This is a genomic window from Luteolibacter pohnpeiensis, from assembly GCF_016595435.1.
GTDB lineage: Bacteria > Verrucomicrobiota > Verrucomicrobiia > Verrucomicrobiales > Akkermansiaceae > Luteolibacter > Luteolibacter pohnpeiensis.
This window is the reverse complement of sequence record NZ_JAENIJ010000012.1, coordinates 57,672-105,674: the sequence shown is the minus strand read 5'-3', so window position 1 is coordinate 105,674 and position 48,003 is coordinate 57,672. Positions and strand designations below refer to the sequence as shown.

At 54.0% G+C, this 48,003-nt stretch carries 54 protein-coding genes (1 of these 54 cut by a window edge); 41 read left to right on the top strand and 13 right to left on the bottom strand.

The window, feature by feature from the left end; all coding sequences use genetic code 11:
- Nucleotides 1–256 precede the first annotated feature (256 nt).
- The 9 genes from JIN85_RS09530 to JIN85_RS09490 all read left to right on the top strand — a co-directional run bounded on the left by JIN85_RS09530 (nucleotide 257) and on the right by JIN85_RS09490 (nucleotide 9,328).
- Entirely contained in the window at nucleotides 257–1,138 is an 882-nt protein-coding gene (locus tag JIN85_RS09530; RefSeq protein WP_200270010.1) for a hypothetical protein, read from the top strand.
- A gap of 35 nt (nucleotides 1,139–1,173) precedes the next feature.
- A complete protein-coding gene (locus tag JIN85_RS09525; protein ID WP_200270008.1) occupies nucleotides 1,174–1,608 on the top strand; it encodes a DUF2059 domain-containing protein in 435 nt (144 codons plus the stop codon).
- A 138-nt stretch (nucleotides 1,609–1,746) separates the two neighbouring features.
- Nucleotides 1,747–2,394, top strand: a complete 648-nt coding sequence (locus tag JIN85_RS09520; RefSeq protein ID WP_200270006.1) for a zinc-ribbon domain containing protein — start codon at nucleotides 1,747–1,749, stop codon at nucleotides 2,392–2,394.
- Nucleotides 2,395–2,429: 35 nt separating this feature from the next.
- A complete protein-coding gene (locus JIN85_RS09515; protein ID WP_200270005.1) occupies nucleotides 2,430–2,843 on the top strand; it encodes a hypothetical protein in 414 nt (137 codons plus the stop codon).
- A 563-nt stretch (nucleotides 2,844–3,406) separates the two neighbouring features.
- Nucleotides 3,407–3,961, top strand: coding sequence for a hypothetical protein (locus JIN85_RS09510; RefSeq protein ID WP_200270003.1), 555 nt, complete (start codon nucleotides 3,407–3,409; stop codon nucleotides 3,959–3,961).
- 124 nt (nucleotides 3,962–4,085) lie between these two features.
- Nucleotides 4,086–4,640 (top strand): hypothetical protein, encoded by a 555-nt coding sequence (locus tag JIN85_RS09505; protein WP_200270001.1) that lies wholly within the window; start codon nucleotides 4,086–4,088, stop codon nucleotides 4,638–4,640.
- Nucleotides 4,641–5,216: 576 nt separating this feature from the next.
- Nucleotides 5,217–6,032: a bifunctional hydroxymethylpyrimidine kinase/phosphomethylpyrimidine kinase gene (thiD, locus tag JIN85_RS09500; protein WP_200269999.1), complete on the top strand. Its 816-nt coding sequence runs from the start codon at nucleotides 5,217–5,219 to the stop codon at nucleotides 6,030–6,032.
- Between the two features lie 25 nt (nucleotides 6,033–6,057).
- A complete protein-coding gene (coaD, locus tag JIN85_RS09495; RefSeq protein ID WP_234047339.1) occupies nucleotides 6,058–6,564 on the top strand; it encodes a pantetheine-phosphate adenylyltransferase in 507 nt (168 codons plus the stop codon).
- Nucleotides 6,565–6,631: 67 nt separating this feature from the next.
- Complete coding sequence (locus JIN85_RS09490) at nucleotides 6,632–9,328, top strand: MGH1-like glycoside hydrolase domain-containing protein (RefSeq protein WP_200269997.1); 2,697 nt, start codon at nucleotides 6,632–6,634, stop codon at nucleotides 9,326–9,328.
- On the opposite strand, the gene JIN85_RS09485 is transcribed toward JIN85_RS09490, so the two are convergent.
- Nucleotides 9,325–10,110, bottom strand: a complete 786-nt coding sequence (locus JIN85_RS09485) for an ABC transporter ATP-binding protein (protein ID WP_200269995.1) — start codon at nucleotides 10,108–10,110, stop codon at nucleotides 9,325–9,327. The two genes, JIN85_RS09490 and JIN85_RS09485, sit on opposite strands and share 4 nt — an antisense overlap.
- Before the next feature lie 62 nt (nucleotides 10,111–10,172).
- On the opposite strand from JIN85_RS09485, the gene JIN85_RS09480 reads away from it, so the two are divergent.
- Nucleotides 10,173–10,658: a hypothetical protein gene (locus JIN85_RS09480; RefSeq protein WP_200269993.1), complete on the top strand. Its 486-nt coding sequence runs from the start codon at nucleotides 10,173–10,175 to the stop codon at nucleotides 10,656–10,658.
- A 227-nt stretch (nucleotides 10,659–10,885) separates the two neighbouring features.
- Complete coding sequence (locus tag JIN85_RS09475) at nucleotides 10,886–12,928, top strand: TonB-dependent receptor family protein (RefSeq protein WP_200269991.1); 2,043 nt, start codon at nucleotides 10,886–10,888, stop codon at nucleotides 12,926–12,928.
- Nucleotides 12,929–12,934: 6 nt separating this feature from the next.
- Here the strand turns inward: JIN85_RS09475 and JIN85_RS09470 are convergent, their stop codons facing one another.
- Nucleotides 12,935–15,991, bottom strand: coding sequence for a 3-keto-alpha-glucoside-1,2-lyase-like domain-containing protein (locus JIN85_RS09470; protein ID WP_200269989.1), 3,057 nt, complete (start codon nucleotides 15,989–15,991; stop codon nucleotides 12,935–12,937).
- 62 nt (nucleotides 15,992–16,053) lie between these two features.
- Between JIN85_RS09470 and JIN85_RS09465 the strand changes: the two genes are divergently transcribed.
- Complete coding sequence (locus JIN85_RS09465; RefSeq protein WP_200269987.1) at nucleotides 16,054–16,464, top strand: peptide chain release factor family protein; 411 nt, start codon at nucleotides 16,054–16,056, stop codon at nucleotides 16,462–16,464.
- Nucleotides 16,465–16,529: 65 nt separating this feature from the next.
- Here the strand turns inward: JIN85_RS09465 and JIN85_RS09460 are convergent, their stop codons facing one another.
- Complete coding sequence (locus JIN85_RS09460; RefSeq protein WP_200269985.1) at nucleotides 16,530–17,147, bottom strand: hypothetical protein; 618 nt, start codon at nucleotides 17,145–17,147, stop codon at nucleotides 16,530–16,532.
- Between JIN85_RS09460 and JIN85_RS09455 the strand changes: the two genes are divergently transcribed.
- From JIN85_RS09455 to JIN85_RS09435, 5 genes are all read left to right on the top strand, one after another.
- Entirely contained in the window at nucleotides 17,131–18,084 is a 954-nt protein-coding gene (locus tag JIN85_RS09455) for an AEC family transporter (protein ID WP_200269983.1), read from the top strand. The two genes, JIN85_RS09460 and JIN85_RS09455, sit on opposite strands and share 17 nt — an antisense overlap.
- A gap of 27 nt (nucleotides 18,085–18,111) precedes the next feature.
- On the top strand, nucleotides 18,112–19,131 hold the full coding sequence (locus JIN85_RS09450; protein WP_200269981.1) for a zinc-binding alcohol dehydrogenase family protein: 1,020 nt from the start codon (nucleotides 18,112–18,114) through the stop codon (nucleotides 19,129–19,131).
- Nucleotides 19,132–19,149: 18 nt separating this feature from the next.
- Nucleotides 19,150–19,569: a secondary thiamine-phosphate synthase enzyme YjbQ gene (locus JIN85_RS09445; protein ID WP_200269979.1), complete on the top strand. Its 420-nt coding sequence runs from the start codon at nucleotides 19,150–19,152 to the stop codon at nucleotides 19,567–19,569.
- A 66-nt stretch (nucleotides 19,570–19,635) separates the two neighbouring features.
- Entirely contained in the window at nucleotides 19,636–20,475 is an 840-nt protein-coding gene (gene nadC, locus JIN85_RS09440) for a carboxylating nicotinate-nucleotide diphosphorylase (RefSeq protein ID WP_200269977.1), read from the top strand.
- 71 nt (nucleotides 20,476–20,546) lie between these two features.
- Nucleotides 20,547–21,245, top strand: a complete 699-nt coding sequence (locus tag JIN85_RS09435) for a biotin--[acetyl-CoA-carboxylase] ligase (RefSeq protein WP_200269975.1) — start codon at nucleotides 20,547–20,549, stop codon at nucleotides 21,243–21,245.
- A 14-nt stretch (nucleotides 21,246–21,259) separates the two neighbouring features.
- Here JIN85_RS09435 and JIN85_RS09430 read toward each other — a convergent pair whose 3' ends face one another.
- The gene (locus JIN85_RS09430) at nucleotides 21,260–21,949 is read right to left on the bottom strand and encodes a pseudouridine synthase (protein ID WP_200269973.1); all 690 of its coding nucleotides are present in this window, start codon (nucleotides 21,947–21,949) and stop codon (nucleotides 21,260–21,262) included.
- Between the two features lie 90 nt (nucleotides 21,950–22,039).
- Here JIN85_RS09430 and JIN85_RS09425 point away from each other — a divergent pair, with 90 nt between their 5' ends.
- Nucleotides 22,040–22,393: a cupin domain-containing protein gene (locus JIN85_RS09425; protein WP_200269971.1), complete on the top strand. Its 354-nt coding sequence runs from the start codon at nucleotides 22,040–22,042 to the stop codon at nucleotides 22,391–22,393.
- Between the two features lie 31 nt (nucleotides 22,394–22,424).
- Here JIN85_RS09425 and JIN85_RS09420 read toward each other — a convergent pair whose 3' ends face one another.
- Together JIN85_RS09420 and JIN85_RS09415 are read right to left on the bottom strand one after the other, a co-directional pair.
- Nucleotides 22,425–23,072: a 3-keto-disaccharide hydrolase gene (locus JIN85_RS09420; protein ID WP_200269969.1), complete on the bottom strand. Its 648-nt coding sequence runs from the start codon at nucleotides 23,070–23,072 to the stop codon at nucleotides 22,425–22,427.
- A 143-nt stretch (nucleotides 23,073–23,215) separates the two neighbouring features.
- Entirely contained in the window at nucleotides 23,216–24,010 is a 795-nt protein-coding gene (locus tag JIN85_RS09415; RefSeq protein WP_200269967.1) for a PEP-CTERM sorting domain-containing protein, read from the bottom strand.
- Nucleotides 24,011–24,152: 142 nt separating this feature from the next.
- On the opposite strand from JIN85_RS09415, the gene mobA reads away from it, so the two are divergent.
- Entirely contained in the window at nucleotides 24,153–24,782 is a 630-nt protein-coding gene (mobA, locus tag JIN85_RS09410) for a molybdenum cofactor guanylyltransferase (protein ID WP_200269966.1), read from the top strand.
- A 10-nt stretch (nucleotides 24,783–24,792) separates the two neighbouring features.
- Nucleotides 24,793–25,308 (top strand): MOSC domain-containing protein, encoded by a 516-nt coding sequence (locus JIN85_RS09405; RefSeq protein WP_200269964.1) that lies wholly within the window; start codon nucleotides 24,793–24,795, stop codon nucleotides 25,306–25,308.
- A 20-nt stretch (nucleotides 25,309–25,328) separates the two neighbouring features.
- On the opposite strand, the gene JIN85_RS09400 is transcribed toward JIN85_RS09405, so the two are convergent.
- Entirely contained in the window at nucleotides 25,329–25,955 is a 627-nt protein-coding gene (locus JIN85_RS09400) for a hypothetical protein (protein WP_200269962.1), read from the bottom strand.
- 16 nt (nucleotides 25,956–25,971) lie between these two features.
- On the bottom strand, nucleotides 25,972–26,562 hold the full coding sequence (locus tag JIN85_RS09395) for an OmpH/Skp family outer membrane protein (RefSeq protein ID WP_200269960.1): 591 nt from the start codon (nucleotides 26,560–26,562) through the stop codon (nucleotides 25,972–25,974).
- A gap of 77 nt (nucleotides 26,563–26,639) precedes the next feature.
- Here JIN85_RS09395 and aroB point away from each other — a divergent pair, with 77 nt between their 5' ends.
- Entirely contained in the window at nucleotides 26,640–27,743 is a 1,104-nt protein-coding gene (gene aroB, locus JIN85_RS09390; RefSeq protein ID WP_234047337.1) for a 3-dehydroquinate synthase, read from the top strand.
- A gap of 113 nt (nucleotides 27,744–27,856) precedes the next feature.
- On the opposite strand, the gene JIN85_RS09385 is transcribed toward aroB, so the two are convergent.
- Nucleotides 27,857–28,291, bottom strand: coding sequence for a YlbF/YmcA family competence regulator (locus JIN85_RS09385; protein ID WP_200269958.1), 435 nt, complete (start codon nucleotides 28,289–28,291; stop codon nucleotides 27,857–27,859).
- Between the two features lie 144 nt (nucleotides 28,292–28,435).
- Here JIN85_RS09385 and JIN85_RS09380 point away from each other — a divergent pair, with 144 nt between their 5' ends.
- From JIN85_RS09380 to JIN85_RS09370, 3 genes are all read left to right on the top strand, one after another.
- Complete coding sequence (locus JIN85_RS09380; RefSeq protein ID WP_234047336.1) at nucleotides 28,436–28,852, top strand: BUD32 family EKC/KEOPS complex subunit; 417 nt, start codon at nucleotides 28,436–28,438, stop codon at nucleotides 28,850–28,852.
- Nucleotides 28,849–29,676: a PP2C family protein-serine/threonine phosphatase gene (locus JIN85_RS09375; protein WP_200269957.1), complete on the top strand. Its 828-nt coding sequence runs from the start codon at nucleotides 28,849–28,851 to the stop codon at nucleotides 29,674–29,676. Before JIN85_RS09380 ends, JIN85_RS09375 begins: the two co-directional genes overlap by 4 nt.
- A 162-nt stretch (nucleotides 29,677–29,838) precedes the next feature.
- Nucleotides 29,839–30,855 (top strand): glutamine synthetase beta-grasp domain-containing protein, encoded by a 1,017-nt coding sequence (locus JIN85_RS09370; RefSeq protein ID WP_200269955.1) that lies wholly within the window; start codon nucleotides 29,839–29,841, stop codon nucleotides 30,853–30,855.
- Between the two features lie 99 nt (nucleotides 30,856–30,954).
- Here JIN85_RS09370 and JIN85_RS09365 read toward each other — a convergent pair whose 3' ends face one another.
- Together JIN85_RS09365 and JIN85_RS09360 are read right to left on the bottom strand one after the other, a co-directional pair.
- The gene (locus JIN85_RS09365) at nucleotides 30,955–31,254 is read right to left on the bottom strand and encodes a serine aminopeptidase domain-containing protein (RefSeq protein WP_325108875.1); all 300 of its coding nucleotides are present in this window, start codon (nucleotides 31,252–31,254) and stop codon (nucleotides 30,955–30,957) included.
- Nucleotides 31,190–31,651: an alpha/beta hydrolase gene (locus tag JIN85_RS09360; protein ID WP_200269951.1), complete on the bottom strand. Its 462-nt coding sequence runs from the start codon at nucleotides 31,649–31,651 to the stop codon at nucleotides 31,190–31,192. The genes JIN85_RS09365 and JIN85_RS09360 overlap by 65 nt, the downstream gene beginning before the upstream one ends.
- Nucleotides 31,652–31,945: 294 nt before the next feature.
- Between JIN85_RS09360 and JIN85_RS09355 the strand changes: the two genes are divergently transcribed.
- From JIN85_RS09355 to JIN85_RS09310, 10 genes are all read left to right on the top strand, one after another.
- Nucleotides 31,946–32,920, top strand: coding sequence for an NAD(P)-dependent oxidoreductase (locus JIN85_RS09355; protein WP_200269949.1), 975 nt, complete (start codon nucleotides 31,946–31,948; stop codon nucleotides 32,918–32,920).
- The gene (locus JIN85_RS09350) at nucleotides 32,896–33,399 is read left to right on the top strand and encodes a gluconokinase (protein WP_200269947.1); all 504 of its coding nucleotides are present in this window, start codon (nucleotides 32,896–32,898) and stop codon (nucleotides 33,397–33,399) included. The genes JIN85_RS09355 and JIN85_RS09350 overlap by 25 nt, the downstream gene beginning before the upstream one ends.
- Entirely contained in the window at nucleotides 33,396–34,463 is a 1,068-nt protein-coding gene (locus tag JIN85_RS09345; RefSeq protein WP_200269946.1) for an Ldh family oxidoreductase, read from the top strand. The genes JIN85_RS09350 and JIN85_RS09345 overlap by 4 nt, the downstream gene beginning before the upstream one ends.
- On the top strand, nucleotides 34,454–35,776 hold the full coding sequence (locus JIN85_RS09340; protein WP_200269944.1) for a glucuronate isomerase: 1,323 nt from the start codon (nucleotides 34,454–34,456) through the stop codon (nucleotides 35,774–35,776). The genes JIN85_RS09345 and JIN85_RS09340 overlap by 10 nt, the downstream gene beginning before the upstream one ends.
- 11 nt (nucleotides 35,777–35,787) lie before the next feature.
- Nucleotides 35,788–36,558 (top strand): SDR family oxidoreductase, encoded by a 771-nt coding sequence (locus JIN85_RS09335; RefSeq protein WP_200270012.1) that lies wholly within the window; start codon nucleotides 35,788–35,790, stop codon nucleotides 36,556–36,558.
- A 22-nt stretch (nucleotides 36,559–36,580) separates the two neighbouring features.
- Nucleotides 36,581–38,203 (top strand): divalent metal cation transporter, encoded by a 1,623-nt coding sequence (locus JIN85_RS09330; protein ID WP_200269942.1) that lies wholly within the window; start codon nucleotides 36,581–36,583, stop codon nucleotides 38,201–38,203.
- Between the two features lie 4 nt (nucleotides 38,204–38,207).
- The gene (locus JIN85_RS09325) at nucleotides 38,208–39,263 is read left to right on the top strand and encodes a Gfo/Idh/MocA family protein (protein WP_200269940.1); all 1,056 of its coding nucleotides are present in this window, start codon (nucleotides 38,208–38,210) and stop codon (nucleotides 39,261–39,263) included.
- Nucleotides 39,264–39,270: 7 nt separating this feature from the next.
- Nucleotides 39,271–40,125, top strand: a complete 855-nt coding sequence (locus JIN85_RS09320; protein ID WP_200269939.1) for a sugar phosphate isomerase/epimerase family protein — start codon at nucleotides 39,271–39,273, stop codon at nucleotides 40,123–40,125.
- 95 nt (nucleotides 40,126–40,220) lie between these two features.
- Complete coding sequence (locus JIN85_RS09315) at nucleotides 40,221–40,634, top strand: hypothetical protein (RefSeq protein ID WP_200269937.1); 414 nt, start codon at nucleotides 40,221–40,223, stop codon at nucleotides 40,632–40,634.
- Between the two features lie 95 nt (nucleotides 40,635–40,729).
- On the top strand, nucleotides 40,730–42,052 hold the full coding sequence (locus JIN85_RS09310; protein ID WP_200269935.1) for a CCA tRNA nucleotidyltransferase: 1,323 nt from the start codon (nucleotides 40,730–40,732) through the stop codon (nucleotides 42,050–42,052).
- Between the two features lie 76 nt (nucleotides 42,053–42,128).
- Here the strand turns inward: JIN85_RS09310 and JIN85_RS09305 are convergent, their stop codons facing one another.
- Both JIN85_RS09305 and obgE read right to left on the bottom strand, forming a co-directional pair.
- Nucleotides 42,129–42,494, bottom strand: coding sequence for a gamma-glutamylcyclotransferase family protein (locus JIN85_RS09305; RefSeq protein WP_200269933.1), 366 nt, complete (start codon nucleotides 42,492–42,494; stop codon nucleotides 42,129–42,131).
- A 6-nt stretch (nucleotides 42,495–42,500) separates the two neighbouring features.
- Entirely contained in the window at nucleotides 42,501–43,553 is a 1,053-nt protein-coding gene (obgE, locus tag JIN85_RS09300) for a GTPase ObgE (protein WP_200269931.1), read from the bottom strand.
- A 101-nt stretch (nucleotides 43,554–43,654) separates the two neighbouring features.
- Between obgE and JIN85_RS09295 the strand changes: the two genes are divergently transcribed.
- From JIN85_RS09295 to JIN85_RS09265, 7 genes are all read left to right on the top strand, one after another.
- On the top strand, nucleotides 43,655–44,149 hold the full coding sequence (locus JIN85_RS09295) for a hypothetical protein (protein WP_200269929.1): 495 nt from the start codon (nucleotides 43,655–43,657) through the stop codon (nucleotides 44,147–44,149).
- 20 nt (nucleotides 44,150–44,169) lie between these two features.
- A complete protein-coding gene (locus JIN85_RS09290) occupies nucleotides 44,170–45,195 on the top strand; it encodes a M23 family metallopeptidase (protein WP_200269928.1) in 1,026 nt (341 codons plus the stop codon).
- A 12-nt stretch (nucleotides 45,196–45,207) separates the two neighbouring features.
- Entirely contained in the window at nucleotides 45,208–45,672 is a 465-nt protein-coding gene (locus tag JIN85_RS09285; RefSeq protein WP_200269926.1) for a RidA family protein, read from the top strand.
- Nucleotides 45,673–45,745: 73 nt separating this feature from the next.
- Nucleotides 45,746–46,276: a GNAT family N-acetyltransferase gene (locus JIN85_RS09280; RefSeq protein WP_200269924.1), complete on the top strand. Its 531-nt coding sequence runs from the start codon at nucleotides 45,746–45,748 to the stop codon at nucleotides 46,274–46,276.
- Nucleotides 46,273–47,064 carry a TatD family hydrolase gene (locus JIN85_RS09275; RefSeq protein ID WP_200269922.1) on the top strand — a complete coding sequence of 264 codons (792 nt, stop codon included), beginning with the start codon at nucleotides 46,273–46,275 and terminating at the stop codon, nucleotides 47,062–47,064. The genes JIN85_RS09280 and JIN85_RS09275 overlap by 4 nt, the downstream gene beginning before the upstream one ends.
- Before the next feature lie 35 nt (nucleotides 47,065–47,099).
- Nucleotides 47,100–47,735 (top strand): pyridoxamine 5'-phosphate oxidase, encoded by a 636-nt coding sequence (pdxH, locus tag JIN85_RS09270; protein WP_200269920.1) that lies wholly within the window; start codon nucleotides 47,100–47,102, stop codon nucleotides 47,733–47,735.
- A gap of 61 nt (nucleotides 47,736–47,796) precedes the next feature.
- On the top strand, nucleotides 47,797–48,003 hold the 5' portion of the coding sequence (locus tag JIN85_RS09265) for an ABC transporter permease (RefSeq protein ID WP_200269919.1). Its footprint extends 546 nt past the window's final position; only the first 207 of its 753 coding nucleotides appear in the window; it begins with the start codon at nucleotides 47,797–47,799; its stop codon lies off the right edge, out of view.

The window sequence follows — 48,003 nt, the reverse complement described above, 5'->3', positions numbered from 1 at the left end:
ACGCAGTGGAATCTTCGAATCAAGTATGGTGATGCATCAGCTTTGTCACACGGCAGTAACGCATACCCACCCAAGCGAGATTTCGAGCAATTCCGTGCTGCGGTCGTGAAGCTTCTTGGCGGACAGGCATTCCAATAAATCCCAACGCAGAACAAGTCATGGGTGGCAACGGCGGACAAGCTCGTTAGTTCACTTTGCTCTGGATGCTCGACACCGCCGTGCCAGCACTCTAACATTCGGCTCAGAAATGCACTCAATGAAGAAGGGCGTCATATTGTTAGTCCTAGGTTGTTCTCTCGGGATTAACTTCGCTTTAGCTCATCAGGATACCATCTTGAAGCTGAAGAACGGCACCCTTGAGGGATTACCCAAGGTATTCCAGCCTGCGAGATTCGATCTGGAGAAGAAGGTTCTCACAATTGGCGGCAAGGATCTGCAATTGCCGCCCGTGGTAGAACGCTTGTTTCCTGACGCCCGTGAGGAGGATATATTTGGAAAGCTACAGACGGTGGAGGGAGTTCCCTACGATCTCACCTTTTCGGCATCTTGGTACCACGGGCCATCCATGTTGCCGCCCTACCTTCGGATCCGGATTACACCAAAGGAACGAGATTTCCGCTTTGAGATCCTGGTGGACATCCAAGCTGTGAAGCTTCTCGACGCGGAGATGATCGTCTCGCTCTCTCCGAACAGCTCTCAGTCTATTCCGATAGCAATCAAGGGATCGAATAGAGTTATTCCTTTCGATGGGGCTTGGGAGTCCGCCATCGGCACGTGGCAATCGGGCACCATCGTCGTCAATATCTCGCAAGACGCAATTTCCGCAACAGATCGGGGCAAAGCAGTTGAATACCCTGCTGGGGCCGTATCGGTCGTCAAGCCTGGGGTGATGTCGCTTCGATTGCCGGACGGGGCTGAAGAGGAGTTCGAGTTCTTGAGGAGTGGAGATATTCTCAATCTCTATTTGAAGCGCGGCGGGTTTGAGCTTGTGCTCGTAGGAAGCGAGACCTACGAGTTCTATCAGCGACTAAATCAAGAAGCAGAACAAGGCAGCGCTGGACAACCCGCTAGCCGTTCCGAGCCGGATTTGGAGGGTGGCGACAAACCTCAACCTAAATCCGAGGAACGCTCCCGATAGCGGGTGCGAAGCCTACGACCTTCTACCAAAAAATTATGACTATACCAACACGACTATCCTCAACGATTGCCGCTTCATTTGCAGCTCTCTGTATCGTTTCAACAGCATTCGGAATTGAAGACACACCTGAAAACCGGATCAGGGAAGCGGAGCGTTATTTGAAGGCCATACCACCTGAAGAAATGTTTTTGGACATGACGGAGGAGATGGCAAAAAACATGCCTGAGTCAGAACGTGAATTGTTCAAAGCTGTGATGACAAAACATCTGGATGTTCCAGCTCTCACCAAAACAATGAAGAATTCCATGGTGAAGCACTTCACAGCGGAAGAGCTGAAGGCTCTGGCTGATTTCTATGGGTCGGAGGTCGGAAAATCCGCAATGAAGAAATTCGGAGTGTATTTGGCCGACGTGATGCCAACCATTCAGGAAGAAGTGATGAAAGCACAGGATAAGGCGATCCGCGAATAGACAGGACAAGGCGGAGCTGGACAACCGGCTACCCGCTCCGAGTCCGAATGATTTCCGTAGCTACAATCATGAACCCGCACTCGGAGGCGCACCGTCGGTAGGCGGTGCCAGACCATTAGCGTTCGATAGAAAATGAAGATGCCCGACAATCTTGTGGATCATCCGCGCTACGGGCGTCGGCCTCGGATCACAGGATGCGACCTCCGGGGTGACAACCTGGGTCTCGATCCAAGCTGGAAATATACGATCGATGACGTGACGATTATTCCAGATACCGGGATTCGTGCCGACGTCTCAAAGCAACATGGGTCAGCGATTCCGATCTACGTGTATTACGATGTCTTGAAGACCTGCGTGGATTGCAGGAGGCCTTTCATCTTTTTCGCAGAGGAGCAACGCTATTGGTTCGAGACTCTTGGATTCGCCAATGACGCGAATTGCATTCGTTGTGTAGAGTGCCGCAAGAAGCAGCAAACCGATGATCGCGTGAATTCTGAGTATCAGCAGCTCCTCAAGAAGGAGGAAAAGTCTTGGGAGGATTTCCACGATCTTGCCAACGCGGCTCTGGATCTACACGTGCTCGGGCGGTTCAAGCGGATGGACAGAATCAGGCACTATTTTAATCAGATTCCTGACTCGGAACATCATCGCCTCAGAATCAAGCAGCTCAAAGAAAGAATCAAGAAAGTCGAACAAGTCATCGCACCACAACCCGCTGCCCGTTTCGAGTCGGATTCGGAGGATGGCGGCAAACCTCAACCTGAATCGAAGACTGGGTCCCTGTAGCAAGTGACACCACTTTAACGTTCGGCAGAAATACGATGAAGATAGCGGCATGGATCGGAGCAGGTGTAGTAATTATTTTACTAGCGTTTTTCACGGGCGCTAGGAATTCTCAAATCTCAGCAGTCGAAGCCCGCAACAAGATTGTTGCCCTTGGAAATGAACCCGGTATTACTCTTATTGATACTAAACAATTTGAGGGGGATGCCATACTTGGAAGCAGAATCGAGAAGAAGCTCCGAGATCTACTCCACGTTAACAAACGAGAAACCCCGCTTGTGATAGAGGATTACCACTTTAGAGGTCCGTCAGGTGCATTTACAGTTCAACTTTTAGACAAGACAGGCGAACCTGCAGAGATTTCGGTATATGGTATACCGACGGAATCAACTGCGACGGGTCGACTACTACGCAAAACGTTTCCGATGGTTGACTTTGTGGCCAAACCGTAAGAAATAATTCAAGCATTCATACAAATCATCACTCTCTAACACCCGCCTCTCCGCGAGTTCAATCAGTCATGATCCACTCAACTTTCATTCAGAAATCAAAACACCGCCATCGGACTGGCGTGGGAGATAGTTTCGACATTTTGCAGAAATATAATTAATCTTATGAACCAACAACTGTTATTTATTGGTGGACTTGGCAGCACTGAGTCGTTCATATTGATCGGACTTCCACTCCTATACGTCGTCCCCATTTGGATGTCGTTTAAAAAGTATCCCAAAGGGCAAGCACATTGGAGAGGATTATCGATCCTTGCCACATTGCTTTGGAGCTGGATCGGCTATATTCTGGTAAGTTCCATTCAAGCTGGAACCCGGGGTTATATAGATGGCCGTATTCAGCGACGCCAAACACATTTTAAGAAACAAAACAATCAGACCATCACCCTCAAGCCGATCAAGCAGCTACCGCCCCGCAGATAGAATCGCAGTGTAGCCAGAAAACACAGACCGTTTCGGAAGCGCGCATCTGATAACTGGTTGCGTTTTTTACACGGATCTGAAGCATGAGGATTCGTGAAGAATCAATTGTCGTGACTGCATATATCTTCCAGAAAATGAGAGGTCATTGGGTTATGATAGTTCTCACTTTCCTAGCCCTCCTGAGCTGTGGTAAGAATCACCCTACTAATATCAGCGAGATGACAGAATCCGAAGAAATCGGAGCCTATGCTAAATTTACGATCGATCGAATACCTCATGGGGCGCGGGTAAATGGAGCATACCCTGGAATGACGTTTGAGGAGAGCGCATACGCCGACATGTATTATTTTTGGCAAGGCACCATCATCAACTCTGGAAATGTGGCAGGTTACTTTTCATGGCTTGAAGATCGCAGGGCTGACCTCGAAGCGCTTGGAGCGACTGGATGCCTCAAGGCTTTGGAAAATCTGCGTCCGCTCTACGAACAAGCGGTTCGTGACGGTAGAACGAAGGATTGGGAGCTTGGAGATGCTGCTTACCGCCAAAAGATTGAAGAACTAGAGGAGCCAGCATTTGAAGATGACTGGGATCGGCTATTTTTGGAGTTCGGCCGCAAACACTTCACATTGACCGAATAGAATCCGATGGTCACGAAGCAACTGTGGTAGCCGGGGATGTCCTCATTCGCCATGGTCATTGCATGCGGCTTTATAGAAAAAAGACCAACACAGCAGTTGTCGATCCCTACACGATTTTCCAAAAATGAAAGAACAGCTGGTAGCGCTCATTGCCGAGTCGAGTCTGCTTCTGATCGCAGCGGAAAATCTTGCCCTTACCCATGAAGACATCGTTAAGTGGGCTGATGCGAAGATTGCAAATATCGAGTTTCCACCGGATTGGTTGATTGCTTTGTCACTACTTGATTCCACCCACATGGAGGACTATCACTCCGTGCTTCGACCTGTAGCACATCTTCATGAGTCCAACGCGGATCATGCCATCGCGTTTGTCCTTAATGCGTATAGATCGGGCACCAGATCACTTCATGACACTCTCACGGGGCTTTGGAAGATCTGGTGTGGTCCCGACAACAGGTACGAGACTGAATTTTTCCCAAGCAGCTTCGAGAATATTTTGATCCAGTGGGACTGCCTCGATGACCTTTCCCAAATCCCCCCTGAGTTGGTCACACGGTGCGATGAAGAATTTGCCAAATACCGATCTGAGCATTCTGAGACCATGAGTGCGGCCGAAGAGTTTCTGCGTAAGATAAAGAACAACAGCCAACAAATCGACGAAGATCCTACACTCGACTGAATAAGAGATTCCGTGGAGCTACAGCATTTGCCACAAGAGCCATGATCATGGTTGAATTCTGAAGTTCTGTCGTCTATTTGAACAACAAGCATCGGTTGAACTCGTTTTCCATCATGAAAACCCGAAACCTTTTTTGGTTCGGTCAGAAACATGCCGAACGCGACGCCAAATGTATCGGTAACTATTTGAAAAAATGAGTCACTCCACTCAATCGAGATCTGTCTCAAACTCTGAGGGAAGATCATCCCTAAAATCGTTAAAGAACTCCACGATTTGTCTCGGCACGCAGATCATCGTCCAGAATGGAGCGATGATTTTTTTCATGCGGGTGGCGCACTTGCATATTTTTTCGGCAGTCACTTTATCTGCGCTAATTGGATTGCTTGTCAGTTTATCCGTATTTCGCATTCTGAAATCCAATGTCCCTTAAGAACCCAAATCGCGCCCCACGGAAACAAGCAGGCGTGGCAAGGAACGCAAGATGCGCAAAGTGATTTTGACGACACCCAACCGGATCGGAGCGTGTAAGGCCACTGAAGGGTTGCTGTTCTTTTTTCGCGGGTTATGGATGGAAGTGTGACTACGACTCCACCAGTGGTTTTGACCATCGCCGGCTCGGATTGCTCCGCTGGCGCCGGGATTCAAGCCGACCTAAAAACCTTTCAACATTTCCACACGCATGGACTGACTGCGATCACTTGCGTGGTGTCGGAAACCGCGGAAATCGTGCGCGAAGTGCACCCGGTGCCGATCGAAATTGTCGCCGATCAAGTAGCGCTGATGATGGATTCGTTTCCGGTAGCTGCCGTCAAAACAGGGATGTTATATTCGGCCGAAATCGTCCGAAAAGTCGCCGAGATTCTGCAAAATTTCCCGAATGTTCCGCTCGTTGTCGATCCCGTCATGATTGCTTCTACCGGGGCTTCGCTACTGGAGCTCGATGCCATTCTTGCCTATCGCGAGCTTCTGCTACCGATGGCGACTGTTATCACGCCCAATCTCCCGGAAGCCGAGGCATTATTGGGATTGGAAATTCAGGGTGAATCCGCGCTCGCCCCCTCTGCCCAGGCGCTCGCGGCGGAATTTAGCACAAGTGTGCTGTTGAAGGGCGGCCATCTGCCCGGCCCGAGCTGCACCGACTTGCTCATTCACGAAAACATCTTTCATCGCTATTCCTCACCGCGCCTGGAAGTTGCCGCGTCCCACGGCACCGGATGCACTTTATCGGCTGCCATTGCCGCATGTCTCGCCAATGGACAAACCCTCCCGGAGGCAGTCGCAAATTCAAAATCCTACCTCACTGCGACCCTGGCAAGCGGCTACGGCCTGACCAACGCCCGAGGAACCATCCATGCTTTAAACCAGGGAACCTTGGATTTTTCGACAATTTGAGGTTGGGTTCCGACGATTTCATTCTATGGAAAGCAGCATGCGCACTGCGGTTTACGCCGGATCTTTCGATCCCCCGACAAACGGCCATCTCTGGATGATCGAGCGAGGCCTCGAGTTGTTCGATCGCCTGATCGTGGCCATTGGCGACAATCCATCGAAGAGTTACAGCTTCACCGTGGATGAGCGGCTGGATTTGCTGCGGAGCTCCGCCCCCGATAATGAGCGCCTGACCATTGAGTTTTTCAACAACCGCTATCTGGTCGACTTCGCCAAGGATCAGAATGCTCAATACATTCTTCGCGGAATCCGCTCGCCCCATGACTATGAATATGAGCGGGTGATGCGCCACATCAATGGAGACATGGCGCCAGACATCACCACCATTTTCCTGATGCCACCGCGGGACATCGCCGAGGTTTCATCCAGCATGATCAAAGGTCTAACAGGTCCGGAAGGTTGGGAAGAAATGGTCCGCCGCTACGTCCCGGGGCCGGTTTTCACCGCTCTGGCCGCAAAAGGCACCTCGATCTGAGATTGTAGCCGGATTTCAGTCACTCTTTCTCGCAGAGCTGCATGACATGTGCTTAGGATCTCTCTCGATGACTAGTGAACACGAACGACTCGCGGAAAATGGAGCCCGCACCAAGAACTGGCACCGCTGGGGCCCGTATCTCAGCGAGCGCCAATGGGGCACAGTTCGTGAGGATTACTCGGATCACGGTCACAGCTGGTCGAATTTCCCGCACGACCACGCGCGGCGCCGTGCTTACCGTTGGGGAGAGGACGGATTGCAGGGCTGGTCCGACCGCCAATGCCGACTTTGCTTTGCTCCAGCCTTATGGAACGGCAAGGATTCCATTCTCAAAGAACGGCTTTTTGGACTGGGCGGAAACGAGGGCAATCACGGCGAGGATGTTAAAGAATGCTACTACTACCTCGATTCCACCCCCACCCATTCCTACACCAAGGCGCTCTATAAATATCCACAAGCGGCCTTTCCCTACACCGCCATTCGTGTGGAAAACCAGCGACTCGGTCGCGAAGGCCCTGAACTGGAACTGGCGGACACCGGGATTTTCAAAGACGGGCGATACTTCGACGTTTTACAAGAAGTCGCCAAGCGCACCCCAGAAGATATTCTCTGGCGCATCACCATCAAAAACTGGGGGCCGGAAGCAGCTCCCATCCACATCCTCCCCACCCTCTGGCTGCGCAATATCTGGGCCTGGGGATGCCCGCGTGAGACACCTCGCGTGAAGCCCTTGATCAAACAGGATGAAGAAGATCCGAGTTCTCTGGTGATCTCCCACGAAACCTTGGGCAGCTACCGGTTCCACATCGACTGCCCAGGCAGCACCTGCAAGCTACGCTGGCTGTTTACCGAAAATGAAACCAATTACAGCAGTGTCTTCGGCACGCCGAACGGCTCCCCTTATGTCAAAGATGCATTCCACCAGTATCTGATCAAAAAGGATAAATCCGCGATCTCCCCCAAACCGGAAGGAACCAAGGCAGCAGCATATTACAAATTCACGCTGCAACCTGGGCAGAGCATCACGCTGCGCTGCCGACTCCACTCGGTTCTTCAAGACAATGGATGCCCTAAGCTTGAGGAATTCGATGAAACGATGGCGGCGCGCATCCGCGAGAGTGATGAATTTTATGAACAAATCATCCCGCTGAGCATTTCCGCTCCCGAGCGAATGATTTGCCGACAAGGCTACGCGGGACTGCTGTGGACCAAACAATTCTTCTACTACGTGGTCGACGACTGGCTGAAGGGCGACCCGAACATGCCGACGCCGCCCGAGGGTAGAAAGAGCGGGCGAAACTCAGATTGGCAGCACTTTTTTGCCAGAGATATCCTCTCCATGCCGGACAAGTGGGAGTATCCCTGGTTCGCCGCGTGGGACACGGCTTTCCACATGATCCCCTTCGCGGCGATCGATCCTGACTTTGCGAAGCGCCAGCTGCTGCTTCTACTACGGGAATGGTACATGCATCCGAATGGCCAGCTGCCTGCCTACGAATGGAATTTTTCCGACGTCAATCCGCCGGTTCATGCCTGGGCGGTTTGGCGGGTTTATAAAATCGCCGACAAGAAAGGTCAGCGTGACCTGCTCTTCCTGGAACGTGCATTCCAAAAACTGCTGCTCAATTTCACCTGGTGGGTCAATCGTAAGGACGTCGAAGGCCGTCATGTGTTTGGTGGCGGATTCCTTGGTCTGGATAACATCGGAGTGTTTGATCGATCTCACGCCCTTCCCGATGGCGGCCATCTCCATCAGGCGGACGGCACGGCGTGGATGGCCTCGTTCTGCCTCACCATGCTCTCCATCTCCCTTGAGCTGGCTTTGGAAAAACCCGCGTACGAGGACATTGCCTCCAAGTTTTTCGAACACTTCGTCAACATCACGGATGCGATCAATTCGCTCGGTGGCACGGGACTCTGGGATCCGCAAGACGGGTTCTACTACGATCAGCTGATCATCAACCGCGAAGAGCCGATCCCATTGCGCATTCGGTCACTGGTCGGGTTGCTGCCACTCTGCGCGGTCACCGTGCTGAAGCAAAAAACCATCGATGCGCTCCCGGGCTTCCGCAAACGCATGGATTGGTTCCTCACCAACCGGCCGGACATACTCAAATACATCACCGCACGCCGCGTCCCTGGTAGCAAAAATCCAGGTCGCTGCCTGCTGGCCATTCCATCAGAAAAACGTCTGCGCATGTGCCTTGAGCGCATGCTCAGTTCGGATGAATTTCTATCCGAGTTCGGCATCCGCTCCCTAAGCAAAGCTCATTTTGATCAACCGTTCATCTTCGAGCATGGCGGCCAACGCCACGAGGTTGAGTACACTCCTGGCGAATCAACCTCAGACATGTTCGGCGGAAATTCAAACTGGCGCGGCCCCATCTGGTTCCCCACGAATTTCATGATCATCGAAGCACTGGAGCGCTATCACTACTTCTACGGCAGCACGTTCACGATTGAATATCCAACCGGTTCCGGAAATTCGGTCACCTTGTTAGATGTTGCGATTGATCTCTGTGATCGCCTGATTTCCTTGTTTCTGCCGGGTGAAAACGGCCACCGCCCATGCTTCGGAGACGCTCCGCGCTATGCGGAACAGCCCGACTGGCAAAACCTCCTGCTGTTCCACGAATACTTCCATGCGGAAACGGGTGAAGGTCTCGGGGCGTCCCACCAAACCGGCTGGACCGCCTTGGTGGTACGACTCGTTCGCGATCGCAGGGAAAAGCTGGTCGAAGCAAACATGAATCCGCCCTCCTAACCGGGCCTCACCTCACACCAACCACCGGACCAACGAACCTTCAAGCCCACCTGATAGAGTTCTTTCATCCGCTCATTGGTTAGAATTTTTTTCTTCGGACCATCTGCTGCCACTTTGCCGTGATCTAACAAAACCACGCGATTCATCGCGGGTGGTATTTCACCAGGATGGTGGGTAACCAATACCAAAGCCCGCCCGTCCTCCAATAATTGTTGCAACAAGCCGGATAACTGAAGCGAAGCCGCGAAATCCAATGCAGTCGATGGCTCGTCCAATACCAAAACCTCCGGCTGGTGCACCAGCGCGCGCGCGATCAAAAACCTACGACGTTCACCGGATGACAGGCTTCCAAATTCCCGCTTCGCTAAATTCGCCACTCCCATCCGCTCCATCGCATCCATCGCAGCCACGCGATCTGCTGGAGAAAATCGCATCCATTTGGTCCGCCCGTAGGCACCCCGCAACGAAGAAAGCACCGCATCTCCAGCCAGCTCTTCTGGATCAAATCTAGCAACCTCTTCCGGCATCACGACTCCGATGCGATGTCTCAATTCTTCCAACGACCAAAGTTCCTCGCCAAACAACCGACATTCAGACCCGCGACCGGATTCGGCACGGACTTCACCGGTCAACAGCTTTAAAAACGTACTCTTGCCGGCACCGTTCGGCCCAAGGATGGCCAGACTTTCACCCGCGCAAATGCTCAGGCTGAAATCATCAAGCGCGAGCGTTTCTCCACGCCAAACCCGGGCATTCCGAATCTCAAAAAAAGGAGCGTCCACCGCGCGATCCCGCCGAACTACCGGAAAGATTGCAAGCCTGATCACCGCCTGACGAATCGGTTGTGATTTACCTTGCAGAGCCATTTCGCAGAGCTTACATCGGCTGCGTCCTTGCGCTTCCACGACGGTCACCACCTCCACTGAAGAAGCCTCTCCAACTCCTGTTTGCGATCTTCGCCTGCCTCCATTTGGCGGGCGGCCCGTATTCCATCGCCCAGACGTACGCATGGATCAACATGCTGATCAGCTACTCGCAGAATGATGGGATCGTGAAGGCAACCGTCGACACCTTCAGCGGCAACAAACCTTGCGCGATTTGCTGTAAAATTCAGGAAACCCGCAAATCCGAGCGCAATAAAGATGAGCGCAGCACCCCACCCGGCTCGACTTCTGCAAAACTCCTGCAGGAACTTCTTCCCACGAAAAACACCACCCTGCCCGTCCCGGCGAGCTGCGACATTTCCCCCAGCGCTTTTCCTGGCGTGAGCCTGCCACATGGTCTGTTGAGCGATGCACCACCCGTGCCGCCGCCATGTCGGATCGGCTGATTTAACCACCCTGTTCCTGAGCTCCGTCGTGCCCGCATCGCACGACCCGTGATCCATCGGCGCACTCACGTACCCGTATGCCGTCACTTGAGCTCATCTGCCCCTCTGGTCCGCGAATCCCCGGTCAAACCGGGAGCGCAAGGACAAGGACCGGACCTTCCGTCGGGCGCGGAATCGCGCCCCGGCGGAAGGAACTCCGGCTTCATTTCTAACAACTTGATTCATTTATGAAAACTTTCCCATCCAATACCCTCATCGTAAGCCTTGGTTTCGCCGCAAGCCTGCAGGCACAAACATCGGAATCCTTGCAAGACCTGGTGGTCACGGCTTCCAAACCTGAAAAATCACTCACCGTCGCCAGTGCCGATTTAGCAAAAAAAGAACTCGCAGAAACTCCGGGCGGCACGGAAGTGATCGAGGCCGAAAGATTCCTCACCGGCCGCGCCAGCACCTTGGCCGATACATTTGCGCTGTCCCCAGGAGTCGTGGCGCAATCTCGCTTTGGGTCCGATGAAGCGCGAATTTCAATTCGAGGTTCAGGACTGCAGCGCACGTTTCACGGTCGAGGCATCCGCGTGCTGCAGGATGGTATTCCGATCAACCTGGCGGACGGCGGATTTGACATGCAAGCCATTGATCCACTGGCCGCAGATTACGTGACTGTTCTGCGCGGGAGCAATGCCCTCTCACTCGGGTCCTCCACACTGGGCGGGGCGATCAACTATGTTTCAGCGACCGGGCTCAGTGATCCGGGTGGTTCCTTCCGCATCGAGGCAGGTTCCTACGATTACCTTCGTACCCGCATTGCTGCCGGCATGAGCGAGGGCGATCTCGATGGTTATTTCAGTCTTTCAGAAGCCTATCAAAGTGGATTCCGCGACCACGCCCAACAAAACGCCCAGCGGTTGTTCAGCAATTTCGGATGGAAAATTTCCGATGACGCTGAGTCCCGGATCTATTTCAATGCCGTGCGAACGGTTTCCGAGCTGCCGGGCAATCTCACCAAGGCTGAATTGAAGGACAATCCTCGCTCGGCCGATCCATCCGCAATCAGTCAGGACACCCACCGCGACTACGAATTGTATCGGCTTGGCAATAAAACCGTATTCCAAAACGGTCCGAATACTTTCGAATTCATTGCCTCATATTCCTACAAGGACCTCGATCACCCACTGAGTTTCGGAGTTGTCGACCAGTTATCCAATGACTTGATGCTTGGCACCACTTTCACGGACAAGTCCGACTTTTTTGGACGCGAAAACCAATTTCAATCCGGCCTCTATTTGACGCGCGGAGAAATCAACAGCGCCACTTTGCAAAATCTATCAGGCCATCGTGGGAACCTGACTGCATATTCCGAACAAACCGCGACCAATCTGGAATTTTTCGCAGAAGACCAACTCGCATTGGGCTACGGATTCACCGGGGTATTGGGAGCAACAGCCGCTCACACCCGACGGGAAAACGAGACTCAATTGGGAAGTGCCGCGAGTTATGATCGGATCTACAACGATTTCTCTCCCAAATTCGGCGTTCGCTGGGATGCGGAAAACTACCAGATCTACGGGAATGTTAGTAGCAGCTTCGAGCCGCCATCGTTCTCCGAAACGAACGGGTCGCTCTCACCTAACAAAGCCCAGACAGCGGACACCATCGAGCTGGGAACCCGTGGGCACCATGGAGCCTTCCGTTGGGACGCGGACATCTATCATTCCGAAATTAAAAATGAGTTTCTCGCTTTGAATGATGCGAGTGGGAATCCGTTAGGAACCACCAATGCCGATAGAACCCTTCACCAAGGCGTTGAATTTTTTGCCGAAGGAGACCTGCTCGGCACCCCGCTCGATCAAGTGGCGGAAAACCGGCTTTTCCTGCGCGGTGCATGGACCTACGGCCGGTTCAAATTCGATGGAGATGAGACTTACGGCGACAACACCATTGCCGGACTGCCCCCCCATCTGATTCGCGGTGAATTGATTTGGCAAAACCAAATCGGCTGGTACGCCGGCCCCACTTTCGAGTGGGTCCCAGTGAAGAGCTACGTCGACCACGCCAACACCTCCAGTGCGGATCCTTACGCATTGCTCGGTTTCAAGATCGGCCGTCGGCTGGACAGCGGACTGTCCTGGTTCATCGAGGCGAAAAATCTAACCGATAAGAAATATGCCGCCACTACCGCGGTCATTGCCGATGCAAACGGCAGCGACACCCGCAATTTCCTCCCAGGAGATGGGAGGAGTGTGTTTGCGGGCATCGAGTTCAAGTGGTAGCCGCCCTTACTTAGCAAGCAAGTAAGCCAGGAAGTCCTTCATTTCCTCGGGGTTCATCCGGTTGATCAAACCGGCTGGCATCGGGGACATGTCGGACTTGGTGATCTCTTTCACTTCGGCCCGGCTCAACTCCATGGTTTGTGACATGTCAAACGGGTTGGCGGCAATGATCAGGATTTCATCCTTCTCGTTGAGGATTTTTCCAATCACGACACCGCCATCCTTTTTGATGATCTTGTCGAAGGCATACTGGTCGGAAACGACTTTGCTTGGTTCGATCATCGCATCGGCCAGGTCGTGGACCGAGAAACGTCCACCTACCGTGCTGAGGTCAGGACCACTGCCACCGCCTTGTCCATCGAAGCGATGGCAGGTGGAGCACATGGAACCTTCGAACATCTTGCGGCCGTGATGCTTATCGCGACCTGTTAGACCTTCTTTTGCAAGGGCCACGATCTCATCCGCAGTCCAAGCCCGGCCAGGTCCTTCAATCGGTGGCAATTCGTGAAGCTGCACGGATTTCTGCGGAGCTTTGTCGCCAAAGTCCGGGATATTTTCCTGAAAATCGCGACGGAACTGATCCATGAAAGGCTTAAAGCTAAGTCCGCCGGATTTATTATCCAAAGTGCTGAACCAGTTGGCCAAACGCTGGGTTTCCTCAGCAGTCCATGGTCCTTTCACCACGCGCAAGCAATAGGCATAATGAATGGGTGCGGTTGGTGGATAGCTTGCCATCATGTTGATGATATCCCGGCCGTATTCCTTGTTGCGGGCAACGATCTCCATCCAATCCGGCTTCACCGGTGGTGGAGCGTTTTCCATCAAGAGCAAGGTACGATCGATGATGCCGGGTGCCTGCAGGTAGCAAAGCATGCGGCAAAGTTCCGCATCCAAATCCGCCTCACCCGATGGGAACTCCGGATTCAGCGTGGTGAGCAGTTTTTCACGCTGTTCGGCGTCAGGGGCGCCAATGCGAATGCAGACCAAGCCGACGGCGCGGAGGTATCCGAGCTTTTGTTCTTCATTGAACTCCGACCATTTCGCGCGGAACAACGCATCCCATACCTCTTTCTTCGACTTATCCGGGGCGACCCTTGCCAGCGCAATCACCGAGTCAATGATACGCCAGGTATCGGTTTCACGGGCGAGGCGATTCGACCATTGGCTCGCTGGAATTTGTTCCAAACCAAGGCGTGCCTTCAGGCGAAGGATCCGATCGTTTGAGCCGAGATCTTTCCAAAGGTCCAGAGCGCTCTCTTTCTCCTCCGGCTTGCCTTCGCTGTATGCCACGGGTGCGGTTGAAGCTTTACCCACATAACTCAAACGCCACAGGGAAGATCCGGTCCGTCTACCACCGACGGTGAAATAAAGTTTTCCATCAGGCCCGGCCACTGCGTCGGTCAATGGAAGACCGGCACCTGCCACGATTTCCTCGCTCTTGGACTCATAACCAGCGCCATCAGGTCGCAAGTAAATGGCACGAATCGTTGCGAAGGTCCAATCCATGGCGAACAACGCATTCTGATAGCGGGCTGGGAATTTCAGACCTTTTCCAGAGACAAAACCAGTTGGCGAGCCAGGGCCGATTTCCAGAACTGGCGGCATACTATCTTCATAGTAGGCTGGCCATTTCCCGGTTCCATTGCGCCAACCGAAATCAGCACCAGGAACCACATAACAAATACGGGTTGGACGGTACCAAGGCATCCCGAAGTCCCATTCCATATCGGCATCATAGGCAAACAGGTCACCGTTGGTATTGAAAGCGATATCAAAGGTGTTGCGGAAGCCGATGGCATACAATTCCCAGTTTTTCCCATCAGGACGGAAGCGCGCGATCCAGCCTCCTGGTGCCATCCGGTCACGGGCATGTCCACGACCATCCGGGTTGCGTGGCAACAGTTGATCCTCCCCCCATGCGCGTGAAGGGATGTAAGAATCCATCTCCGGAAGATCCGTGTGATTTCCCGCAACCACGTAAATCCATTTTCCATCGGGTGAAGCAACGAGCGAGTGTGGACCGTGCTCACCGCGACCATTGATTGCTTTCAGCAGCTCGGCTTTTTGATAACCGTCAGAGGTTTCCTTGGCGCGCCAGACACCGCTTTGGCCGCCTTCGCTTTCATTCACCGTGACGTAGAGATAACCATCATGCCACAGGAGTCCGTGAGCACCGCCGATTTCCAGATCCAAAGGCACACTCTTCGCATCTTTTCCAATGCGGTAGATTTTTCCATATTGGTCGGATACGATGAAACGCCCCTCACCATCGACGGTGATTGAGACCCAGGACCCCTGCCCTTGTGGCACGTCCATCAGCTTTTCCAACTTGAAGCCAGCTGCCACCTTGATGCCGGAGTTGCTGGCATCGATCCCACCGGTTGAATCATCAGGTTTCTCGGTTGCTTCGGTTTTATCACTCTCTGCGCCGAACTCACGCATCTTGATGTTGCGAAACTCGACTTTCATCCCAGGTCCCGCGTGGAGCTGCAGCCCGAGCAAGCCCTTTGGCTCGCTTTTCCCTGGCTCATCGTCATGGAATTCTGTTTCCAGCTCACCGTTGATGTAATGCTGGACGACGTTTCCGCGAGCGACGATGCGGTAGGTGTTCCACTGATCCAAAGTGATGTCCGGACGTGGCAAATCGGCGAGCTTTTTGCTTTCGCCTGATGCGGTGCGTTCCACCTTGTTTCCACGCTCGCAAAGAATTCCGCGACCGCGCTCTTCATAGAGCATGCCAACGTATGGCTGATTCGGGTGCATGTCCATCTGGTAGCCAGCTAAGCCAAAATCGACGCCATCGACCGGCTTGCTGCGGTATTGGATGCCGCTGTTATTACCCATGACCCGCGCCTCGGCAGTCAGTTCGAAATCACCGGGCTGACCACCTTGCCAGATAAAAAAGGTGTTGGCCTTCAATTCACCTTCTTTCGCCTCCCCAACGATCACATCACCTTCTACGTGCCAAAGTTTGGGGTCCCCTTTCCACTGATCAGGGGTCAGCGACTTCCAGTCGGATTCAGCACGAACCACTGAAAAACACAGAAAAAACAACAAAAACATTCGCATGCCCACAATACCAGCTTGGGACTCGCCACATTTCAAGAAATTCAGAAATATTCCGCATGCAGAACCCCATTTCATCCGAAAAGCACACCGCACTGCTGCAGCGGATGGATGCCCTCGGCATTCGCGAATCAGATCTGCTGGAGAAATTTGTTCGAGGATCTGGTTCCGGAGGGCAAAAGATCAATAAAACCTCCAATTGCGTTTTCCTCAAACATCTGCCCTCCGGTGTAGCCATCAAATGCCAGATGGATCGATCGCGGGAAATGAACCGGTTTCTCGCCCGCCGTGAACTTTGTGACCAACTCGAGGCCATACGCGACGGGCGGGCTGTCGCCAAAACCCAGGCTATCGAAAAAATGCGCCGCCAAAAGAGACCGAGGTCGCGCCGGTCCAAACAGCGTTCCATCGCGGACAAACGCAATCTTTCCCAAAAGAAATCTCTGCGACGCCGTCCGAGTTCCGATTGAAACAAATAAAAGCAGCCCGGCGCATAACGCCGGACTGCCCTACCCTCCCTAGAAATGATATCTCTTTAGAAACTAACTTGAATAAAGATTCCGCGATTATTGTAGGTGGCGGGCCAATAATAGACACCATTGACATAAAAGTATCTAAATCCATCACGATATACGGTTCGATAGCCACGTGGCAATGCATAGGTATAACGATAATTCACATATCCATCGGGCGGATAGACTCCGCGAAATCCTGGACGTGACCAGTTACGGTATACAACTCTACGTGGTGGCTCCGGTCTGTAATCCCTGCGATCATAACCCTTTGAAGGATGATAAGATTCACGGTGGTAATCAGAATGGTGAGAATGACCACCTTTACCATGCTTCGGTTTAGCGTCCGCCAGAGGACTTCCGATGAGTAAAGCAAGTGCGGAGAAAATTGCCAATTTAGGCACAAATGAAACCGCATGAATGGTATTATTTCGGGTCGATGGTTTCGTTTTCATAACTTTATTTTCTGTCTCGCTTATTAGGACCCGGGCACTGTGAAATCTATTCAGATAAAATTTCATCATTCTCTGAGATGCTCTAACCGATGTCATTTTCCAGCCGGGCAAATGCACGGATATCAATAATGCGCTTGCGCGTCCGCCGCCGTGACGCCCAGCTTGCCTGGTGATTTCGCCTTTCACGGTCATTTCTTCGGTTCTTCCGGTGTTCCTGCTGCTCATCGCAGGAGCGGTTTTGCGGCGAACCGGCGTCATTCATAGCGAGCATGACCACGGGATTCTGAGAGTGATTTTCTCCGTGATGTTTCCCTGTTTCGTGCTCGATAAAATGCTCGGAGCTGAAATTTTGCGCAGTGGTCCGGTGGTGGTTTGGGGCATTGTTCTGGGGTTTTGTTTAGCTCATTGCGGACTGTTGTTAGGTTGGCTTGTGGGACGCGGATTGGGCTTGGAGCGAGGAACCGGGCGCCGCACCTTCACCTTGGCAACTGGCTTGCAAAACTACGGTTACACCGCCATCCCAGTGGTTCAGGTGCTCTGGGGCGCATCCGCTGCCGGACTTTTGTTTGTTCACAACATCGGCGTCGAGCTGTGCGTTTGGTCCACCGGCGTCATGATCATGAGCGGTGAACGCGGCATTTCCTGGAAGCGGCTGGCAAACGGCCCGATGATCGCCGCCGTGACCGGCATCGTGTTGGTCGTTCTGCGGCTCGATAACCATGTCACTGGTCCGGTCCGCACGGCGATGTCGATGATTGGTTCCGGGGCATTTCCGCTGGCAATTTTGATCACTGGGGCATCGATCATGGACCTCGCGATCCATACGAAGCCGGAGCTGAAAATCGGACTGGGTTCGATTCTTGTGCGTCTGATTCTTGCCCCGATTTGCTATCTCACTGCGGCAAAATTTCTTCCGATTGCCACTGAGCTGAAACAGATCCTGGTCGTCCAGGCAGCGATGCCTGCGGCAATGACTCCCATCCTGCTGGCCCGACTTTACGGAGGCCGCCCGTCCGTGGCCGTTCAGACCATGGTCGTCACCACCACCGCGTGTTTGGTCACCTTGCCTATCATCGTCACCTGGGGCATCCGTTGGATGGATCTGAAACCCTTGTTGCCATGAGCAGCAGGCTGGCCGATGGTCACCGCGATGAAAGCGATCGGCGCAACCCGTTTCCTCCCTGTTTCTGATCCCGGCTGTTTGGTCGATTTTGAGGCAGAAAAACCCATACCCGGCCCGAAAGACCTGCTGGTCAAAATAGCCGCGATCGCGGTCAATCCCGTGGACACCAAGATCCGCGCCAGCCTCGGAGGTGAGGAGCTGCCAACTCCGCGAATCCTCGGCTGGGATGCTTCTGGAATTGTCGAAGCCGTTGGCAGTGAAGTAGTCGGATTTTCTCCAGGCGATGAAGTGATGTATGCCGGGGATGTCACTCGCGCTGGCTGCAATGCTGAATTTCAAGCAATGGATTACCGCCTCGTTGCTCACAAACCGAAAAGCTTTTCCTTCGCAGATGCTGCCGCACTTCCACTGGTGGGTGTAACCGCGTGGGAGCTGTTGCTCGAGCGCATGGGCGTCGATCCCGATGGCGCGAATCGCGGCAGTCCCCTGCTTGTCATCAACGGAGCGGGAGGTGTTGGCTCGGCATTGATCCCATTGGCTCGCGCAGCTGGCCTGAAGGTCATTGCAACTGCCTCACGCCAAGAAACTTCAGACTGGTGCCTGAAACTCGGCGCGGACCATATCGTGAACCACCGGGAGCCGCTCCGGCCGCAAATCGAAGCCCTTGGAATTACAGAGTTTCCTTGGATCGCAAATCTTTACGACACGGAGCGCTATTGGGACATCACGGCTGATCTCATTGCTCCCCTCGGCGCCCTCGGCTTGATCGTGGAGCCGAAAAATCCAGTCAATATCGGCAACCCCATCCGTGCCAAGAGCCCACGGATCGCATGGGAATTCATGTTCACGCGGTCGAAATTTCAAACCGCCGACATGCACCGGCAAGGCGAGATTCTGCAGAAAATCGCTGCCCGTTGTGACAACGGGAGTTTCCCGAAAATCACCACACGGGTTCTGCAACCGATTTGCGCCCAAAACCTGCGCCTGGCGCACCAGGCCATGGAAGAGCATTCCGCTCATGGCAAATGGGTTCTGCAGAATTTCTAACAAAATCTAACAACCTCGATGCCCGCCTACACCGAATCACTGACAATCCGAACTCGTGGCAAGGGAACCTTTGAAATCACGGATGAAGTTGCAGCCATCGTCGCGAGGTCCGGGATTCAAACCGGCACCGTCACGGTTTTCGTATGCCACACCAGCGCCAGCCTGGTGATCATGGAAAATGCAGATCCCAGCGCGCGAAGGGATTTGGAAGCCTTCTTCGATCATCTGGTGCCGGAGGACACGCCGTATTTCATCCACACTTTGGAAGGGCCTGATGACATGCCCAGCCACATCCGCATGGCGCTGACTCGCACCAGTGAAGTGATTCCGATCATTTCTGGCCGCATGACACTGGGAACCTGGCAGGGAATCTTTCTCTTCGAGCACCGGCGCATCCCGCACACACGGAAAATCGTGGTCGCGGTGACCGGAGATTAAGAGATTTGCCCTTTAAACGGAATCAAGGATCGACGTTCGTGCGGATCTGGTCATGTTTTCCGGAAAATGTCTGCCACCCTCATCCAGCTTGCACTCGAAGAAGACATCGGTGCCGGCGACCTGACCGCCTTGTATTTCATCCCGGAAGATCGCAAGGCACGCGCCTTCGTCATCGCCCGCCGCGAAGGCACTCTTTCCGGGGTAACTCTGGCGGCAGAAGTTTTCAAAACCGTTGATCCTGAACTGGATGTAGAAATAAAAATCCGTGATGGCAGCCGTGTTGCACCCGGAGCCATGATCATTTGCGTGGAAGGTTCCGCCCGATCGATCGTAACGGCGGAACGTACCGCACTGAATTTCCTGCAACGCCTGAGTGGTGTAGCGACCTTTACCTCCCGCTACGTGGAAGCCGTCAAAGGCACCCAGGCTCGAATTCTCGACACCCGCAAGACCACCCCCGGATATCGAGTTCTGGAAAAACAGGCAGTCGTTCATGGCGGCGGCACCAATCACCGCATGGGCCTGTACGATCGGGTCATGGTGAAGGACAATCACCTGGTCGTCGATGGCGGTCCGGAGGCGATACAAGCGGCCATTCATGAACTCAAAGCCACCCATCCGAGCGTGGAAGTGGAAGTGGAGGTCGATACCTTGGATCAACTCCAGAGCTTCTTGGAGCTCGACGGGATCGACCACATCCTTCTCGACAACATGAGCCTAGCCAATCTTCGGACTGCGGTCGAAATGCGCGGCGATCACACCGTTCCTCGATTGGAAGCCAGCGGTGGCATCACCCTCGATGGATTGCGGGAAATCGCTGATACCGGCATTGATTTCATCTCCGTGGGTGCCATCACCCATTCGGCGCCAGCCTTGGACATCGGACTGGATTTCACGCCGATCTAACACTCACCCCAGCCTCGCTCTTGGATCCCTTTCACACCGCAGCCGCTGGGCTACCGGATCCGTTCCGCTTGATGATCCGTGACTCCGTCGGATCCACCAACGATGATTTACGTGAACTAGCCGAGCACGGAACCACGGACGGCATGATTCTACTGGCCCGTGAACAAACAAATGGCCGGGGTCGGCGTGGGGCGAGCTGGTTTTCAGCTACCGGCGAAGCTTTGGCCTTTTCCATTTTGGTGCGGCCAAGCGAACCCCGCCACTTATGGCCGCGATTGGCCCTGGCCGCTGGCCTGGCCGTGGCTGAAGCGATTGATTCACAAGGCATTGCCGCGCAAATCAAATGGCCAAATGATGTGCAAATTTCCGGCAAGAAAGTCGCCGGCATTTTGGTCGAAAGCGGCCCGGATTTCGCGATCGTCGGCATTGGGCTCAACGTCAACGCTCGCAGCTTCCCGCCGGAAGTTGCCGACATTGCGACCTCACTGGCACTGGCAGGCGATCGTGAAATACCGATGGCTGAGGTATTTGCAGCGATCATCCACCGCTTTTCAGTGCGTAGGTCGCAAATCGGAGATGACTTCCCAGAAATGATTTCCGATGTCCGCACCCGATGCTCTCTCACCGGAAAAAAGGTCCGTTTGCGATGTGGAGATTTGCCAAAAACGGGCGTGATCACTGGAATTGGCGACAACGGTGAGCTCTTGCTGCAAAACGAACGGGGCGAAGAATCCATCCTCCAAGCGGATGAAATTCGCCTCATCGCGTGATCCCCGGATTGCGCCTAATCCAATGCAGACTCGATTTCAGGAAAGCATTTTAAAAAATCAACATCGATTGGAGCGGTGATTTTTAGGGCTTCGCCCGAATGCGGGTGAACCAACTCCAAGGTGGACGCCTGCAGCAGCATGCGGGTTCCGAGATCAAACATGCCGCACAAGCGATGGCTAAGTGCCTCGCCCGCGTAACGAAAATCGCCGACAATCGGTGTGCCTGCAGCCAATAAATGTCTACGGATTTGATGAAATCTGCCAGTGACTGGCCGGGCTTGGATCAAAGCGAGACCTAATTCCGGATCAGCCGGATGCATCCCGGCAGGGTGAAACAGAATTCGGCGAAAATGGGTTTCCGCAGCCTGCGGTGGATCATCTGGCGATGGTTGAATCGGCTCCTGACAACTCCACTGTTCTTGGGCAGATCCTGCGATTACTGCCAAATAGGTCTTTTTAACAAGCCGGTTTTCGAATGCCTGCTGCGCCACCCCCGCCGTCTTTTTATCCAGGGCAAACAGCAAGACTCCACTGGTGGGACGATCCAGACGATGAATCGGATGAACCCGGGCACCGAGCTGATCGCGCAAAACTTTCATCGCGATATTTTCGCGCGGCTCGGGTTCCCTTCCCGGATGGACCATCATCCCAGCCGGTTTATTGACTGCTACCAGGAATTCATCTTGAAATAGAATTTCGAGCACTGTCGTGGAAGTTGTTCAGCAAAGGAAAACCGGTGGCAGCGCTGTTTGATCGCTGGTAAATCCCCAAAATCTTTGGCAGAATATCCTCCCATGGAAATACGCAACTTGCAAAATGCGACCCCTTTCACGACCAAGGATGGATCTACCATCCGCTCGCTACTGGACCACACGACGGCTCCAGTCTTGAACCAAAGCCTGGCAGCGGCCGACCTCCCGGAAGGAACGTCGACGCAACGTCATTATCATAAGAAGAGCGAGGAGTTCTACTATATCCTTAGTGGTATCGCGACGATGGAGATCGATGGAGAAAAAACCCAGGTTGGCCCGGGAGATGCGATTCTAATCCCACCGGGTGCCTGGCATCAAATTCACGCAGAAGAAGCCCTGAACTTTCTTTGCTGCTGCTCGCCTCCTTATTCGCACGATGACACCTACTTCAAGTGAACCGCGCTTCTAACAAGGAGGCCATTGGACTTCACAGCTCCTTGATGCGGAGAGAGCGAAATGCCACGCGGTCGTTGTGGTCCTGCAGGGCGATGTAACCACTGGGCATCTTGTTGAATTTTTCCCAATCCGCGAACTTCGATTTCGCGAGCAATTCCTTCCACAAATCAGAGGTCGAATCGATGTCGGCGGTCACGGCACCATTCAGCCATAATTGAATCCGGGTTCCCTGAACACGGATAACGCCTTCATTCCATTGATCCGGCCCCTTGAAATCTTCCGGTTTGGCAGGCAGGAAGTCGTAAAGTGCTCCAGCGATGTTCTTTTTCGAAATTTCGTGGAGGTAGCTCACCTTCGAGTGCGAATCGAGAATCTGAAACTCCGGGCCAGAGTCGTAGGTATTTTTCGAATCTTCGGTAACACGCCACATGACTCCGGAATTGCCATCGACGGAGATGTTGAATTCGAATCGGAACTCGAAATCAGCGAACTGCTTTCTGGTGATGATATCACCCGCCCCACCTTCGGTTAGAACCAGATTTCCATCGATCGCCTGCCATTTCGGGTCGATTTCGTCCTTCTTGAAACTGCGGAAATGTTCGAGAGATTTGCCGTCGAAGAGAAGTTCGAATCCCTCGGCGATTTCTTCGGAAGTGAGCGTATTAGGTGCAGCCGACATGGTAGAAAAGGTGGTGATGAAGTGGGTGCGTTGATGCGAAAAAGCGCGACGCCACGAGTGCGCCGCGCATGCAGATCAAACCGCCGGGAGCAGCGGTTTTCAACCGGTTTCACCAGAGATTTTCACACCTCTGGCCCATCTGCTTATTTCCGCCGACGGATGAAAGCAAAGCAACCGGCAAGCCCGAGCAACGAAAGCGAAGTCGGCTCAGGAATCGATTCGATAACCAAGTTATCGATACCCGCGATGCTGGTGGCATTGAATCCGATATAACCATTGGTGAGCTGATCGATTGCAACCGAACCCAAAAGAGTATCTCCTTCATAGTAAGTCACCAAACTTCCACCGGTGCCAAATGCCGAGCCAGATCCGGCAAGGTCGGAAAGCACCACGGTGTAGGTGGCATAGGCGTCGAGCCCGGTGTTGGTGCCCGAAACACCGGTTGTGTTCACACCGCTTGAGAACAATTCGGTGCCACCGTTGGCGCGGAACAGGATGCCGAATGTCGCACTCGTGACCTGGTTTGTAATCGAGGTATTCGCCAGGATATTCAAGCTGAGCCAGTTGGTGTCGTCCGAGCTCACCGCATCTGCCACAATCCGATCAAAGGTGATCGAGATTGGAGTTCCCACGGTTGAAAAATCGTAGTCGAGGTAAACGCCACCATTGTAGGCGAGCAAAAGAGCATTGCCGCTGTTAGGAAAGGTATCACCGTTACCAACCTGCTGGTTTGCATTATTGGCATTCGGCACGTAGGCCAAAGTCGGGGTTGCAAGCGAACCGCTTTCACGCCCGGTGTCTGCCTCGAAGTTCACATCGTTGGAATTGGCAGAAACATCGAATGTATCTGAAAAAAGCACTGCGGAATGAGCAACGTTGGATGCGGCAAAAGCCATGATTCCAACACAGGCGGCAATCGAACCGGTTTTGAATTTCATCCGGTTAGAATGCGGGGACCCGCCCAAAACCACAACCGCAGGCGATTGCCTATTGGTGACAACCGATCACGTACATCTGCCATGAACGGTTTCCTTGATGTTAAAATTTGCCGAATTCTCGATCGATTGTCAGAATTCCTTCATGGACGAATTTCTTGATGCAGTGGACAAGCCAGTTTTCGGCCTGGTCCTTGCAGGAGGAATGAGCCTACGCATGGGGCGGGACAAGGCATCGCTGCGTCATCCAGATGGGCGCAGTCTTGCGCGGAGAACAGCAGATCTTCTAACCGCTGCTGGCTGTGAAAAAGTGTATCTATCACTCCGTCCCGATCAGGTGCCACCGAGTGATTTTGTCGATTTTCCCCAACCCCATATCATTCGGGACCAGGATTCCGCATCGATCGGGCCGATGGGTGGAGTTCTCGCAGCAATGAATCACGATGATTCGGCCGACTGGCTGGTTGCCTCCTGTGATTTGCCCCAACTTACTGTCGAAACTCTAAACCTCCTCACCCAAGCCCGGACCCTAAGCGCGGATTTCGTGGCATTTCGAGGCGAGCCAAACGAACTGCCCGAGCCGCTTTGTGCGATTTACCCCGGGGAGAAGAAATCAATCATCCGCCAAGCGTATCAAATTGGGAACTACGGATTACGACGGTTGCTGATCCATCACCGATGCGTGATACTCGATCCACCTACCGGCGCTTTAACCAATGCGAATACCCCGGAAGATTGGTCCGCGTTCACCTCAGAAAATCGATCCTCGACGTAATATCCAGCCAATGAACCAGGAATTTCCAGTGGAACCAATTCCGCCAAATGCGCAGCTGTTGGCGATCTACCTCTCCGAGGGGCACGACTTTCGCGGTCGACATGAAAAAGGTCGGCTCAACCATCCCGTCCGCGAGGTCAAGGAAGTCGAATGCGTCGCTGGCATGGGACTGCGCGGGGACCGATATTTCGACTATAAATCGGACTACAAAGGCCAAGTGACCTTTATCGCGGCAGAAACCATTGCGGCGCTGCAGTATGAATTTAGCCTGAATCCATTTGATGTCAGCGCATTGCGCAGAAACCTCGTGGTCTCAGGAGTCGATCTAAAATCCCTGCTCGGCAAACGATTCGAGTTTCAGGGGATCGAATTTCAAGGCAGCGAAGAATGCGCGCCGTGTTACTGGATGGACCAGGCTGTGGCAGCTGGTGCCGAGGATTTTCTCAAAAGAAACTTCGGCGGTGGCTTACGTGCAAGAATCCTCACGAACGGGGTTTTGAAGGTTTCCCAGCAAAACCCCGATTGAGAATTTGAGAATGGCCGCGATCAGGAACGCTCGGACTCGTTTCCTTCGGCTGCAGCTTCACCGTAGCTATCGCTTGATGAGATCGCGATGGTCTGGCCGTTCACTCCAGAAACCTGGGAGTTTGTCAAACCAGGCATCACCCGGCGAACCAGCTTGGCCAGTCCGGTATCGGAAGCTTCAACTTCGGCTTCTGCAATGCGGAGTGCCTTTTCCCAAGCTGGAGCGAAACCAGGTGCCTGCTCACGCATGGTGCGGATGGCGGTTTCGTAAATGTGCAGCAAGCGTTGCTCGGCGCGACCTGGCTTTTGCTGAAGCGATGCGTTATTGACGCGCAGGGTTTCGTTTTGAGTGCGCAGGGTATCCAATTCAGCTTGCAGGTTCTGATTTCCCGAAGCGTTGATTTTCAATTGGGTGTTGAGATGCTTTTGCAGATCTCGCACTTCGTTTTCAAGCCGCTTGGATTCTTTAACCGCGTGGCGGCGAGCGGAAAAACCGGACTTCCAAAGGAAGAATGCGATCAAAAGACCGAGAAGCAGACCCCAGGTGAAGGGAGTTTGAAGAACTTTGTAGAGGTTTTCCGTGAAGGTATCACCAAGAAATTGGGGCCCAGCGGGATGCTTGAGGAGGATGGTAACGAAGTTTTCCATGAGGGTATTACTGAGATCAGTGATTGGCTTTTTCGACAGGTGGTTCAGAATTTGCATCTTGCAAGGCCGCAATGACAAAGTCGGTCAAATCCGGAGCACTTTTACTGTAGAGGATGAACGGTATACCAGTGTTAGTATTGCCGGAACTGTCGAAAACTGCGTCATAACCCTGTTCCTTCGCAACTTTTGCCGACACCTCAGCGATTCTTTGTAGGTTCTTGCGCATTACCTCTACCATATCGCGGTTGATTTGCTTCGATCGTTCAGCACGGAAACTCTCAAAATCGTGCTGAAGCGTTTCCGTTTGGCGCCGCAAATTTTCAAATTTACGGGCAAGTTCCCGCGTCGCATCAAAATCCAGCGGGCCACCTTTATTCTGAATTTGCGATTGGAGGTTTTTCAGCTCCTGAACGTTCTTACCCAGTTCAATTGCTCGCTGATCTTTCATCAGGTCCTCGCGTTTTTGAGTCACTTCATCTTGCAAGGCCTTGGATTCCGGTAGTCCACGGTAAATGTCTTGAACCCGAACAAGTGCAAACTTTGGTGCCGCCATCACACCAACAATTGTGTAAACAAAAGTCAAAATCAGTACAGCAAGGCGTTTCATTCGCGGGGAAGTTGGAGAAATTCAGCCTGAATGTCGATGCCCGAATATCAGGAATGGACATGTGGGGCGCTTGTTTCATGCTCCTACGCATGCCAGCCGTGCACGTGGATTTGTCGGACCGATCTTATGAGGTGATCGTTGAAAACGGGTTATTATCCCGCGCCGGGGACGCTTTTGTCAAAGCAGGCATTTCCTTTGGAAACATCGCCGTGATCAGCGATGAAAATGTCGCCGAGTTTCACGCAGAAACCCTGATTTCATCGCTGGAAACTGCTGGTTACAAAACCTCGCTTCACCTGATCCCTGCGGGTGAAAGCAGCAAATCGATGAGTCATGTCGAATCGGTCTGCCGTAAAATGATCCGCGCTGGACATGATCGCAAATCGCTTGTCGTCGCCTTGGGCGGAGGAGTGACAGGCGATCTGGCAGGGTTTGTGGCAGCCATTTTCTACCGTGGCGTGCCGTTTGTGCAAATTCCGACCACCATCGTCTCACAAGTGGACTCCTCTGTCGGCGGCAAAACCGGTGTGAATGTGGAGGAAGGCAAAAATCTGGTCGGTGCGTTCCATCAACCGCGCCTCGTTCTGGTCGATCCTGAAACGCTGCGCACCCTGCCTGACCGGGAATTTCACGAAGGGTTTGCCGAGGCCATCAAGCACGCAGCCATCCGCGATGGGGAAATGCTGGCAGATCTGGCGGCGCTGGATGCGGAAAGCCGTGACGTTCCGGCCGATCTGATCGCCCGAAATATCGCCATCAAAGCCCGCATTGTGGAGACCGACGAGTTCGAAACCTTGGGAACACGGGCACTCTTGAACTTCGGCCACACCATCGGCCACGGGATCGAAGCCGCCGTTCCATACGGTCAAATGCTGCATGGTGAGGCAATCTCGCTCGGCCTGCGCGCGGCGCTTTTCCTGTCCCAGAAATATGCAGGATTGGACGCCCAACATGCCCAATCCGTGTTGAATCTGCTGGATAAATTCCATCTTCCCTTGGTGCTGCCAGACTCCATTTCCACTGACACCGTTCTGGAGAAACTGTCCCGGGATAAGAAATTTGCCGGGGGCAAAATTCGTTTCGTGCTATTGGAAAGACCCGGGGTTGCCGTGATCAGTCAAACCATCACTCAGCAAGACCTGCGCGACGCCACGGAGCATTTGCGGACACCCTTGAGCTGAGTATTCACTCCCAGCGGAGCACTCCAAGCGGAGTCGATTGATCCCCTCAAAAACAAACCCGCCGGAACACGAGGCTCGGGCGGGTTTGCGGTAAAACTTCAGTGCAAATCGGATCAGCAGCCGCAGCCACCACCACCGTGGCCACCGCAGCAGCCGCCACCACTGTGGCTTTCTTCCATTTCCTCATCGGTCGGCACACGGCCAAGCTCGAGGGTCATTCCCACGTATTTTCCAATCTCGGACTGGAGTTCTTCCAATTCCTTTTGAGCTTGGAGGAAATTGAGAACGATTTTGTTCTGGAACAACGTTTCGCGGGCAGCTTCGAAATCGCGGATTTCCGCGTCGCTCAACTCGATTCCCGCATGTTTCTTTTGGTGCAGCTCTTCACCACGCTGGTGAACGCTCTGATATTGGAGGCGGGCCGCATCATCGCCCAAAAACGTTTCCACCGACTTTTGCAAGCGGATGAATTCTGGATCCGCGGCGATTTCGGCGCACAGCTCCTTGGTTTTGGCGATCACGGCGGATTCTTCAGCGACAGTGGACATGCCGCGACTTATAAATGAGCACTGCGACTCTGGCAAAGGACATTTGAAAAAACGCCAAGTTGAATCCGCAGAATCACGAACAACAAAAGCGTGACAAAACCGCGTTTGAGAACTTTCGTGATCCTTCGCCCCCGATCAGCTCCCATGTCCATCGACCCACTTAAAGACGGCATTCGATCTCATGTCCGGATCGATTTCCACGGCAACGTCCACAAACGCCTGCGTGGAACCAATGCCGAAGAACGTTACGCAAAAGAAGTTGAAGTTCTGAAAGTTCTGGAAAAACGAGGCTGCCCCTACGTCCCCCGGCTGCTGGAAGAGCACCCGCTGGAAAACTACTTCGTCTCCACCAACTGCGGTCGACCCGCCCCAAATCTCTCCAAAGAAAAAGCGGACCGATTGTTCGCCGCGCTGGAAAATGATTACGGCGTCCGCCACCTGGATGCGGAACCTAGAAATATCACCTACTCGGACCGGCTAGGACGCTTCTGCGTGATTGATTTTGAATTGGCCGAAATTCTGCCCGATCCCGCTGAATCCACTTCTGCTGCAAATTCGTGAAACCGGCCACGCTTCACTGGGCGTCCGCCACTCACAGCGGCTCGCGCAAACCACGCAACGACGATTCGCAGATCGCCTTTGCTTCCAGTGTTGAAGGAGCCGAAATCCTGCCCGATCGCGGTGTCAGATCCCTTAGCACCCAGGATTTGATCTTCGCCATCTCAGACGGCATGGGAGGAGGAAACGCGGGGGATCTCGCATCGCGACTCCTGCTTGAGACGATGACGCGGATCATTCCGGAAACGTTCAAAGCGGCTGCGGCTGGCTTTTTCCCGGACCATTTGGAGCATCTTTCGTCCGCTGTCCGCACCGTTCACCAGGAGGTCAATCGAGCCGGCGCTGAATCCGACGACCTCAAAGGAATGGCCGCCACGCTGGCTCTCGCCTGGTTCACTCCCGAGAATCTCTACCTGGCCAACGCCGGAGATTCGCGGATTTACCTGTCGCGCGAAGGCAACTTGAGCCAAATTTCCCGAGATCACACGGCTGCCTGGGCGGAATGGAAACGCGGCACCATCGGTGAAGTGCAATACCGGAATCATCCGCGCAGGGCCGCTCTTTACGAAGTCATCGGCGGCGGTCATGCCAACCTCTCCCCTCATCTAGCCGCCATTCCCTATCAAGAAGGCGATCGGTTTCTCATTTGCTCGGACGGGCTGATCGACGGTCTCTGGGAGCGCCATATCTCCAACGCATTGGCCGCCTGTGAAGAAGACCCCTCAGCGACCGTCGAGGGACTCATGAAACGCGCCATCGACAACTCGGGAATCGACGATACAACGGTCACCGTCATCGCGGTTGCAACGAACAAAGGCGGAGACTGATTCAGCCCAGGATCGTCTCATCCTCTGGCACAGCAGCTGCTTCCGAACCCACTGACAGCTACGCTCGTTGCTGGAAGGTGAACCCATCGCCAAATTGGATGAGCTCACCGAGGCAACGAATTCAGCTGTTTGAATCCGCTAACATATTCAGAACCAAATATCATGGCCAAATACAAATTGGAATACATCTGGCTCGACGGCTACACCCCCGTGCCAAACCTCCGCAGCAAAACTCAAATCAAAGAATTCGATAGTTTCCCAACTCTCGAGCAGTTGCCACAGTGGGGATTTGATGGTTCCTCCACCCAACAAGCTGAAGGCCGCAGCTCCGACTGCATGCTGAAGCCTGTCGCCGTTTTCCCAGACACCACCCGCCGCAACGGTGTGCTCGTCATGTGCGAAGTCATGATGCCAGATGGCGTGACCCCTCACCCATCCAACTCCCGCGCCACCATTCTCGACGATCCGGGTGCATGGTTCGGTTTTGAGCAAGAATACTTCTTCTACCAAGACGGTCGCCCACTCGGCTTCCCAGCGGATGGTTTCCCAGCTCCTCAAGGTGAGTATTACACCGGTGTTGGCTACAAGAACGTTGGCGACATCGCCCGCCAAATCGTTGAAGAGCACCTCGACCTCTGCCTCGACGCCGGCATCAACCACGAAGGCATCAACGCCGAGGTTGCTAAAGGCCAATGGGAATTCCAAATCTTCGGCAAAGGCTCCAAGCGTTGCGCTGACGAAATGTGGGTCGCCCGCTACATCCTTCTCCGCCTTTGCGAAAAATACTGCATCGACGTTGAATTCCACTGCAAGCCAATCAAAGGCGACTGGAACGGCTCCGGCATGCACGCCAACTTCTCCACCGAGTACATGCGTACGACCGGTGGCAAGGAATACTTCGAAAGCCTCATGGCTGCCTTCGCTGAAAACCGCGAAGAGCACATCGCTGTTTACGGCCCAGACAACCACATGCGTTTGACCGGCCTTCACGAAACTCAGTCGATCGACAAGTTCAGCTACGGCATCGCAGACCGTGGTTCCTCGATCCGTGTCCCTCACAGCTTCGTCAACGCTGGCTACAAGGGCTACCTCGAAGACCGCCGTCCAAACTCCCAAGGCGATCCATACCAAATCGCTTCCCGCATCCTCGCCACGATCGACAGCGTCCCGCTTCCTTGATCGTAATGGGCACGAGCCTCGGTTCGTGAATCCCCTTCCCAAAAGCTGCCTCCTTCTCCAAGGGGGCAGCTTTTTTATTTCTACGCAAACACTTGGCAGCTAGTGCGCCACACGCAGCGCAAAATCAGCCACGTCCATGAGGATGCGATCTCCAGCCAACTCGAACAGATCGTTATGGCCCGCCCCTTTGATCAATTCAAAATGCTTGTCCGTCGATGCACTGCACTCGACGAGTTTTTGACCGTGCGAAACCGGAATCACCCGGTCATCAGCGCCATGAAACACCAATAACGGGGTTTTCATGTGCTTGATCCGTTCAAGATTCTTGAACCGATCACCCGGTAAAATCGGCCAGGGAATCTTTACCGCAAACGTGGAAGTGAACGGAGAAATCAACACGAGGCCAGCTGGAGATTTTTCCGCAGCCAGCCAGGTGCTCGGTCCACTGCCGACCGATCGACCGACCGACCACGATGATCGAGGACGCAGGTATCCCCTTCTTTGTTAAATATTCCCACGCAGACTCGGCAGCCCTGAAGCAGGAAGCCTCGCTAGGTTTCCCGGTGGACAACCCATAGCCCGGATAATCATAAGCCAACACGCCGAGTCCCATCGCATTCCAGGCCTGATACAACTCGACGGACTGGCCCAGATCCTCCGCATTGCCATGGGCATAGATCAAGGTCGGTTTGCCAGGCGATGCCGGGTAATAGACCGCTGCCACCGATTCTTTAGAAGAAGTTGTTAGACGAATCAGTCCCTGCTCGTGATCGCTGTATGAGGGAGCCTGAGGCATGAAAATTATTTTATCAGCGCACGACACCGCAAACAGCGCCAACAACCCATAGACCGCAGCGAGAGAATAAAAAGGCCGCTTCCAACTCCATCTACCAATGACAAATCTTCTCCAATCCATGCCGAAAAATGACTTAATGATCCATAAATTGCAAAGTTTGATATCTGCCAAATAAACTCTTTAAAAACGAGAAAAATCCCCCATTCCCGACATGATTTTTTCACCTAATGTTCCGCACAATCCGTTGAAAACTTAGAGCTTGCCCCCCCAGAGGGCATTGACTCTAGTGCGCCAATGGAAAAGGTATATGTTTCTGAAATTTCTTATGCTAAGGCAAGCCAGACCTTCCAGAAGTTGGAAGAGGAAACCGGATTTCAATTTATACCTGTAGCTGAAGACGAGCCGTCATTATCCAAAGCCATTCGGGAAAATCACATCAAGGCATTCATCGCCGATATCCATCCTTATACCAGCGAGTTATATGAATCACTTCCATCGGGAGGGATAATTGCCCGCTACGGAGTTGGTCATGACAGTGTGGATAAAGCCCTCGCCACCCAGAATGGCATCTTTGTCGCCAATACTCCGGGAGTGCTGGACAATGCTGTGGCTGAGCACGCCGTTTGGATGATTGGCGCATTGGCCCGGCATCTACACCACGCCCATCAAACCACCACTGCCGGACAATGGGCGCCGAAAGGCGGGATCGAAGTCAAAGGAAGGAAGATCAGCATCCTTGGTTGCGGCAGAATCGGCCGCACTCTTGCGCGCAAACTCCACTTTGGCCTGGATATGGATGTCACTGGCTACGATGTGGTCGATAATTCCACAAACAACGCCGCAGACGGCATTTCCCGGCTTACCACTTCGTTGGATGAGGCTCTAGCCGATGCGGATTTTGTCATCACCTTGCTTCCGGTTCTCGAATCCACCAAGCACATCGCCAACGCGGCGTTTTTCTCCAAAATGAAGCGCGGTGCCTACTTCATCAATTCCGCCCGTGGCGCACTGGTCTGCGAAAATGATCTGTTTGATGCGCTAACAAGCGGACAGCTCGGCGCCGCCGCTCTCGACGTTTTTGAAGCGGAACCTTACCGCCCTCAGTCTCCTGAAAAAGATCTGCGCACGCTTCCAAACATTCTGATGACCCCGCATATCGGGTCGAACACGGTCGAATCCAACGCAGCAATGGCTCGTACCGCAGCCACCAATGTCATCCAAATTCTAACCGAAGGCCCGGACGCATGCCCAAACATCGTCAACCGCTAACACGAAGCATCATCCTCATGGGGGTGAGCGGATGCGGGAAATCGACGATCGGGAAAATGCTTTCCACCCAGACCGGTGCGAGATTCTTCGATGGTGACGATTTCCATCCTACGGAAAATATCGCCAAGATGTCGGCCGGCATTCCCCTGAACGATGAGGATCGGGCCGGATGGCTCGTCGCGCTCCGTGATTTGTTAGATGAGCACCAGGAACCGATCATCATCGCCTGCTCGGCGCTGAAGCAGAAATACCGGGACACCTTGAACCAAGCCACGCAGAAACCCACTTACGTCTATCTTGAAGGAGATCGTGAAATCCTGATCCAAAGACTGACCGAGAGAAAGGGGCACTTCATGAGCGTAAACCTGCTCGAAAGCCAGCTTTCAACCCTAGAACCACCCGACTCCAACAGCATCGATTTCCAAACCATCTCCATTCATCTTTCACCCGAACAAATCGTCTCACAGATTATTTCATGAACGTCATTGCTCTAACCGATCACAACGCTCTGGTCCAGGCAGCTTACGAGGCCCGTGGCTACCTCCCGGACGAATCAAAGATCGCCGCTGAAATGTGCGCTGCCGCCACCTGGCACGGCAACAACACGCACAATGCACTCAAAGCCCTCCATCTCGATGACCTGTTTGGCTCGAAGGCAGGCGGCTGCGTTCCCGGCGCGGAAATCGAAGTCATCCCCACCCGATTCGCAGCGACGGAGGTATGGAACAGCCACAAGAAACTCGGCCAGGCAGTCGCCAAACGCGCCTTCGATCGTGCAATCGAGCTGGCAGAACAATTCGGCGTCGGCATTGTCAGTGTCGACAACTGCTTCCACTACCTCTGGGGCGGCGGCTATGTGATCGATGCCGCAAAGCGCGGCTACATCGCCTACACCAACTGCACGTCGACTTTGGCAGAAGTCGTCCCTTTCATGGGCAAAACCCCCACCCTCGGCACCAATCCGCACAGCTGGGGCCTGCCTACCACCGAAGCTATCGGCTTCCCGATCTGCATCGACTGGGCCACCTCCACGGTCGCCATGGGACGCGTCCAGCAGCTCAAGCGTGAAGGAGGAACGCTCCCGCCAAATGCCGCTGTCGATCAAGACGGAAATCCGACCACCGACCCCAACCAGGTTTCCGCGCTACTGCCATTCGGCGCGCACAAGGGCTATGGCATGTCGCTGATCAACGAACTCACCGCGGCATTCATCGGCGGTTCACTCCCACTTCATCGTGGCAGAAAGTCGCCATCCGAAGACGAAAAAAACAGCACCTCATTTTTCTTCCAGATCATTCATCCGGACGCGCTGAACGCGGGAGCGTTTGCTCAAGGCAGAACCCAGTCCGAAAACATCAAGGCGGTCATTGATAACATTCTAACAACTGGTAACGAGAAGTCGATCTTGCCAGGCCAATTGGAGGCGGCCGCCGCCAAACGTTCCGAAGAAGCTGGTGGCCTCCTGTTCACCGACGCGGAATTGACAGAACTCAACGAGATCGCAGCAAAACTCGGCCTTCCAGCCCTCAAGCCATGTTCCTGAATCCCGACTTTTTCCTGGAAACAAAAACCGCCCGCAAGCTCTATCATGAAACTGCGGCTGCGTTACCGATCATCGATTTCCACACGCACCTGGATCAGCAGGCGATCCTCGAAGATCGTCGATTTTCCGATTTAGCCGAATTGTGGCTCGCACACGACCACTACAAATGGCGGCTGATGCGTGCCTGCGGCGTTGCAGAAAAATTCATCACGGGTGATGCGACTCCTTGGGAAAAATTCCACGCATTCGCCCGCATCATGCCATTGGCGATCGCGAATCCAGTCCATCAATGGGCTCACATGGAATTGCGCAGCATCTTCGGCATCGATGATACATTGAACGAAAAAAATGCCCGCACCATCTGGGATCGGGCCAATGAAATCATTGCCAATGATCCGCAACTCAGCGTCCGAGGGCTCCTGAGCAAATTCAAAGTCCGCGTGGTCTGCACCACGGATGACCCTTGTGCGGACCTGAGCACCCACGCCGCGATCCAGGCAGCAAACGATGGCATTCAGGTCTTTCCAACATTCCGGCCTGACCGTTTTCTCGAACCGACCCCTGATGCCAAGCTCGAACTCGCAGGAATCGTAGGCTTTGCCATCGAAGACCAGGCTTCCCTCATCAAAGCCCTGCAACTACGTCACCAGTATTTCCACGATCAGGGATGCCGGCTCTCCGACCACGGACTTTCCAGCATGCCAGTTCCCGGAACAGCAGCCTTTGAGGTATTCCAACACATCGCCCGTTGGAATCATGACAAAGGCTGGACCATGCAACTTCATCTCGGTCCGCAACGAAATGTAAACAGCTCGATGTTTGCAATTACTGGAAGAGACAGCGGATTCGACACCATGGGGTCCTGGCCGCAAACTGCGCCTTTGATTGCGGCCTTGGACGAACTGCAAAAAAACGATTCATTGGGACGGGTGATCGTCTACAATCTCAATCCCAACGAAAGTGCCGCCATTTGCTGCGCGCTGCAGAATTTCCAGAACTCCCTGTGTGCCGGAAAACTGCAATATGGCCCGGCCTGGTGGCACTTGGATCACAAGAAAGGGATTCTCGAACAAATCGAACTTGTCGCCAGCCTCGGCGCACTCGGCACCTCGGTTGGCATGCTCACGGATTCCCGTTCATTCACTTCCTACGTTCGCCACGACTACTACCGGAGATTGTTATGCCAATATCTTGGCAGCGCAGTTGAAGCTGGAGAAATCCCTTCTGATCTTGATGATCTGCAATCTCTGGTTGCGAACATTTGTTATCATAACGCCGCCAGTTACTTCAACTGGTCCCAACCCATCGCTTGACCTATTTCAACATGCATTATTTGGAAAAACTTTTCACCCTCGAAGGTAAGACCGCCGTTGTCATTGGCGGAACCGGCGAACTCTGCAGCCACATGGCCTTCGGTCTTGCCCAGGCTGGTGCCACCGTCGTCCTCGTTGGGCGGAATGCTGAAAAAGCAGCCCAACGCATCGCCATGATTGGCGACAACGCGCACTTCATCGAAGCTGATGTTGCCGATCGCGGGTCGATCAAAACCTTACTCGATACCGTGCTCGCCCGGTTTGGTTCGGTGGATATTCTCATCAATGGAGCAGGCATCAACGCGGCGACTCCGATACTTGATATTTCAACTGAAGAGTTTGAGCGCATTCTCAATGTCAATCTAACAGCCACGCTGGTGGCTTGTCAGGTATTTGCCAAATACTGGCTGGATCATGATCTATCCGGCAGCATTATCAACCTTGGCTCGATCTCTGGCCTGGGTCCCCTGTCACGCGTCTTTTCCTATTCGGCATCGAAAGCGGCTCTGCACAACCTGAGCAAAAACCTCGCCCGCGAATGGGCCGACAAAAAGATCCGGGTCAACACCCTCGTGCCTGGCTTTTTCCCCGCAGAACAAAATCGCAGCGTCCTCGATGAATCACGCGTTGCAGCGATCATGAACCACACCCCGATGGATCGATTTGGTTCTCCCGATGAACTCATCGGCGCGACCATTTTGCTAGCCTCCAATCAAGCCGGCAGCTTCATCACCGGACACGAACTCATCGTCGATGGAGGATATCACGCCATGAGCATTTAAAAGTCCGATCCTTTTCAAACCCATGAAAAACCCTCAAGAATTGGAAAAGGCCCTGCACGGGAATTTTCTAACAAAACTCGCAATTTACACGAAGATGTCTGGCCCAGGTTGGGTTCAGGCAGCGGTCACCCTCGGCGGTGGCTCATTGGTCGGAGCCCTCTACCTTGGAGTGATTGGCGGCTACGATTTCCTTTGGCTTCAGCCATTGGCCATGCTTTGTGGCATCGTCATGCTTTCGGCCATCGGCTATGTGACCTTGTCTACGGATGAGCGACCATTCCGGGTTATGGAGAAAAAAGTCTCTCCACTGCTCGCCTGGGGATGGCTGGTCGCCACGGTCATCGCAGACACGGTTTTTTGCGCAGCGCAGTTTTCCCTGGGACGTGGTGCCCTGGAGGACAATCTGGGAGTCAATGCCAACCCCTATGTCATCACTGGGTCGATCTTCATCATCGCGATGTGCCTGATCTCGCTTTCGCAAAAAAACGAACGCGCATCCCGGCTGATCGATAACATTCTCAAACTCCTCGTCGGCATCATCGTGCTTTCATTCATGGGAGTTGCCATCACCTTGTTAAGCACCGGAGCGGTGCCCTGGAAAAGCATCATCGCGGGTTATATCCCGAACTTCAGCGCTCTCTTCCGTCCCACGGAGCACATCGCTGCAGCCATCGCAAAAACTGGCGAGCACGCCGGTTACTGGACTCAATACGTCATGAGCCAGCAGCGTGACAAAATCATCGCCGCCTTTGGCACCGCAGTCGGCATCAACATGACCTTCCTGCTACCCTACAGTTTGAGAAATAAAGGCTGGGGAAAAGAGCACCGTGAGTTGTCTCGATTTGATTTGGTGTTGGGCCTCTTCCTCCCCTTTGTGCTCGGGATCTCTGCCTTGGTGATCGCATCCGCCGCATCATTTCACGCCCAGACCAAAGACGTTCTAACAGCCGATGGGACACCTTTGCCGGCCATGGAAAAAAGCTACTATTCGGTTCTCGATCGCCAGATTGCCTCGACGAACAGCAACTTTAACAACTTGGCCGATCCGGAAAAACAAACACTACGCAACGCAGCGGCAACCAGCGACAAGCAGCTCGCCGCAATGCTGGCCAACCGCGATGCGAAAAACTTGGCGCAATCCTTGGAGCCGTTTCTTGGCAACAAGTCACAATTCATTTTCGGCATCGGAGTTTTGGCCATGGCCGTCTCCACGCTTCTCGTTCACATGATCATGAACGGCTATGCCATCAGCGAGGCGCTGAACCGCGTGGGAAATCCCAAAGTCTTTATTCTGGGTGCTTCGATGCCTGCCATCGCCGGTTTCCTATCACCCGTTCTCTGGGATAGTGGGGCAAAAGCCGCATTGCAAATCCCCGCGGCGGTGATCGCAACCACGCTGCTTCCGATTGCCTATCTTGGATTTCTCCTACTGATGAACTCACGCTCGGCATTGGGCGAGAACCTTCCGAAAAACCGACTGTTCATCAACCTGCTGATGATCATTTCCACCGCGCTTGCCTCATTCGCATCCATTTGGGCACTGCTGTCCCAAAAGCTTCCCGGCTACCTTGGGGTTGCAGCATTGATCGCACTCGCCGTCATCGGCATCCTTGGCTTCAACAAGCGCAACCAAGCTGTTAGATAAGATTATGAAAAAATTTGGAATCATCGGCACAGGCATGATTGCCAATTTCCATGCCAAGGCGATCGAAGCCATGGATGGCGGCACCCTCCACTCCTGCTACAATCGGAACTCCGAAAAAGCCGTGGCATTTGCAAAGGAAAACGGCATCGTCAGTTATCAAACACTGGAAGCATTTCTAGCAGACCCGGAGCTCGACATCGTCACCATCGGCACCCCGTCCGGCGCCCACTACGAATCCGTGCTTGCCGCACTGAATGCAGGAAAGCACGTGATCTGCGAGAAGCCGCTGGAGGTAACTCCAGAGCGAATCGACCCGCTGATCGCTGCCGCTGAAAAAAATGGTGTGGTGCTCGCGGCCATTCTCAACCGGCGCTTCAACGAATCCGTCGTCCGGCTCAAGCAGGCAGTCGAGCAAGGCCGGTTCGGCAAGCTCAGTCTGGTCGAAGCATCGATCAAATGGTTCCGCACCCAGCAATACTACGACTCAGCGGGTTGGCGCGGCACCTGGGCTCTCGATGGCGGAGGTGCCCTGATGAATCAGTCCATTCACATCATCGATCAGCTCATTCACATCGTCGGTCCGGTGAAACGCGTCAGTGGATCGATGGCGTGCATCGCCCACGAAAACATCGAAGTTGAAGATACCGCTGTCGCGATTCTCGAATTTGAAAATGGTGCCCGCGGGGTCATCCAAGGATCTACCGCCTGCTATTCGAGCACGGGACATCCAGCCGAGGTCAACATCTGCGGCGACAAGGGAAGCGTGTTTCTCGCCGATGAAGCATTCAAAGTGTGGGACTTTGCCGAACCCCAAACCGATGATGATTACATCCACCAGCATCTCATGACAGGCAGCAGCTCCGGCTTGGGCGCGAACGATCCCAAAGCCATCAATTTCACCGGGCACCAGCGGAATTTTGAAGAAGTTGTCGCCGCCATCGAAGAAGGCAGACAACCCTCCGTGAATGGAGCGGAAGCAAAAAAAGCGGTTTCCCTCATCTGCGCCATCTACGAGAGTGCCCGTAACAACGGTCAATGGATCGAACTCGCAACCATCTAACAAATTGATGAAACTCACAGGATTCGCCGACGAAGCGGGCAAGGATCTCGCCACCCAGATCAAGGCCACTCAGGAACTTGGATGGAAATACATTTCCGCCCGCGGCATCGATGGAAAAAACATCCATGATCTGTCCGACTCGGACTTTGAAGCCGCCCTCTCGCAGCTCGAAACATCTGGCATCCAAATCGCCGAGTTCGGCTCGCTGATCGGCAGTTGGTCCAAATCCATTGAGAGCGATTTCGAGATCACGCTCGGCGAAGTGGAACGCTGCATTTCACGCATGCACCGGCTAGGCACGAAGATTGTCCGCATCATGTCCTACGCCCAGAAACCATGGGGTGAGGACCAGCTGGAACAAGAGCGGTTCCGCCGCCTGCGCGAAATCACCAAGCGCTTCACCGACGAAGGAATTGTCACCGCTCACGAAAACTGCATGAACTACGGTGGGTTTTCGAGCCAACACACGCTGCGATTGTTAGAAGAAGTGCCCGGACTCAAACTCATCTTCGACACCGGCAATCCCGTGTTTCAACGCGATCGCTCCCAGCCGGAACCACAACCGTGGCAGGACGCTTGGATGTTCTATCAAGCGATCCGCGAACACATCGTCCACGTCCACATCAAGGATTGCCGCAACCCAAAAGCGGACGGCGAAGAGCCGGAATACGTCTTTCCCGGTGATGGCCAGGCTTATGTTCCCGCGATTCTCAGCGATCTGAAAAGCAGTGGCTACGATGGGTTTATTGCGATTGAACCCCACGTCGCCACCGTCTTCCACGCCAAAGCGGACGAAATTGATTGGGATCAATGTTACCAATCTTATGTTGAATACGGCCGTCAGCTGGAGCTGCTGATTTAGTCGTCGGTTCTGGAAACATTCGGAGCTGCTAGCGGGTTTCTATTCGTAGGGCGTGGCCATGAACCGGGTGCCTGTTCAGGTTCGCCCGAGCACGCATGAGCAATCCCTACGCAACTCCTAACAGCTTCGATTCGGGGCAAGATCCGATTTCACAGCCTCATCAGAAATTCGGAGGCATTGGGCGACTGACTTTCTTCGGGTTTATGCTTGGGATTGCAATCACTGGATCTTATCTGATCAAACGTGGAGAGTTTTTCGGCAATCCATGGTTTTGGCTCTTTGCAGGGATTCTCCCGGCCTACCTTCGGCTGAAGAATATCGGCATGAATCCGAAACTGTCGTTTCTACTACTAGCTCCCATCGCGAATTGCCTGATCATCTTCCGATGTCTGATTGCTCAGGAAGGTTACATCCATACGCAAAAGCTCGACCGCGTCGGAAAGATGAACATCGTCCTCGCGATTCTAGGTGGGGCCACCGTCGCCATTTTACTCGCGAACAGCTACTGATCTTCGCATTTGAGATTCCTCCTAACAGGTGAAATTTTCATCCGCTCTAGAGTTCGGGATTGGACGCGGCAAACTTGCTGTAGAATGATCCCATCATGTCTGCGCGAGACGCTGCCCTCCATTTTTCCAAAATTCTCACAGCCGCGGGCCACAAGGCCTTGTTTGCGGGAGGCTGCGTCCGCGACAAATTACTGGGCCACGAGCCAAAGGATTATGACATCGCCACCTCAGCCACTCCAGAGGAAGTGATCGCCCTATTCCCCGGCGGCAACGAAGTCGGCGCCCATTTTGGCGTGGTCATTTGCAAGTTTCACGGTGAGGCCGTGGAGATTGCGACGTTCAGGACCGACGGCAGTTACAGGGATGGCAGACGCCCTGATTCGGTAACGTTCTCAACGCCGGCTGAGGACGCCAAGCGCCGGGACTTCACCATCAATGGCTTGTTCGAAGATCCCGAAAGTGGAGAAATCATCGACTTCGTCGAGGGGCTCGCTGACTTGGAGAGCCGCGTTTTGCGAGCAATCGGCAATCCGGCTGAACGGTTTCAAGAAGATGCGCTGCGGCTGCTGAGAGCGGTCCGGTTTTCCACCCGGTTGGGCTTTTCGATCGAAGGCAAAACCTTGAGTGCAATTCGCGAGCATGCCGGGTTGTTAGAGAAAATCTCACCGGAACGCATCCGCGACGAATTTTCCAGAATCATCACCGGACCAAATCGACGCAAGGGAATCGAGCTGTTGATCGATACCGGATTGATGCCATTCATCGTGCCGGAATTTCTGGCAACCATCGGCTGCGAACAACCGCCGGAATGGCATCCCGAGGGTGACGTCTACACGCACACCTGCATCATGTTGGAAATGCTGCAGCCGGATGCGCCACTCGATCTCTGCCTGGGAGTTCTGCTCCACGACATCGCCAAGCCTCCCACCCGCACCTTCGATGAAGAGGCGAATCGAATCCGTTTCAACGGTCACGATGCGATGGGCGCGACAATGGCAACCGAGATACTCCAGCGCCTGAAATATCCGAACTCCATCATTGAAGCTGCCACCACGATGGTTGCCCGCCACATGCAATTCATGAACGTGCAGCAGATGCGCACCGCGAAATTGAAGCGCTTCATGGCGGAGCCAACTTTCGAAAAAGAAATGGAGCTGCATCGGGTCGACTGCGGCTCATCCAATGGTTTTACGGACAACTACGAATTCCTGCTGGCAAAAGCCGAGGAATTCGCCGCCCAACCATTAATCCCCGCCCCTTTTGTGACCGGTCGCGATTTGATCGACATGGGCATGAAACCAGGCCCGGCGTTCAAAGAAATCCTCGAATCCATCCAGACCGAGCAGCTCGAAGGCAAACTCCGAGACAGGGATGAAGCGTTGAGTCTCGCCCATCAATTGGCGGAAAAAAGCGAGTAAACCGCCATGGTGAATTTACCGTTGAGTTGAGCTTGGAAGGAAGCAGTCAAGCGCTGGAACTTCGCCCATCCTTGCCCTAGTCCACTCCAGATTGATCAAGCCAATCACCGGTGGTGATTTTTGCGGCTGGGTCCACCTCACCCAGCCATTCCCAGAGCCATACCTCCTGAAGAGTTCCATCCTGAAGCTGAGCCTTCGCTTTCAAGCGGCGGTATTCATCCCCTTCATAGGCATCGAGGTCTTTCAATGACGCTGCACCGACTTCGTAGACTTCGCCACGCACTTGCCCATTTCCCGAATGCAGAAGCAGTCCGGGATACCAATCGATCCGATAAATCGAGCCTGCCACGGTCGCCGAGCCGATCAGTCGGCACCCCTCCATGCGAAACTCATTCGAGCCGCCTTTTCTCAGGGTGCCGTAGACGAAAACCAGCTCGGCCATGACAGCTTACTTCACAAACCGATACCCGACTTCGTTATCGAGCATTTGCTTCAGATCGTCCAATCCATCACCAGATTCGGCGGAAATCGCGACCACATCGGCATTCGGGAAACGCTGGCGGAATAATTCCAGATTTTCAGCAGCCCCCTCCATGTCCATTTTGTTGGCAATCACCTTCCATGGGAAGCGTGCCAATTCTTCATCATATTCCTTCACCTCGCGGCGGAGGATTTCCAAATCGGTAATCGGATCGCGACCTTCACTTCCGGCCATGTCCAACACAAACAGCAGCACGCGGCAGCGGGTGATGTGGCGAAGGAACTCGTGGCCGAGCCCGCGATTCGCGTGCGCGCCTTCGATCAAACCAGGAATATCCGCCAGCGTGCAGCGGCGAAAGCCTGGGAATTCCACCACTCCAACCATCGGCTGCAAGGTGGTGAACGGATAAGACGCCACCTTCGGCTTCGCGGCGGAAAGTTTACCCAGCAGGGTCGATTTCCCGGCATTTGGGAATCCGACGAAGCCCGCATCGGCAATACGACGCAGTTCCAGATAGAAAACTCCCTGATCGCCGGGTGTGCCGAGGGTGTGCTCGGTTGGAGCGCGGTTGGTTGCGGTTTTGAAATTCCAGTTCCCCTTGCCTGGCTCGCCGCCTTTGCAAAGCACGAACTCCTGACCGTCCTCGGTCAAATCCGCGACCGGCTCCAAATCGATCCCTTCGTCACTGCGTTCGAAATCAACCGCTTCCTGCACGGTGGTGGCGTTGCTCCGATACACCACGGTGCCTGGAGGAACTTTGCCGTAGACTTTCTTGCCGCCCTTGCCGGTTTTGCGACCGCCCGCGCCGTTCTTGCCGTCATCGGCGACCAATTTCGGATCGTAGTGGTATTGGCGGAGATTGTCTGTCGATGGGTCCACGACGAGGATGATATCGCCGCCGGCCCCGCCATCGCCTCCATCCGGGCCACCTTTGGGCACGAATTTCTCGCGGCGCCACGAAACGACGCCATCGCCGCCGTCGCCGGCCTTCGCAAAAATACGGATGTGATCGATAAACATGGAGCACAGTTGCCATCCCAGCGGCCCCGGTCAACGGCAATGGTGTGCGTCATGCCCCCGATTTTGCTTTCTGCGCGCTCCAAGTATGCTTGAATCCGCCCATGTTCCAACGAATCACGGTTCTGATCGCTATGATCGCCCTCTCCATTTGCGGCGCGCGCGCTGGAGGAAAAGCGGACGAAAAGCTCTCCATCTCCTTCCACGTCGAGACAGAAGCCTCCGACAATCCGAAGATGATTGTTCCGTTCAAGATGCCAGATGGCAGCACGAAATATTTCCGCCGCGTGCCTGACTTTTCCGTCCGGGACATTGAAAACATGGCACCATTTCCCGCCGACGACGAATCCACCTACGGCATAGTTTTCAAACTGAAGGAAAACGCCGCCCAGCGCTACGAAGCCATTTCGCTGGCAAACGAGGGGAAAATGATGTGCGCGCAGGTCAATGGGCGCTTTGTCGATGCTGTGATTATCGATAAGGCAATCAAGGATGGCGTCATCGTCATCTGGCGCGATGTCACCCTGGATGACATCAATGCCTTCGATAAAATCATCCCGCGGATTGGCCAGAAGAAGCCTAAGGGAAATAAGAAATAAAGACTGACATGCCCTCACGAATGCTCCGCATTCTCGTCGTTCTGGCCAGCCTAAGCGGCGCGCTCAGAGCCCAATCCATCGAGCTGCGACTCCCCACCGATAACCACCATCTGCTCACCGGAGAGCCCGACCAATTTTTCCAATACGTGGATCGCACGATCGACGGCGTGACTTCGAAACCCTGGGAAGGCGGGGCCTTCGGCTATGTCCGCACCCCCATCCGGGTGAATGGCGAACTGGTGCTGACCAAATTTCACGAAGGAATCGACATCAAGCCGGTCAAACGCGACAAGGCAGGCAATCCTCTGGATCTCGTAAGCGCCATCGCGGATGGCACGGTGGTCCACACGAGCCCGATTGCCGGACGCAGCAATTACGGAAAATACATCGTGGTGGAACACCGCTGGGAGAACTCATCGGTGTATTCCCTCTACGCTCACCTTTCACAAATCACCTGCAAACCAGGCGACGTCGTGAAATGCGGATCCGTTCTTGGCCAAATGGGCTACACCGGGGCTGGCATCAATCGCACCCGCGCCCACGTGCACCTGGAATTGGCGTTCCTCATGAGCACCCGCTACGAAAGTTGGTTCAAAACCCATTCCGGCGGCACCAACTATCATGGCGTCTACAATGGCATGAACTTGTCGGGCGTGGAAGTTTCACGCTTTTTCCTTGAGCATCAGGCAAATCCGGATCTGACATTCAGTCAGTTCATTCTCAAGACACCGGTTTATTTCAAGGTCGCCATCCCATTCACCGGCGTTCCTGATTTCGTCAAACGCTATCCGTGGATCGCATCGGGCGACACCAGCAATGCCAAATCCTGGGAAATCAGCTTCAGCGAAACCGGCCATCCCATCGCCTTCGTCGCCAGCCAGCGCGAGGTAACATCGCCGCTCGTGATTCAGATCCGCCCATCCACCATCCCGCAGAAATACTTGACCCGTGGGTTGATCGTCGGCGAAGGCAACCGCGCCTCGTTGACGAATCTCGGGAAGGATTTGGTTTCCTTGATCACCGATGATTTCCCCGATGCGAAGTAACCTTTCAAAAAAATGACTGACTCCATCCTCGAAAAAATCGAATCCCTCGGCTACACGCTTCCTGCAGTTCCTGCTCCTGTGGCAGCATACGTCAACTGCGTCCGCTCCGGCAATTTGCTGTTTCTTTCCGGCGGTTTACCGATCGAAGGCGAGCGCAAAATCCTCGGCAAAGTGCCATCCGCAGTTTCAGTCGAAGAAGCGGCTGAAGGCGCCCGCATGATCATTCTCAACCGCCTCGCCGTGGTCCGTGAAGAAATCGGTTCACTCGACAAGGTGAAGCAAATCGTTGCGCTCAACGGCTTCGTCAATTCCGAGCCGGACTTCTTTGGTCATCCGGTCGTCGTCAACGGCGCTTCTGAGTTTCTGGTCGAAGTCTTCGGCGACAAAGGCAAGCACTCCCGCACCGCACTCGGCGCCGCCGCACTGCCACTCAACGTTGCAGTCGAGATCAATCTCGTGGTGGAAGTCGAAGACTGATCTTTCCCAGGGCGGGAGTTTCCGACACGCTGAGTCACCTCTCATTGGTCGATCACCCCAGGAAATCCCGCCCATGTTCTCCCACCGCGTCGATGAATCGGTCGTTCTACGCCTTTTGCAGGACCGCCACGCGGAGGAGTTATTTGCGGTCACTGAGCGAAACCGCGCGCATTTGAGGCGCTGGCTCCCGTGGTTGGACGAAATCACTGATGTCCAGCAAACGCGCCAATACATCGCCAACTGCCTCAAAGCCTTCACCGAATCCGGTGTGTTTGTTTGCGGGATCTGGGAAAATGACGTCCTTTGCGGCGCGATCGGCTATAACTACATCAACTGGGAAACCCGCATCGCCTACCCTGGCTACTGGATTGCAGAAGATGCTCAGGGCCGCGGGATCGCAACTCGCAGCTGCCGGGCGCTGATCCAGCATGCATTCGAGGAATACCGACTGGATTGCATCACCCTCCACGTCGCGACGGAAAACTACCAAAGCCAGGCCGTTCCAGAACGGCTGGGATTTTATGAGGACGGGATCCACCGCAATGCCGAGTGGCTTTACCATCGATTTGTCGACCACACGATCTACCGCCTCAAGCGCTCATGAACGGCTGGATCGATGCCCACAATCACCTGCAGGATTCCCGCTTGGGAAATGCTGAGCCGTTGATCGCAGAAATGCGTCGGTCCGGGATCCGACAGTGCGTGGTCAACGCGACTTGCGAAGCGGATTGGGAAAAAGTCGAAAACCTACGACTCGCCCACCCCGGCCTTATTTCGGCCGCGTTCGGCATTCACCCCTGGAAAGCGGACACGGCGACCGATGGCTGGCAGCAGCGCCTGGGCGATCTGCTGCAACAACACCCGTCCGCCTCGATCGGCGAATGCGGGCTTGATCGATGGATTGCTTCGCCAGACCTTCGCATCCAGCGAGCGATCTTCACCGATCAACTGCGGATCGCTCATGAAATGGATCGCGCTGTGACGATCCACAGTCTCAAAGCCTGGGAACCACTTTTCGAGGTTTTTCAGGATCAGCCGCCGCCATCGCGCTTTCTGATGCATTCGTTCAATGGCTCGATCGAGATCGCCGAACGCCTGCTGCCGATGGGAGCCTATTTTTCGTTTTCCGGCTATTTTCTGCAGTCGCGGAAAGCCAAAGTCGTCGAGGTTTTCCGCAAACTTCCAGCGGATCGGATTTTGATCGAAACTGACGCACCGGACATGCTTCCGCCGGATGAATTCATCCGCTTTCCGCTCCCGGAGCAGCACAATCATCCGGCGAATTTGGTCGCGATTGCCGAGGGCTTGGCCGCCCAGCTCGGATGGTCCTGCGCGGATCTTGCGGAAATCACCTCGTCTAATGCTCAACGGCTGTTTTCCGCCACTTCTTGATTGGACGGCCCCGGGGAGATCGGCCAGTTTCCGCCATGGACCTTTTTCAGTTTCGCAAGGAATACTCGAGTCGCGGTTTGAGACGTGCGGACCTCAATCCAAATCCCGCGCAACAGTTCGCCGATTGGTTTGCCCAGGCGACCGAAGTCGGGTTCCACGAGCCGAACGCGATGAGCTTGGCATCCGTCGATGAAAGCGGCATGCCGTTCCAACGGATTGTGCTGCTAAAATCCTTTGACGATCAGGGATTCACCTTTTTCACCAACTACACCAGCCGCAAAGCGAAGCATCTGGAGCATTGCCCGAAGGCGAGCTTGCTGTTCCCTTGGATCACGCTGGAACGGCAGGTCATCATTCAGGGCACCGTGGAAAAAGTCACCCCGGCGGAATCGGCGGAATATTTCAGTGCACGGCCGCGGGAATCACAAATCGGTGCGTGGGTTTCAAATCAAAGTGACGTCATTCCATCGCGTGAGTTTTTGATGAACAAACTGGAAGAAATCCGCAATCGATTCGGCGACGGAGAGGTTCCATTGCCTGAATTCTGGGGCGGCTACCGGCTGATGCCGGAAAATATCGAGTTTTGGCAAGGCGGCCCCGCCCGTTTGCACGACCGGTTTTTCTATCAGAAAACGGAAAGCGGATGGAGCATTGATCGGTTGTCGCCGTAATCCCGCCCCACCTTTTCCCTTCCCCCCGGCGGTCGGATCATCTACCTAGGGCGCCCACCGCATGAGATTATTCCGTATCCTCACCTTTAAGGAATTGAAGGGCTACTTCTTGAGCCCTTTCGGCTGGGTGATCCTGGCCTTCGTCACGATCATGCAGGGAATTTCCCTCTCGACCTCGATGAAGGGTTTCCGGGACACCCCGGTGAAGGACAGCCTGGTTTTCGTCACCTTTCATTCGCCACTGTTCTGGTTCTACTTCCTGTTCATC

Coding starts and splice junctions, on each gene's coding strand:
- JIN85_RS09530 (WP_200270010.1), top strand. CDS start 257: ATGAAGAAGGGCGTCATATTGTTAGTCCTAGGTTGTTCTCTCGGGATT.
- JIN85_RS09525 (WP_200270008.1), top strand. CDS start 1,174: ATGACTATACCAACACGACTATCCTCAACGATTGCCGCTTCATTTGCA.
- JIN85_RS09520 (WP_200270006.1), top strand. CDS start 1,747: ATGCCCGACAATCTTGTGGATCATCCGCGCTACGGGCGTCGGCCTCGG.
- JIN85_RS09515 (WP_200270005.1), top strand. CDS start 2,430: ATGAAGATAGCGGCATGGATCGGAGCAGGTGTAGTAATTATTTTACTA.
- JIN85_RS09510 (WP_200270003.1), top strand. CDS start 3,407: ATGAGGATTCGTGAAGAATCAATTGTCGTGACTGCATATATCTTCCAG.
- JIN85_RS09505 (WP_200270001.1), top strand. CDS start 4,086: ATGAAAGAACAGCTGGTAGCGCTCATTGCCGAGTCGAGTCTGCTTCTG.
- coaD (WP_234047339.1), top strand. CDS start 6,058: ATGGAAAGCAGCATGCGCACTGCGGTTTACGCCGGATCTTTCGATCCC.
- JIN85_RS09490 (WP_200269997.1), top strand. CDS start 6,632: ATGACTAGTGAACACGAACGACTCGCGGAAAATGGAGCCCGCACCAAG.
- JIN85_RS09475 (WP_200269991.1), top strand. CDS start 10,886: ATGAAAACTTTCCCATCCAATACCCTCATCGTAAGCCTTGGTTTCGCC.
- JIN85_RS09470 (WP_200269989.1), bottom strand. CDS start 15,991: ATGTTTTTGTTGTTTTTTCTGTGTTTTTCAGTGGTTCGTGCTGAATCC.
- JIN85_RS09465 (WP_200269987.1), top strand. CDS start 16,054: ATGCAGAACCCCATTTCATCCGAAAAGCACACCGCACTGCTGCAGCGG.
- JIN85_RS09450 (WP_200269981.1), top strand. CDS start 18,112: ATGAAAGCGATCGGCGCAACCCGTTTCCTCCCTGTTTCTGATCCCGGC.
- JIN85_RS09445 (WP_200269979.1), top strand. CDS start 19,150: ATGCCCGCCTACACCGAATCACTGACAATCCGAACTCGTGGCAAGGGA.
- nadC (WP_200269977.1), top strand. CDS start 19,636: ATGTCTGCCACCCTCATCCAGCTTGCACTCGAAGAAGACATCGGTGCC.
- JIN85_RS09435 (WP_200269975.1), top strand. CDS start 20,547: ATGATCCGTGACTCCGTCGGATCCACCAACGATGATTTACGTGAACTA.
- JIN85_RS09425 (WP_200269971.1), top strand. CDS start 22,040: ATGGAAATACGCAACTTGCAAAATGCGACCCCTTTCACGACCAAGGAT.
- JIN85_RS09420 (WP_200269969.1), bottom strand. CDS start 23,072: ATGTCGGCTGCACCTAATACGCTCACTTCCGAAGAAATCGCCGAGGGA.
- JIN85_RS09415 (WP_200269967.1), bottom strand. CDS start 24,010: ATGAAATTCAAAACCGGTTCGATTGCCGCCTGTGTTGGAATCATGGCT.
- mobA (WP_200269966.1), top strand. CDS start 24,153: ATGGACGAATTTCTTGATGCAGTGGACAAGCCAGTTTTCGGCCTGGTC.
- JIN85_RS09405 (WP_200269964.1), top strand. CDS start 24,793: ATGAACCAGGAATTTCCAGTGGAACCAATTCCGCCAAATGCGCAGCTG.
- JIN85_RS09400 (WP_200269962.1), bottom strand. CDS start 25,955: ATGGAAAACTTCGTTACCATCCTCCTCAAGCATCCCGCTGGGCCCCAA.
- JIN85_RS09395 (WP_200269960.1), bottom strand. CDS start 26,562: ATGAAACGCCTTGCTGTACTGATTTTGACTTTTGTTTACACAATTGTT.
- aroB (WP_234047337.1), top strand. CDS start 26,640: ATGCTCCTACGCATGCCAGCCGTGCACGTGGATTTGTCGGACCGATCT.
- JIN85_RS09385 (WP_200269958.1), bottom strand. CDS start 28,291: ATGTCCACTGTCGCTGAAGAATCCGCCGTGATCGCCAAAACCAAGGAG.
- JIN85_RS09380 (WP_234047336.1), top strand. CDS start 28,436: ATGTCCATCGACCCACTTAAAGACGGCATTCGATCTCATGTCCGGATC.
- JIN85_RS09370 (WP_200269955.1), top strand. CDS start 29,839: ATGGCCAAATACAAATTGGAATACATCTGGCTCGACGGCTACACCCCC.
- JIN85_RS09360 (WP_200269951.1), bottom strand. CDS start 31,651: ATGCCTCAGGCTCCCTCATACAGCGATCACGAGCAGGGACTGATTCGT.
- JIN85_RS09355 (WP_200269949.1), top strand. CDS start 31,946: ATGGAAAAGGTATATGTTTCTGAAATTTCTTATGCTAAGGCAAGCCAG.
- JIN85_RS09350 (WP_200269947.1), top strand. CDS start 32,896: ATGCCCAAACATCGTCAACCGCTAACACGAAGCATCATCCTCATGGGG.
- JIN85_RS09345 (WP_200269946.1), top strand. CDS start 33,396: ATGAACGTCATTGCTCTAACCGATCACAACGCTCTGGTCCAGGCAGCT.
- JIN85_RS09340 (WP_200269944.1), top strand. CDS start 34,454: ATGTTCCTGAATCCCGACTTTTTCCTGGAAACAAAAACCGCCCGCAAG.
- JIN85_RS09335 (WP_200270012.1), top strand. CDS start 35,788: ATGCATTATTTGGAAAAACTTTTCACCCTCGAAGGTAAGACCGCCGTT.
- JIN85_RS09330 (WP_200269942.1), top strand. CDS start 36,581: ATGAAAAACCCTCAAGAATTGGAAAAGGCCCTGCACGGGAATTTTCTA.
- JIN85_RS09325 (WP_200269940.1), top strand. CDS start 38,208: ATGAAAAAATTTGGAATCATCGGCACAGGCATGATTGCCAATTTCCAT.
- JIN85_RS09320 (WP_200269939.1), top strand. CDS start 39,271: ATGAAACTCACAGGATTCGCCGACGAAGCGGGCAAGGATCTCGCCACC.
- JIN85_RS09315 (WP_200269937.1), top strand. CDS start 40,221: ATGAGCAATCCCTACGCAACTCCTAACAGCTTCGATTCGGGGCAAGAT.
- JIN85_RS09310 (WP_200269935.1), top strand. CDS start 40,730: ATGTCTGCGCGAGACGCTGCCCTCCATTTTTCCAAAATTCTCACAGCC.
- JIN85_RS09305 (WP_200269933.1), bottom strand. CDS start 42,494: ATGGCCGAGCTGGTTTTCGTCTACGGCACCCTGAGAAAAGGCGGCTCG.
- obgE (WP_200269931.1), bottom strand. CDS start 43,553: ATGTTTATCGATCACATCCGTATTTTTGCGAAGGCCGGCGACGGCGGC.
- JIN85_RS09295 (WP_200269929.1), top strand. CDS start 43,655: ATGTTCCAACGAATCACGGTTCTGATCGCTATGATCGCCCTCTCCATT.
- JIN85_RS09290 (WP_200269928.1), top strand. CDS start 44,170: ATGCTCCGCATTCTCGTCGTTCTGGCCAGCCTAAGCGGCGCGCTCAGA.
- JIN85_RS09285 (WP_200269926.1), top strand. CDS start 45,208: ATGACTGACTCCATCCTCGAAAAAATCGAATCCCTCGGCTACACGCTT.
- JIN85_RS09280 (WP_200269924.1), top strand. CDS start 45,746: ATGTTCTCCCACCGCGTCGATGAATCGGTCGTTCTACGCCTTTTGCAG.
- JIN85_RS09275 (WP_200269922.1), top strand. CDS start 46,273: ATGAACGGCTGGATCGATGCCCACAATCACCTGCAGGATTCCCGCTTG.
- pdxH (WP_200269920.1), top strand. CDS start 47,100: ATGGACCTTTTTCAGTTTCGCAAGGAATACTCGAGTCGCGGTTTGAGA.